Here is a 56097-nt window from a genome sequence, read left to right on the forward strand (position 1 = left end):
ATTTCGCCATGCAATTCAAGCAACTTCCTGCCTACCAGATCCGTCTTGTCGCCGAATCGATTCTCGACATGGCCGAAGAACTCTTCGCGCGCCACCTGGAAATACGCGTGCTGGACTGGCGCGTGCTGGCCAAGCTTGCGGACAGGCCCGGCAGCATCCCGACGGAAATCGGCCGCGACATCCTGATGACGCCCGTACAAACGGGGCGCAGCCTGCTCAGGCTGCGCGAGCTTGGTCTCGTGCTGGCCGTTCCCGATCCCGAAGACGGCCGCGCAACACGCTACACGCTGACGCAGCCCGGCTACTCGGCATACGAAGCGGGCATGAAGATCGTGCTGGCGGTGCAGGATTTCGCGCTGCGCGAGCTCGGCGCGGTGGAGCGGGTTGCGCTCGACGAACTGCTCGGCAGGCTGATGAGCAGCACGAGTTACACGGCAGCCGACCTCGAGCAGGTGTCGGCGCAACTGTTCGGCGGCAAGCGCAGCCGCGCGTAGGCGGGGCGGCAACTCACGCGCAATGCCGCCACATCGCCCGCGTCACTGACGTGCGCGCCGGTATTCCTCGTACGACGAACCGGTGATCAGCGACAGGCCGCCGTCGATATCGAGCGACGTGCCGGTGATCATTCTCGCGGCGGGACTGCCCAGAAAGAGAATGGCCCCGGCGATATCGTGTGGTTCGAGCCAGGCGCCCAGCGGCACCATCGCGGCCACTTTCCGCCGGTCTGCTTCGCTGGTTGCGTTCCTGGTCATCGCCGTGAGAACGGGCCCCGGGCACACCGCATTGACGCGAATGCCGTCGCCGGCCAGCTCGAACGCCGCATGTCGCGTGAGCCCGAGTATGCCCGCCTTCGCCGCGGTGTAGGCGACGCCCCCCGTGTATGACACCCGTTTCGACGCCAGCGAGGCGACGTTGACGACGGCGCGTCCCTTTCCAGCCTTGAGCAGCGGCATCATCTGCTGGATACAGAAGAAGCTGCCCGAGAGATTGACCGAGAGAACGCGCTCCCATTCATCGACCGTCGTTGTTTCGAACAGGCCGCGCGAGACGATACCGGCGCTGTTGACGAGCAGGTCGATCGCGGGTGCGACCTGCGCGATGGCGTCGACCGTCTGCCTGACGGAGGCCTCGTCGCCGATGTCGATCGCAAAGGGCACGAGCGCCAGGCCGTCCGCGTCGAACTGCTCGCGCATCCGTTCGAGCGCCTGCGCATCGCGATCGAGCGCGACGATACGCGCGCCGCGGCATGCGGCGGCGTGCGCCGTGGCGTGGCCGATGCCGCTCGCGGCGCCGGTGATTGCCGCCGTCATTCCGTTGAAGTCCATTTCGTCTCCAGTCCCATGAAAGAGGGTTGCTGTGTATGTCACGTGTCCTCGCGAACCGCCGAGGGCCAGGGATAGTCCTGGCACGGTGGCTCGGGACAGCAGCGAGTCTCGCGTATATATTATCAAATGATATCAAATTGAGCCACGTAATCGATGCGTGGCAACGGAGACACACAGTCATGAGCGAAGCCCTCGACCCCGCAATCCCCGCGCCCGCCGCCCGGGCGACGGACACCAAGACCTTCTGGCGCCTGATTCCGATCATTCTGGTGAGCCTGATCGTCAATCAACTGGACAAGGTGAACGTCGCCTTTGCCAAGCTGCAGATGGCTCCGGACATCGGTCTATCGAACACCGCCTACGGACTCGGTGCCGGCATCTTTTTCATCGGCTATTGCCTGTTCGAGGTGCCGAGCAACATGATTCTCCATCGCGTCGGCGCGCGCGTATGGATCACACGCATCCTCATCTCATGGGGCGTGCTCTCGGCGTGCACGATGTTCGTGACCGGGCCGGGATCGTTCTACGTGCTGCGTTTTTTGCTTGGCGTCGCGGAGGCCGGCTTCGCGCCGGGCGTAATGCTGTATGTCAGCCAGTGGTTTCCGGCCCGGACCCGCGGACGGATCATCGCGATCTTCATGACCGCGTTGCCCATTTCGGGTGTCGTCGGCAGTCCGTTGTCCGCGTGGTTGATGACGTCCGCGCCCGACGCGATGGCATTGCGTGGCTGGCAATGGATGTTCCTCTGCGAAGGTTTGCCCGCGGTGCTGTGCGGCCTGCTGTTCTGGCTGCTCGTGCCGAACACGATCGACGACGCGGCCTGGCTCACGAGCGCAGAAAAGGCGGCCCTGAAAGAGGAGGTAGGCGCGAGCGCGCATCACGCCGGGAGCTTCGCCAACGGACTTTCCGATCCGCGCGTCTGGCTGCTTTGCCTGTTGTACTTCTCGTTCGTCGCCGCGCTCTATGGCGTGAGTTTCTGGCTGCCGACATTGATCAGGACATTGGGCTACTCCGGCATTCGTGAGATTGGCGCCATGACGGCCGTGCCGTACGCGGCGGCCGTGGTGACCATGCTCGTTCTCGCGTGGAGTTCGGATCGAACCGGCGAGCGGCGCAAACATCTCGCGGTTGCCGCGCTGCTCGGCGCGGCCGGTCTGGTTCTGAGCGTGTTGTCGCGTGCGAACCCGACGTGGTCCTTCATTGCGCTGGTCGTTGCGATGGCGGGCATCGTCACGACGATTCCCCTGTTCTGGAACCTTCCGACGGCCTTCCTGAAAGGAGCGACAGCCGCGACCGGATTCGCGCTGATCACGTCGATCGGAAATCTGTCCGGGTTTGTCGCGCCGTTTCTCGTCGGCATGGTGGCCGATGCGACCGGCAATACTGCGGTGGCAATGTATGCACTCGCCGGCGTGGCGGTCTTCGGCGCAATTCTGACTGTTCTCATTCCGGGCGCGCTGGTCGAGAGCCGCCGCTCGAGTTCTTTCGAGGTCGCACGATGAATCTTGCAGCGCATACCGGTTACACGGACACACCGTCGACGAACCGCGCGGAGGCTCGCGTTGCGCTCGTAACGGGGGGAGCAAACGGCATAGGGGCGGCGATCTCGGCCCGGCTTGCCGCGGAAGGGATAAGCGTGGCTGTCGCGGATATCGACCTCGGCACCGCTGCAAGGTTGGCGCGGGAGATCGAGGGTAGAGGCGGCAAAGCCGTTGCCGTGCAAATGGACGTTGCGGATCCCGGTTCGATAACGCGCGCATTCGATAGCGTCGAGCGGACCTACGATCGCTGTGACATTCTCGTCAGCAACGCGGGCATTGCAGGTGTGGCGTCGTTTGTCGATTGTTCGCTGGAAGTCTGGGAGCGGGTGCAAAAGATCAACGTAACCGGCCCCATGTTGTGCGGCCAGCATGCGGCACGGCTGATGGTACGGCGTGGCTGGGGGCGTATCGTCAATATCGGCTCGGTCAGCGGTGTTCGGGCCGGCTTCGGGCGTACCGCGTACGGAACGTCGAAGGCGGCGCTCATCGGGCTCACGCGCCAGATGGCGATCGAACTCGCCGACGCAGGCATCACGGCCAACTGCGTCGCGCCCGGCCCGATCGACACGCCGCTCACTCGCGCGCATCACTCCGCCGAAACGCGCGAGTCGTATCGGCGGACCGTACCGATGCGTCGCTACGGCACGCCGGCCGAAGTTGCCGCGATAACGGCGTTTCTGTGTTCGGAACAGGCGTCGTATGTCACTGGGCAGGTGATGGCTGCGGATGGCGGCTTTCTGGCTGCTGGCATCCTCGAAGTCTAGTCGCGCACCGGGATCGATGGCGCCGCGCCGCTACCGCAGAAGCGTCGGATCGATGTTCACCGAGCGTAGATCGCTGTAAGCCCGCAGGCCGAGCGGTGACAGCGCGATCGACCCGTTGCCCGAGTTCTTGTGGCCGATCCACCCCAGCCGCGCATCGACGAAGTTGCAGCGGTTGACGTACACCGTTCCCGTTTCGGTCTCGTCGATGAAGCGCTGCGCACGCTCCCGCGAGCGCGTGAAGATCGATGCGCTGAGGCCGTAGCGGCTCGCGTTGACGAGCTCGATCGCGCGTTCATCGGAGGCGACGCGCATGACGGGCAGCACCGGCCCGAAGGTTTCTTCGCTCATCACGGCCATGTCCGGTGTGACCTCGGAGAGCAGCGTCGGCGACAGAAACAGCGCGCCGCCGATGCGCTCGGTGTTGCCGCCGGTGACCACCGTCGCGCCTTTCGCGCGCGCGTCGTCGATCATGCGTGTGAGATCCTCGACCGCGCGTTTGCCGCCGAAGAGGGGGCCGAGCGTGGTGTCCGGCTGCATCGGGTCGCCGCAGCGCTGTTCTCGCATGACGCGCGCGGCGGCATCGAGAAAGCGATCGTGAAGACTTTCGTGGACGAACACACGCTTGACCGCGCAGCACGATTGCCCCGAGTTGTGCAGGCGCCCGATCTTCACGGTCCATTCGACCGCGCCGTCGAGATCCGCGTCCTCGGCGATGAAGGCCGCGTCGTTGCTACCCAGTTCCAGCGACATGCCGATGAACGGCTTTCGCACGGGCTGGCTCGCGCGGCGCGCCACGCTGGTCTGAATCGCGCGTCCGCCCTGAACCGAGCCCGTGAACACCACATGATCGATATCGGCCTGCTCGATGATCCGCGCCGACACGTCGTAGTCGACCGTGACATTCACCAGCAGCGGCCCGATCCCGCCCGTCTCGCCGAACGCACGCTCGAAATGCCGGCCGACGGATGGCGTCGTCGTGTGCTTGAGCAGCACCGCGCTCCCGGCGAGCAGCGCGCACATGGTTCCGTTGATCGCGCAAAACAGCGGGTAATTCCACGGCGTAATGATGTACACCACGCCCTTGGGCACGAACTCGATGCGCCCGGCAAAATCATTCGTGTGATAGCGCGCGAGATCGTGCGGCGCGAGGGCCCCGTCCGTGGCGAAGCGGCACATGAACTCGGCGCGCTCGATCATGTAGTCGACCTCGGCGGCCGCGGCATCGATGGGCTTGCCCATTTCACGCGTGACGTCGCGGGCGATCTCGTCCTTGTGCGCGCGGAAGTAGTCGAGCGCCCGCAGCAGATGCGCGGCGCGTCCGGCGGGTGAGCGTTTGGCCCATGTCCGCGCGGCGCCGCGCATCGACGCGATGCTTCGCCTGACGTCCTCCAGGCTCTCCGACGGCACCGAAAAAAGCCGCTCTCCGGTGAACGGGTTGTCCAGTTCGATCATGCTCATATGCGAGGTTCTCCACGGCGTGCCGCGCGTGTCCGGCAGCCGGCAATCCGGTTGATGTGATGGACAGTGAAGTTCAGCGCAGCACCGTGTTGATGCTGGAGCTTCCGTCAGGCGGCGGGTTGAGATAGCCGTTCAGCACCACCTCCTGCAGCCGGCCCGAGGTGTATTTCTTGACCGCCTGTTCGAAGGTGCCGTCCTGCCTCGCCTGAGCGATCAGCTTGTTGACGTACAGGCGCAGGCTGTCGTCGCCGCGCCGCACGGCCGGCGCGCCCCAGCTCACGCCGAACGAGACCTTCGAGAGCTGCATGTCGGGGTCGCGGTTCGCGGCGGGCAGCAGCGCCTTCACGTCCTCGGTCAGCCCGTCCGCGCGATGCTGCTTGAGCGCCACGATCGCATCGTTCATGCTGTCGAGCAGGACGAGGTGAATGTCGGGATAGTTCTTGTGCACGTACTGCGCCTGCCAGCCGCCTTTCATCGACAGCAACGTCTTGCCGTTGAAATCATCGAGCTTCGTGTATTGCTCGCCGCGTCGCACGAGCACGCCCGATGCACCCCAGTTCGTCGAGTCGGCGAAATCGACCACGCGCTTGCGCTCATCGGTTGGCGACATCGTCGCGATCACCAGATCGACCTTGCCGCTGATCAGCATCTGCATGCGCGTGGCGGAGGTGACGCAGGTGAACGCGGCCTTGTTCGGATCGCCGAAAGCATTCTTCGCGATGTAGCGCGCAAAGTCGACGTCGATGCCTTCCGGCTTGCCCTGTGCATCGAGAAACGCCGCCGGCGGCGCGTCGCACTTGACGCCGACGTTCAGCTGGCCAGCCTTGCTGAGCGTCGGCGGCAGCGCGGTGTCGGCTGCGCAGGCCACGCGGCACAGCGCCGCGCACAGCGCGACTGCCGCCACGGCCAGAGTCTGGGTCTGCCTTGCGTTCATCATCATGAAGTTCCTCAACGAACACCTGTGAAGGGTGAAGGGAAGCGCGCCGTTACTTGTGATTGGCGACGAAACGGCGGGCGCGCTCGGTCGCCGGGTGATCGAAGAACACCTCGGGCGGACAGGACTCGAGCACCGTGCCCTGATCCATGAACACGATCCGGTTCGCGCAGCGCTGCGCAAATCCCGTCTCGTGCGTGACGATGATCGAGGTCAGGCCATCGGTCGTGAGGTCGTCGATGATCGCGAGTACTTCGCTCACCGTTTCGGGGTCGAGCGCGGAAGTCGGCTCGTCGAACAGCATGACGTCGGGCTGCATCATCATCGAACGCACGATTGCGATGCGCTGCTGCTGTCCGCCGGAAAGCTGCCCCGGATAAGCGTCGGCTTTTTCATAGAGGCCCACGCGCTTGAGCAGCGCGCGGGCGCGCACGTCCGCATCTTCGCGGGACAACACCTTCTCGCGCACCGGGGCGAAGCACAGGTTGCGCAGCACCGTGAAATGCGGAAACAGCGAGTAGTCTTGAAAGACCATGCCCATCTTGCGACGCACTTCGCGCCAGGCGGTTTCGTTCAGGTGCGTGATGTCGCGGCCCTTGTAGACGATCGACCCGCCCATGGTCTTCTCAAGCCCGTTCAGGCAGCGAATGAAGGTGCTTTTGCCCGACCCGCTCGAACCCATCACGACGATGCGCTCACCCGCCTGCACGCTCAGATCGATTCCCTTGAGCACTTCGAGTTCGCCATAGGTCTTGCGCAGCGCCCGGGTCTCCAGGATCGGTGCTTCCCTTGCTTCTGACATAGAACACTCCGGTAAGTCGAAACGGGATGGTTCACGTACGTCGCATCGGCGCGCCAAAGATCTTTTCGAGCCGGCGCGTGCCGCGCGTCATCAGCGTGGCGGCCGCAAAGTAGACCAGCAGGACGAACGAATAGATCGTGAGGCCCGGCATGCCCCCCTGAAAATACGCGGACCGTTCGATGACGATCTGCGCGCCCTTGAGCAGTTCCGTCGCGCCGATCAGCGCGCCGAGCGAAGTCGACTGCAGGAGCATCGTGCACAGTCCCGCGTAGGCGGGAATGATGGGCCGGATCGCCTGCGGCACGACGATGAAGAAGAACGCATCGATGCGGCGCACGCCCAGCGCCCGGCTGCTTTCGAGTTGATGTCGCGGCACCGCGCGGATGCCGCCGCGCACGATTTCCGCGCCATTCGCGCCGCCCCACAGCGAGAGGCTGACGATGGTCGCCTCGACCGGCCCGAGTTGCAGGCCGAACAGCGGCGCGCCGAAGAAGACGAAGAACACGCTGACGACCTGCGGCACATCGCGAAAGAATTCGATGACGCCGCGCGCGCTGATTCGCAGCAGCGTCACTCGCGACGTGGCGCTGCCGCCGAGCACGAGCGAGATGACGATCGAGCAGGACACGCTCATCACGAAGATGAACGCCGACAGACTGGCCGCGCGCAGGAAGAAACCCGCGTTGTCCGTGATCAGATGGAGACTCATCGTGCAAACCCCCGGCCGAGACGCGCCTCGAGCAAGCCGGCGAGACAGGACATGCTCGCCACGATGACCAGATAGCCGACGAACAACGCGAAGAAGTTTTCGAGGCCGCGCGCGCTGTTGGCGATGTTGTCCATCGCGACGTAGGTGAGCTCGGGCACGCCGATGGCCGTGAGCAACGCGGAGTTCTTGGTGGTGGAGACGGCGGTGTTCATCATGGCCGGCACCACCGTGCGCGTCGCGACCGGCAGCACGATGAAGAAGAACGTACGGGCCGGATGCAGGCCGAGCGAGCGGGCCGCCTCGATCAGGCGCCGGGGCAGCGAATCGACCGCGCCGCGCAGGTTTTCGAGCTGATAAGCGCCGCCCCACAGCGACAGCACGATGATGCCCGACCACAGCGCATCCACGCGCACGCCGATTTCCGGCAGGCCGAAGTAGAAGAAAAAGATTTGCACGAGCAGCGGCGTGCCCCGAAACACGGCGATGTAGCCGCGCATCACCCGTGCCAGCACGGGAACATTCAGATACAGGATGGTTACGCCGATATATCCGATCACCACCGATGCCACGATGCAGACCGCCGCGAGTTCCAGGGTCAGGCGCAGGCCGGCCAGCAGGAACGGCGCGGCGCCCCACAGATAGTGCCAGTCGAAGGAAATGCCGGTCATTGCTATCTCTCTCGCAGTTCAATGACTCATGAAGGGGACGTAAAGCCGGAGCGGGGACAATGCATGCATCGAACTCGACTTCAATCTAGGCTGACAATTGTCAAGTGTCAACACTTACATTGCCTAATGTGTTGACACTTGCTATGATGGCTCATCGATCTGGAGAGGAATGAATGAACCGATACCTGTCGCCGGCGCCGGTGGACGAGCCACGGCTGGAAGCATCGAAGCGGCGCCCGCTGGTGGAGACGGTGACGCGCGAAATTTCTCAAATCATCCTCGAGGGTGAGCTGAAGCCGGGTGACAAGCTCAACGAGGTGGAGATCGCGCGTCGGCTGGGCGTGAGCCGTGGGCCCGTCCGCGAGGCGGTGCGGCAGCTGCAGGAGGCGGGCCTGCTCGATTCGCAGCCGTTTCGCGGCTCGTTCGTGCGCTCGCTGAATCAGAAGGAGGTTTCCGACATCTATGCGCTGCGCTCGCTGCTGGAGAGTTCGGCCGTCGCCGAGGCCATCCGTCACGCCACGTCTACCGATCTCGCCGCCATCGAGCGGGCCATGCACGAAACTGAAACCGCCGCGCTCGCCAATGCGAAGAGCCGCATGATCGAGGCGGATGTCGCTTTCCATACCGCGATCTGCCGGGCCGGGCATAACGACCGCATCACCGACACCTTCATCAAGCTCGCGTCGGAGTTGCGTCTCGTGCATCTGCTGATGAATCCGGAGCAGGCGCGTCTGCGCGCCGCGGCAAAGAGTCATGCGGCGATTCTCGAAGACATCCGTTCGCGCGGCCTGGACCGCGCGGTCAGCAGCGTGCGGCGCCATATCAACGACGAGCGCGACGAGGTGTTGCAGTACCTCGGGCCGCACGGCGACAGCGTGGTCGTGCCGGTCGTCGAGCGCGACACGGCGGAGGATGTGCTCATCGGCAGTTCGCTGGCGGGCCGTATCAAGGTGCGTGAGCATCAGCGCGAGGATCTCGGCTTGCTCGCGCGCATGAACCGCGAACTCGCCGACGACGAAGGGCACCGCAATCCCATGACGGTGGCGCAGCTCGAAGAGCGCTTCAAGCGTTTCATCGACGAGGAGGGCTGGAGCGTCGACCTGTTCATGCTGGACGACGAAGTGATCGGCTACGCGACGCATCGCTATGAACCGGATCCGGCGGAGCCGGGTGGTCGGCATATTTATCTGCGTCAGTTCTATATCGTGCGTCATCGCAGGCGCGGCGGCGCGGGGCATGTCGCCTTCGACGCACTGGTGCGCGCGCGCTTCAAGCCCGGCGAGCGGATCTTCCTCGAAGTGATCGAGAACAATCCGGGCGGCAAGGTGTTCTGGCTGCGCACCGGCTTTACGCCATACGGAACGATAATGGAACATCTGATCGAGCCACACGAGAAGATCTGAAAATAGTCGCGGTAACAAGGCAACGCAAAGCAAGGTAAAGCGGGCGGGTGCACTTTCGCGTACCCGCCCGCTTCGTTTATCAGCGCCCGGTCATCGAGGCGACGGCGTGCGCCAGTTGCCGCGCCGCGTCGGCGAGCTTGCTCATACGCGCTTCGTAACGCGCGCGCTGCTCGTCCAGTTCACGGCGCGCGGTGTCGATCATCCGCTGCACCGCAACCGGCGCCGGACCGCCGATGCCGCTGCGCCGCGCCACGTTCTGCACCGGGTCCAGCGCGTCGCGCACATCGCTCGCGGAGAGTTCGAGCGTATGACCGAGCTGCGCGCGCGCGGCGTCCTGCACCATCTCGAGATCGATCTGATTGGCCGTCTTGCGCTGTTCGACAGCGGCATTCACCACCCGCGCGATGACTTCGTGAGCTTCGCGATAGTCGAGACCCGTCACGCGCACGAGCGTGTCGGTGAGGTCCGTCATGGTCGCGAAGTTCTCGGCGGCGTACCGGAGCATTTGCGCGGTGTTCGGTTGCAGCGTGCGCACGACGCCCGTCATCGCGTGCGTGGCGGCCATCATGCCGTCGATCGAGCGCGGCTCCAGGCCGACACGCGCGGCGCTGTATTGATACTCGATGCCGTTCAGCGAGGTGAGGATCGCGACGAGCGGACCCATCGTCGCGAACGCGGCCTGGCGCGTGCGTTCGAGCGAATCCGGGTTTTTCTTCTGCGGCATGATGCTGCTGGTGCCCGCGAAGGAAGGATCGAGTTCGGCGACGCGATATTCGTCCGTGCTCCATAGCTGGATCTCGGAGGCGAGACGGCTCAGGCTGCTCATGTAGATCGCGTTATCCGCGGCGAACTCCGCGATGTGATCCCAGCCGGCCACGCCTTCGATCGTATTGACCACCAGCGAATCGAAGCCGAGCAGGGTCGAGGTGCGTTCGCGATCGAGCGGCCAGCCGGTTCCGGCGGTCGCCGCGGCGCCCAGCGGACACTGGTTGATGCGCGCATACAGTTGTTCGTAACGGTCCAGGCTCTTCCCGAGGCTCTCGGCATAGGCCATCAGATAGTGGCCGAGTGTGATGGGCTGCGCTTCCTTGCGCTGCGTGTAGACCACCATCACGGTATCGAGATGATCGGCGGCCTTGGCGACCACGCTCTCGCGCAACGCGATCACGCCTTCGATCACGCGGTTCAACTGGTCGCGCAGGAACATGCGCTTGACCGCATTGGCGAGGTCGTTGCGGCTGCGTCCGAGGTGCATCTTGCCGCCCACCGGGCCGACCGTTTTCTTCAGCGCGGCTTCGTACGGCAGATAGGTTCGCAGCGACGGGTTCTCTTTCGCCTGTGCATCGACGGCCGCGAGCCCGCGCAGAATCTCGGCGGCCTCGTCACGCCGGATGATGTCGCATTCGGCGAGCATCACCACGTGTGCGTGATGAATCTGGCTCTCGTAAGGGAACGTGGCGTCGACGAGCGTCTTCGCGGCGGCGTCGAAATCATAGAGCTCCTGAAATTCCGGGGCTTTCGCCACCGAGCTGCGACCGATTCGGGTGGCGTCCTTGACGCCTTGCGTGTTCGACATGGATAGCTGTGCTCCCACCTTGGTTGAACAGAAATAAGTCAGACGATGCCGCTCGCGTCGACGCGATACGACCGCGGCGTCACGGCTTGCGGACCACCCGTTCCATCGTCGTGGCATAGGGCGTGAAGGCGGTGCGCGACCAGAACGCTTTCCCTCCGGGGTTCGTTTCCATCACATCGAGAAAGATGCGGTCGCCGTCCGCGAAGCGTGCGTCGATCAGCAGCTCCAGCGCGCGCCGGCCGAGTCCGCCGCCGCGCTTGCCGCGCGCGATATAGAACTGCCGCAGAAACACACGCTGGCCGCTCGGCTCGGCGAGATCCGGTTCGTAGCGATGCGTCGCGTAACCGGCGATCTCGCCGTCCAGCAGCAGGACATCGACGCGATAACCCTCTTCGCCGACGAAGCGTCGGAAGCGCGCTTCGAGTTGCGGCACGGTCATCGGGTTGCGATGGCCTTCGTCCTCGATCAGCTCGCGATTCATCCGCGCGAGAAGCGGAAAGTCGGCCTCGCTGGCGGGGCGGATGTTCAGCGTGTCGAGGGCAGTCGTGTCGGCGGGCATGGCGGTTACCATCATCAAATGTTTTGAAGATTTGAAACTGTTGACAGTTTTATGAGAAATAAAAGATGCCGTCAAGTCGGTATTTTTATTGAGGGTTCGCCGAAAAAATCCGGTTGACACACGCAGATCGGCGTCGCACTATCTTTTGGTCAACAGTACACTAAGTGTTGACACTTTGCAAAAGTATTCCGCGACGACCCGCCCACTCCAAGGAGGCAGCCGCGGATGACGAACAGGAAAGCCAGCGTCGGGCCCACCACTATGAGCGCCCCCGCGAGCCTGTCCGGCGTCTTCGACAGCGGCACAAGACATTCATGAACATGACGGGAAACATCCTGAGCCCGGATTTCAAGGGGCAGCCGTTCTGGTGGGAAGAGGCCATGCCGTTTAGCCACCGGATCGAACTGCCTTCGCGAGTCGACGTGGTGATCGTCGGCTCGGGCTTTTGCGGCTTGTCGGCGGGTATACGCTGTCTCGAACTGGGGCAGTCGGTGCTCGTCGTGGATGCGGGGCCCATTGGCGGACTGGCCAGCTCGCGCAGCGGCGCGATGCTCTCGAGCGGGCAGAAGTTTCTGCTCAATGGCGCGTCGAAGCATTTCAGCGACGAGAAGGTCGACGCGGTGAGCCGGCTGCACGCGGAAGCGTTCGACTACGTGAAAGGCCTGGCTGTCGACGAAGGGCTCGACTTCGATTTCCAGCAGTGCGGGCGGCTCTTTCTCGCCTCGGTGCCCGCGGATGCCGCGCGCTTCGACGTACACGCACGCGTGCTGCGAGAACGCGCCGGTGTGACCGCGCGCGTGTTGGCGCGAGACGCGCTGCACGCGGAGATCGGCTCGAACTATTACTTCGGCGGCATGGTGGTCGAAGAATTCGGCGGCATTCACCCGTCGAAGTTCGGCCGCGCGCTGGCGGAGCGCTTCCTCGCCGCGGGTGGGCTGGCCGCGTCGCATCTGCGCGTGAGCAACGTGACGCGCACGACCGGCCGTTTCGATGTGCAAACGGCGCGCGGCACCGTGTCGGCGCGACAGGTGCTGTTCGCGACCAATGGATACACCGACGGCGCCTTCGGTTATCTGAAGCGCCGCATCGCGCCGGCGGCGTCGTACATCATCGCCACGGAGCCGCTGCCGGCCGCGCTCATGGCGCGCGCGATGCCGAACCGGCGCATGTACTCCGACAGCAAGCGCAACCTGTGGTATTTCAGGCCCTCACCGGCCGGCGACCGCATTCTCTTCGGCGCGCGTCCGGCGGCCATGCCGGTGCCGGTCGAGGAAGCGGCGAAGATCCTGCACGGCTTTCTTTGTCAGGTGTTTCCGCAACTCGCCGGCGTCAGGATCTCGCATTGCTGGACCGGCAATGTCGCGATGACGTCGAGCCATCTGCAACAGATCGGCTCGGTCGATGGCGTGTATTACGCCGTGGGATGTAACGGAAGCGGCGCGGCGATCATGCCGTATGTGGGGCGACTGGCAGCCGAGAGAATGCTGGGTTTCCGCACCAGTCCGACGCTGTTTGAAACCTCCCCGTTCAAGGCTTTTCCTCCCTACGGCGATTTTCCATGGTTCGTGCCGCTGGCGGTGGCGGGCTACGAAATGCTCGACTGGATGGACCGGAAGCGCGCGGGCATATGAACTGGAGTCGCCCGGCTTTTCTTCGAGATGCGATGTTCACGTTCCGCATTGAGATGCGCATTCTTTAAAATGATTTCCATATACGTGAGGTGGGTGAATGCCTGGGGGCGGCGGGAAAAGGTTGCGGCCGGGCGCGCGCCCTGGCGCAGCAAACGATCCCCTGGCTCGTCGGCTAGCCGGCCTTTCGTCGCGATGGCAACGGCTGGATATTGACGCGTTGGGCTTCGGCGGAATCGGCCGCATCGGAAACCGAACCGATGTCGTCGAGCCGGATGCCGTTCGTCTCGGGCAGGATCAAGGCGGCCGCGATGACGAAGAGATAGCCCACGCCCGCGACGAGCGGGATCGATGTTCCAAGCGACAGGTATCCGGTGCTGAGCCACCCCACCGCGAACGGGAACACCGAGCCGATCACGCGCCCCACGTTGTAGGCGACGCCATAACCGGTTGCGCGGATGTCATTCGGATAGGTTTCGGAAATCGTCGCGGCGATGCCGGAAAACGTGCCCTGCATGAGCACGCCGAGCAGGAAGCCGAGCACGAGCATCGTGATGTTGGACCCCGGGATCATCATGTAGGCAACGCCCATCGAAAACGCGCCCGCGGCGAAGAGGATGTAGGTCATGCGCCGGCCGATGCGGTCCGATGAATAGGCGCCCAGCACGTACCCGACAAACGAGCCGATGATCATCACGGTGAGGTAGGTACCGGTGCCGAAGATGGACAGGCCGCGATCGGACTTCAGATACGTCGGCATCCAGGTGGCAATCGCGTAGTAGCCGCCGAGCATGCCGCCCGACAGCAGACTGCAGAGCACGGTCTTGCCGAACAAAGGACCGCGCCACACGCGAGCGAGCCCGGCCAGCATGGACGGTGCGTTCTGCTTTTCCTGGGACCGCACGAAGAGCGGCGGCTCCTTCAGGTCGCGCCTCAGCCAGACGACGATCAGCGCCGGCACGACGCCTGCAAAAAAGCACGCGCGCCACGCCCATTGCGCGGGCAACCAGGAAAACATCGCGCTATAGACGAGCGCCGCGGCGGCCCAACCGAACGAATAGCTGCTCGCCGCAAAGCCGGAATATTTTCCTCTGTGAGCAGGATTTCTGATCATCTCGGTGACCAGCACCATGCACAGCGACGATTCGCCGCCAAAGCCCAATCCCTGCACCGCGCGCAACACGGCAAGCTGGGTCGGCGAATTGGCGAAGCCGCAGGCAAAGCACGAAATCGCGAACAGCACGATCGTCCAGCGCAGGAGGCGCACCCGTCCAAAGCGGTCCGCCAGCAAGCCCGCGCCGATGGCACCGACGAGCGACGCAATCAGCGTATAGGTGACGATGCCGCCTGCCATCGCCTTGTTCATGTGCCAGGTCGTGACGAGCACCGGAATCAGGAACGAGTAGATCATGAAGTCGTAGACGTCGACGGCATGGCCCATGAATGCGCCAGCGAAGGCTTTCTTTTCGTTGCTCGATAAAGATTCGAACCAGACCATGATGAGTGGGCTCCTTGGGGGCGCGTAAAGAGTGAAAAACGGGTGATCGGGTCAGCGCTTCACAACGGCGGCGGTGTGAATGCATAGCCCGCTTCCTCGAGCAGGGCCGCGACGCGCAGCGAGCGCAGGTCGTGGTAAAGCGGCGCGACGATCTGTACACCGATGGGCAGGCCGTTCGCGGTCGTGCCCGCCGGCACGACGGTCGACGGCAGACCGCATAGACCCGAATGAGCGGCCCAGAACAGTTGCGTGGTCATCGGCTGAGGACGTCCATTGACAGCCAGCGTGCGTTGCCACGGTGCGCCGGCTTCGTCGAGCGGAAACGCGGCGGTCGCGGCGACGGGGCACAGCAGGACGTCGATCTCGCTGAACAGTCGGCGCCATGCCGCGCTGTATGTGTCGCGCAGTTTTTGCAGCTTCAGCCAGTCACGGTGACGCAGGGCCGTGCCGACGTACTGCAGGCCGGCATAACGAGCATCGTCGGCGGCAACGGTTTGGCTGGCCGCGAGTGCGGCGGCGAACGCTTCATCGTCGAGATAGTGCGAGGTCGATGCGCGCAGCAGCAGCACGTAAGTGCGTAGCAACTGGGCCGCGTCGAGTGCGGGACGTGCATCCCATACGACCGTCGCGCCACATCGTTCGAGTGCCTCGCCGAGCTTCGTCACGCATTGCTCGACGGAGCCGTCGACTTCGGCGAGTGGATGGTTCGGCAGCACGCCAAAGCGGAACGAACGCAGGTCCGTTTGCGCGCAGGTCGGCAACACCAGCCGGACCGCCTGAGCTGCCTCGCCGGAGGGGCCCGCGATTGCCTGCAGCACGAGCTCGAGATCGCGCGCCGAGCGCGCAAGTGGACCCGCCACGTTGATGTCGGGATGCGCCATGCCGCCGCCGACGCCATGGCCTTTCAGCGAGACGATTCCGTGCGTGCTCTTGTGAGAGAAGATTCCGCAGAAATGCGCGGGGTTGCGGATCGACGAGCCGATGTCGGAGCCGACGTCGAAGTACGCCATGCCGGCGCAGACGGCGGCTGCGCTGCCGCCCGACGATCCGCCCGGCGTCCTCAGTGGGTCGCGCGGATTACGCGTCGTGCCGTAGATCGCGTTATAGCTTTGCCAGTCGCGCAGATAGATCGGTACATTCGTTTTGCCGAGAAGCACCGCGCCGGCATCGACGAGACGCTGGACCACGTCCGAATGTGTCGTCGCGCGGTTGTCCCGGTGCGCTGAATCGCCCAGCGTCGTCGGCCAGCCACTGACGTCGAACGATTCCTTGATCGTGAAGGGGATGCCATGCAACGGCCCGCGCGATTGCCCGGCGCATCGTTCCCGGTCGCGTGTTGCGGCGACAGTATATGCGGCACTGAAATCGGAGACGACGACGGCGTTCAGCCTTTCGTTGTCAGCGTTTACGGCGGCTTCGCAGGCGCTGACGAGCGTGACCGAGTCGACTTCGTCCGCGCGCAGCGCAGCGGCGGCCTGGCAGACCGTCGCATAGCGGTAGCGGCTCGCTTCGCCGCGCGGAGAGGAAGCCGACGGCGGCTGTTCGGAGCCGTCTGAAGGGGTTGAAGTGCGAGTCATGGGACCTGGCGTTAATCTGTATCGGTATTTTGTATACCGTCAATCGCCAAATTTAACCTGTCAAGTCCCTACGCAAGATCACTGAAAGTTTTTTTACGACACGCGGCGCAGTCCGCGCCGCGTGAGTATGAGGAAGGACGCGCCGCTTAGCGCGCGCTCTTGTCGAGATAGTGCTGGGCGGCGCGCATGACATGGCGCTCGGCGAGGAGAGCGGACAGCGTGGCATCGCCCGACTGGACCGCGCGCAGGATCGCGGCGTGTTCCTCCCACGTCTGACGCGTTTCGTCGTCGCTCGCGTTGATGAACAGCGCGCGCGTGCGGTCGCGCAGCGAGCGCATGAGATCGCTCAGCATCGAATTCGCGCCCGCGGCATAGAGAAGATCGTGGAAGCGGGCATTGAGGTCGAGGAGACCCCTGGTCTCGCCGGCTTCCACCCTGGCCTTGCCTTCGGCGAGCACCTGCTCGATCTGCTCGACGAGTTCCGGCGTGCGGTGCTCGGCGGCAAGCCGCGCGTTCAGCCCTTCCAGGGTGGCACGGATCTGGATCATTTCGCGGGCTGCCCCCGGCTGCAGCGATGCCACGACCGCGCCGTGCCGGGGCCGGACCTCGACCAGTCCTTCGGAGGCCAGCGCGCGCAGCGCTTCGCGAACCGGCACGCGCGACACATCGAGCTCTTCGGCAATGCGCCCTTCGACGAGGCGCTCGCCGGGCGCGTAGGTGCCCGACAGAATGGCCTCGCGCAGTCGCGCGACGACGAGCTGCGACAACTGCTGATGCATGATGGGCGCGCTGGAAGACTCGTGCGCGCCGGCGGCGGCGGACCTGTCCGCTACGGTTTTCATATAGGCCTCCCACTTCCTTGCTGACGGCGTGTCATGAGACGAATTCTACCTCAGCGTCGATGGCGAATACTGTAGACCTTATACCCACTCCATTGCGCCGCGGCCTTATCCGGCGTGCATTCCCGGCGATGGCGGATCTGCCGTTCCGGCGTAAGAATCACCCAGATATTTTTGTATACTTTCTACTGACGGATATGGAGCAGTAGTATGACTGCGGGTAAACATCGTCAATCCGGTTGTTGATCTTCATCATATCGGTACATAGTATACAAATAGCCGTTCCCACCTTTCAGCAGTCTGCTCGCGCCCACGTCCCGCGCAATCAGGAGAAGTAATGGAATCTCACGTCGTCCTTACCTCGGCGCATTGGGTCTACCTTTGCGGTGTCGTTGCCATCATCACGACACTGGTGTTCAGGGCCAACGTCGTCGCACCGGCTATCCTCGCCACTTTCGCTACGGTATTCGCCTTTTCCGGGCATGTCCCGACCGCCATCGAGGCCGTGTTCTTCGCGCCACTCACGGCCGCCCTTGAACTCTTCAACATCTTCCTCGTGATCTCGCTGATGACAGCGCTGCTCAACGCGCTCAAGCGGATCAACGCGGACGTCCGTATGGTCCAGCCGTTTCGCGCGGTGATGATCAACGGCCACGTCGGCTTTTTCGTGCTCGGCTTTGTCAGCTATGTGCTGTCGCTGTTCTTCTGGCCGACGCCGGCGGTGCCGCTGATCGCCGGGATTCTGCTGCCCGCCGCCATCTATGCCGGTGTGCCGCCGCTTGGCGCCGCGCTGTGCATCGGCATTGCAGGACTTGGCACAGCCCTGTCGTCCGACTATGTGATCAAGGTCGCGCCGGGTATCAGCGCAAAGGCCGCAGCGGTCGCGATGCCGGCCGTCGCCGACAAGGCCTTGCTACTCTCGCTCATCACGGGCGGGATTGCGTTTCTTATCGCGTATCTGAAGATCCGCAAGCAGATCCTCGCACCCGACGCGCAACATCTCGAACGCTGGGAAGCAACCCAGGTTACGGCTAGCTCGGTCGTCATCCAGACCACGCCGCGCCGTGCGCGGATTCGCCGGGGCAAGCCGCAGCACGCTACGGTCGGCGACGGCGGGCAGGCCGGCGCGACAGGGACAACAGGGGCAGCACGCATGGGCATGGCGCCGCGTGACCTGTTGACGCCCATTCAGGAACGCTGGTCGAAATGCTTTGCGATCGTTATTCCAGTGACTTTTCTTGCGATCGTCGCCTACATGGTGCTGCCGCATCTGATTCCCGGTTTCAAGGGCGCGAGCGGCGCGGCTGCCGCGGCGCTGGTCGGGGGCGTGTCGGCGTTGTTGATGGTGGCGGTGGCTGCCGCACGCGACTATCGCTCGATCTGCCGCAGCACAGCCGAGCACGTGACCGAAGGCTTTGTCTTTTCGTTTCGCGCGATGAGCTCGGTGCTGCCGATTGCGGGTTTCTTCTTCATCGGCGTGGCGGGCACGGCGGCCCCGATTCTCGGCTTGCCCGCTGGCACGGCAGCGCCGGGCCTGCTCGCCGATCTCGTGAAAGCCGGTGAGGTCTACATTCCGCACAATCCGTTCTTCGTCTCGTACGGAATTCTTCTGGCCGGAATGGTGACGGGGATCGACGGCTCGGGATTCGCGGGCCTGCCGCTCACGGGCGCACTTGCGGGTGCGCTGGGCCGCACGGTGGGCTTCGATGTATCTACGCTTGCGGCGATCGGTCAGATGGGTTCGGTCTGGACCGGCAAGACGCTGACCGCATGGTCCGCGCTCGCCGCGGTCGCGAGCTTCGCGCGTGTGCCGGTGCTGCAGGCTGTTCGACATCTGCTGTTGCCGGTGGTGGCAGGACTGCTGGTTTCGACGCTCATGGCAATCCTGATCTGGTAGGCGAGCTGCTGGCGTTCACGCTGATCGTGCCGCCTCGCGCATCGCCAACCGATGCGCGAGGCGATTTCTCTTTACTGGCTCACATCGGGCAGGACGCAGAAAAAAGCGCCGGTCCGGGCCGGCGACTGAAGCTGCTGTGAGAGGCGACGAAACCGTTAGCGTGAGACCGAGGCGAAGAACTGCAGGATTTCCCGCCCGAGATAGTCTTCACCGGAATTGAAATGCGCGACGATCGACGTGTGATTGTGGCCGCGCATCTGGATGAATCGAGGCGGCACGCCGCGATGACGCAGCGCTTCGAGAAAACACTGCGCGCCGTATTCGTCGAGATAGGGGTTCTCGAATTCGGCGACCGCGATCATCAGCGGAACGTCGGAGCATGCGACGTATGTCAAGGGCGAGCGCGCCGCATAGCGCGATTCGTCGTTGCCGAAGTAAGCGCGGACCGGGTTTGCGTTGGGATTGCCCGGACGCACGTCGGCAACGAGCCGCGCACTGATGAGCACGAGTCCGGCGACGTCCGGTGGCGCGGCTTGTGCGTGCAGAAGCGGATCGAACAGAAAGGTCGCGGCATGCGCGCCGCCCGCCGAGTGACCGGCGACGAAGATCCGTCGCGGATCGATCCGCAGACGCGCTGCTTCGCGGTGGACGAAAGCGGTCGCATCGCGCACGTCTTCCGCGCCGCCGGGGTAGGGCGCTTCGTCGGCGAGACGGTATTCGACGTTGACGGCGACGAGCCCCTGCGCGGCGAACCAGTAGCACACATTGTCGTAGATTTCCCCGTTGACGCTTTTCCTGCCGCGCACGAATGCGCCACCATGCACGAACACAATGGCGCTACGCAACGCGTGTCGGGGGATCGTAGCGGCTGGATCAGGAATGAATAGATCGACGGTCTGACGCGCGTGCGGACCATAGTGCAGGTCGCGCTCGACGACGATACCGTCTTTTGCCGCGGCCGCAACGAGTGGCGTATAGCTATCAATGACGATCTGCCGATTCCCTGTAATGTCGGCGCCCCAGTGCGGCCCCAGTTCGAGCAACTGTCGACGCCGCGATTCGGGAAGCGAGCCCAAGGGCTCCACGGTCAAGGAGGGAGAGTTCACCATGAGACGCTGATGTCCCCGTTGACGAAAGTCTGGCATGCCATCCGGTAGCCCGCCCTGATTTCGGCTTCGCTCAGATGGCGCTTTTCCTTGTCCTTGAGACTGTCGGTATGTTCGATGCCGCGTTCGACCTTGCATTTGCACGTGCCGCACAGACCGCCCCCGCACTTGAATGGAATGCCGCCTTTTTCGCGCAGCGATACGCGCAGCAGATTGCTGTTGGGTGGTGCGTTAACCGATTTGCCGCCGTTGCTGAGGAACGTGATCTGGATCATTCGAATACCTGCGTTTTGATTGCTGGGAAGGACGGCAGCAACGCGGCCGTCAGCGGCGTATCAGCTGAACATCGGCGCGGCCGTTGCCCGTCAGCACCTGAAGTGCCTGGAATGCGGCGTCGGGCGTGCCGAACTTCTCGAAGAACTTCGACGGGATGAGATTGATGGCGTCGGGCGTGACTTCGTCGATCACGCGGATTTTCGTCGGCGTCGTGAGCATGGCGATAACGAAGGTCGCGATGTGCCGCCCGCCATACAGGTAGTCGTAGGCATCGAGCGGAACGACGCCTTCTGTCGCTTCGGTCCGGTACTGGCCAGGGGAGCTCGTCAGGATCACGTATGTGACAGAGGCCGCTGAGGCAGCGGATGAAATGGATGGTGCGTTCATGCTGCCTCGAAATCGTTCTGTGCCAGTTCGATGTCGTGCCCGATCCAGAGCTGGCACACAAGGCGATAACCCTGCGAGAGCCGTTCGCCGAGTTGTTTCTTTTCCTTCCAGTTCGGTTCCGGCAGGTGTTCGGCACCCGACATCACGAGGCAGGCGCACTTCGAACACTTGCCCATGCCGCATTCGTAGCGCAGATGCGGAAAAGGGAATTGCTTGATACCCGCGCGCACGACGAGGTTGGTGTTGTCCTTGACCTCGTCCCGATACGTCTCGCCGTTCTTATGGAATACGACTGTTGGCATAACGATCTCCCTGAATCACCGGCGGACACGCTCCATGCGCATCTCGGGCCCTGGATTGCATTGTAGCTGTCATTTGGAATATAGTATACCGTTATGTGCATGAGACGTTTTCCCGGGTAGAACGATGAAGGGTGACAGTCCGCCGCATTAGTCTCTTTTTTGGCGTAGAGCCTGTAAAACAGGCCTTTATAGTCCTCTCCACGCGACAGGCGGGATGACTGTGTCGGAATTTTCCTGTCCAAATCATAAATTACGGTATACAGTATTCAAATGTTGAGCTAGACTGAATTTGCAGACCCCCGCGCCCGGCGGCAACCGGGCTGTCGACACATCTGAAAACTGCATCCCCTATCTGTCAGGAGCTTGAAATGGCTGAATTGATGAACCGTGATGAATTCCGCACCGCACTCGAGGAGGCCATCAAAGGCAAGAGTGCAACGAAGGCGCCGTTCAGCATCGCTTGGGCGAGCGGCAAGCTGAGCCGTGACCACCTCGCGCGCTGGGCGGAGAATCACTATCACTATGTCGGTCCGTTCGCCGACTACCTGGGGTACATCTACGCGCGCACGCCCGATACCTACACCGAGGCCAAGGACTTCCTGCTCGCCAACATGTATGAGGAGGAGATCGGCGGCGACCGCCATACGGATCTGCTGATCCGCTTCGCCGAGGCATGCGGCACGACGCGCGAGCGCGTGACCAATCCCGACAACATGTCGCCGACGACGCGCGGCCTGCAGGCCTGGTGCTATTCGGTGGCCATGCGCGAAGACCCGATCGTCGCGGTAGCGGCGCTGGTGGTGGGACTCGAATCGCAGGTGCCGTCGATCTATCGCAAGCAGACGCCGACGCTGCGCGAGAAGTATGGCTTCACCGACGAGGAAGTCGAGTTTTTCGATCTGCACATCGTGTCGGATGAGATTCATGGCGAGCGTGGCTACCAGATCGTGCTCGAACACGCCAGTACGCCGGAGTTGCAGCAGCGCTGCCTGAAGATCTGCGAGATCGGCGCACAGATGCGCCTGCTCTATACCACTGCGCTGTACCACGACTACGTCAAGGAGGACGTGGCGTTACCTGAACTCGAACTCGCGAGTTGAGCGCGGCGGCGCGGGCGCGAGGCGCCCGACCGCCTTTTGTCGGCAACGCTGCGGCGAGGCGGATTCTCCGCTGTCAGACGCCGCGGCATCAGCACAGGTATTCGTCATGAGTCATCCCGCAACACCAGAAGCACCCGAGTTCAGAAACCATATCGCGGGCGAATGGACCGCGAGCGTCACCGGTCGCACTTTCCCCAATGTGAATCCGGCTGATACGCGCGACATCGTCGGTCGCTTCCAGGCGTCGTCCGTCGACGACGCCCGCGCGGCGCTCGCCGCCGCATCGAGCGCGTTTGCCGCGTGGCGGCGTACGCCGGTCGCGCAGCGCGCGAGAATCCTCAATGGCGCAGCGGTCTGGCTCGAACAGCACGCCGATGCATTCGCGCGGGAACTCACACGCGAAGAGGGCAAGCCGCTTGCGCAAAGCAGGGACGAGATCCTTCGCTCCGCCCAGGTGCTGCGCTTTTACGCGGTGGAAGGACAGTCGTTTTCCGGTGAGACCTTCCCGAGCGACGACCCTGAGATGACCGTTCACACGCAGCGCGAGCCGCTCGGTGTCGTCACGGTCATTACGCCGTGGAATTTCCCGGTCTCGATTCCGGCGCGCAAGATCGCGCCCGCACTGATTGCCGGCAACACGGTGATCTTCAAGCCTTCGTCCGACGCGCCGCTGATCGGCTACCGGCTGACCGAAGCGTTCGTGCAGGCCGGCATTCCCGCTGGGGTGCTCAATTTCGTCACGGGGCGTGCGTCGGAGATAGGCGCGGCCATTACTGAAGCCCCGGCGGTCAGGGCAGTCTCGTTCACGGGGTCCACGGCGGCGGGTGAGCAGATTCACCGCGCCGTGCCACTGACGACGCGCACGCAGATGGAACTGGGGGGCAAGAATCCGCTCATCGTGATGGACGACGCCGACCTCGACCGCGCCGTCGACCTGACGATCAAGGGCGGTTTCTCGCTGACCGGCCAGGCCTGCACGGGCACGAGCCGCGTGCTCGTGATGGAGAGCGTGCGCGAGGCGTTCACCGAAAAACTGCTGGCACGCGTGAAGAACCTCAAGATCGGCAGCGGCATGATGCCGGGGATGGACATCGGGCCGCTCGCGACGCAGAAGCAGCTCGATACCGTGCTCGACTACGTGGCTTCCGGCAAAGCCGAGGCGACGCATCTGTACGGTGGCGAGCGTCTCACCGCGCCTGGTTACGAACATGGCTACTACATCACGCCCGCGATTTTCACGGACGTCACGCAGTCGATGCGCATCTGCCGCGAGGAGATCTTCGGGCCGGTTATCGCGATCGTCGCCGTGACGAGCTACGAGGATGCGATCGCGAAGGCGAACGACACGGAGTACGGCCTGTCGGCGGCGATTGCGACCTCGAATCCGCGCTATATGCACCGCTTTGCCGACGACATCGAGGCGGGCACCGTGAAGATCAACCGCACGACCACGGGCAATGCGATCAACGCGCCGTTTGGCGGCCTGAAGCGGTCGAGCACCTCGACGTTCCGTGAGTCGGGCCGCGGCGGCCTCGAGTTCTATACGCAGATCAAAACCGTCTATCGAGGCATCTGAACGAGATTGCCAGGGCATCCGATCAACAAAAGGAAGCGTTTCATCATGAAGCAGGTATTTCGACTGGAACTGGCCGAGGCGCGCGAAATGATCCGTGCCGCCATCGGTCGGGCGCAGCAGATCAATGTGCTCGAGTCGGTCTGTATCGTCGACGACGGTGGTTATCCGCTTGCGCTCGAGCGCATGGATGGCGCGCGCATCACGGGGCCGCAGATCGCCTGGAACAAGGCCTTCACGGCTGCGGGGCACAAGCGCTCGACGCATCTTTTCACACAGGCGCCCAACGGGCCGGCCTTGCCGGGCAATGAGGCGTTCGGCATTCAATGGAGCTTCGAGGGCAGGTTTGCGGCGTTCGTCGGCGGCTTTCCGATCGTGGTCGATGGCCAGGTGGTGGGCGGCGTCGGCCTGAGCGGCGGCAACGGCGAACAGGACACGCAGTGCGGTGTCGCCGCGTTGCAGGCGCTGCACGATCTGCTCAGCGTGCAGGGCTATCGCGTGCTGGTGGAAGCCGACATCAAGAAGTGATGACGCGGGCCGTCGGAACGAGCCGGCGGCCCGCCGTCCGGATTGTTTCGTTGCGAGGTAGCGTTCATGGCTTATCGAATTCAGGTGCTGGAAACCGGGATGTATTTCACCGCGGAAGGCGACGAGTCACTGCTTGCCGCGGCGTTGCGCGCGAATGTGCCGCTGTCGCACGATTGCCGGTTCGGCGGCTGCGGCACGTGCCGTATCAAGGTGCTGGGCGGTACCGTCGACTACGAGGAGTTTCCGCTCGGCCTCACCGGGGAAGAAGCCGAAGCCGGCTTCGCGCTCGCCTGTCAGGCGAGGCCGCGTAGCGACCTCGTGATCGGCGCCGGGCACGAGGGCGCGGCGGCGTCGGAGCCAGCGCGGCATACGGTTCGCGTCGAGTCGGTCCGCGCGCTCGCGGATGACGTCACCCATCTCACGCTGGCGCTGCCTGCCGATATCGGGCTTCTTTATCGCCCTGGGCAGTACATGAACGTCCTGCTCGAAGACGGCGGCTACCGGAGTTTTTCGATGGCCTCCGCCGCGCGCGGCGGTCTGATCGATTTTCATGTGCGCAAGGTACCGGGCGGACACTTTACCGATCGCATGATCGCGACGCTCGAGCCTGGCGATAGTCTCGACGTCGAGCTTCCGCTCGGCGCATTCCGCTTCCACGAAGAAGACTATCGGCCGCTGCTCATGGTGGCGACCGGCACCGGTCTTGCGCCCATCAAGGCCATTCTCGAATCATTGATGGACGACCCTGATTGTCCGCCCGTGACGTTGTACTGGGGTGCAAGGACGGCCGCCGATCTCTATCTGCACGATGAGATCGCGCAATGGGCCGCGCGGCTATACGAGTTTCGCTATGTTCCGGTGCTATCGCGGGCAGACGTCAGTTGGGAAGGACGACGCGGCTACGTCCAGCATGCGGTGTGTGAAGACGTCGCGGATCTGTCGGAGCACGCGGTGTACCTGTGCGGCTCGCCGGCAATGATCGCCGATGCCAAAGCGGCCTTCATCGCGAAGGGGGCCAGCATCGATCATCTATACGCGGACAGTTTCACGTTCCAGCACATGCCTGCAATTGTCGGGTAATCGTCGGGTAATCGGCTCGCCGGCAACGGCAACGGCAACGCGGCGCTTCATGCGCCGCGTTGCATGTCGCGCGATATCAGAACCGGTGCCGCATGCCGACCGCCACCGACGCCTGCCTGTCCGTGCCCGATGCCGACAGGAACTGGCTGACCTGCGCAACTTCGGCCGAGCCGCCGGCCTTCTGCCCCGTCGCCATCAGATACAGGTCCGTGCGCCTCGACAGGTTGTAGTCGACGAACAGACTCGCTTGCTGATAGCGCGGGTGCGAGTCGGTGGCATCGACGTTGCCGTCGGTATAGACGTATGCCGCGCCCAGCAGCAGCGTGGGCGTGAAGCGGTACGATGCATTCACCTCGTAATTCTGGAAGCGCACGTTGCCGTTATCGAAACTGTCCTTGAAGATCGACTGCGTGAATGCGCCGCCGAGCTTCAGCTGACCGATCTGATAGCTCGCGCCAACGCCGAATACGTCGTAGGCGGAAGCCGCCAGCGCATACGTGCCCGTCACGCTGTTGGCGCTGGTCCAGAAGGTGCCGGTGTTGATCTGTCCTGGATGGTCGACGTGCGTATAGGCGGCCGCCGCATACAGGCCATCGCGCTGATAGTGCGCGCCAAGGCTATAGACGCTGTTGTGCGAGAACGAACCGGGCACGCCGCCGAACGAGTACAAAGCGGAGAATTGTGCGCCCGACAGATCCGGGCTCGCGTACTTCACCGCGTTGTTGACCCGGAAGCCGCGATTGGTGTTGTCGTTGTCGCCGGGATGTTCGAACAGCACGCTCCATTGATCGGTCGTCAGAGGGGAGACGTACTCGACCATCTCCTCGTACTGGCGACCGAGGGTGACCGTGCCGTAGCGGTCGCTGGCGAGGCCGACGAAGGCCTGGCGCCCGAACATCAGGCCGCCCTGTCCAAGCGTGCCGTTTGCAATCGAGAAGCCGTTTTCGAGTGTGAAGATCGCATGCAATCCGCCGCCGAGGTCTTCGCTGCCGCGCAGTCCCCAACGGCTGCCCTGGGCGAGACCGCTCATCATCTGGTAGGTCTGGCCACCTTTCTGGTTACTCGTGTACGTGATGCCCGCATCGATCAGGCCATACAGCGTCACGCTGGACTGTGCGTGCGCAGCTCCCGCCAGCGTCATCGTCGCACACGCCGCAAGGGCGGTTTTTTTCACTACTGCCATTTCTGCAATCTCCGGGTTGGGTCGTGCTCGTCAAGGGAATGGGCATGCGACTGCTTTGGTCGGCTTTCACATATTTCAGTATACAATATTCCGAAATAAATGCGTGTCAAGTGGGATTTACGGGCGATTTTTGTCAATAAAAAGTACTCAGTATACAAATTGGCAATTCTTGAGTATTCTGGTCACCGTTGGAGGAGAGTCAACTCATGATCCATTTAAGCGATGCGCAGATCGACGAACTGGTCGGTTTCGACGAAGCCATTCCCGTGCTCGAACGTGCTTTCCGCTCCCTCGCGCAGGAGCGCGCGGCGGTTCAACGGCGGGTGCGCACGGAGGCGGGCGGCGTGAAGCTGTCGACGCTCGGCGCGGTATTGCCCGATGCCGGCGTAACCGGCGCGAAGGTGTACACGACGATCAACGGGCGCTTCAGTTTTTCGATCGTGTTGTTTTCGACCGAGGATGGCCGTCTGCTGGCGACACTCGATGCCAATGCGCTCACGCGGCTCCGCACCGCGGCGACAACTGTGATCGCGATCCGCGCGCTGGCTCGCAATGGCGCGCAGACGGTCGCGCTATACGGCACGGGGGTGCAGGGACGGGCTCATGCCGAGGCGTTAGCGGTGCATACGGGCTTGAGGTCGTTCAGGATCGTCGGGCTCGAAGGCGTGGAGCCGCTGGTGGACCTGCTCAACACACGCTATGGGGCACGCGGTGTCGAAGCCGTGGCCGCGTCGCCGGCGGAGGCCGTGCGCGATGCGGACGTAGTCGTCACCGCCACGCGCGCAACCGGTGCGCTCTTCGATGGTGCGGCGCTTGCGCCCGGCGCGCTGATCGCTGCGATCGGTTCGAGCTTGCCGACCACGCGCGAACTCGACGATACCGCGCTGTCGAGGGCGGCGCGCATCGTCGTCGAACTGCGCGAACAGGCGAGGGACGAAGCCGGCGACCTCGTGCAGGCTGCGGCGGGCACGTTCGACTGGCGCGACGTCGTCGAGCTTGGCGACGTGCTCGAAGGGCGCGCAAGCGGACGCACCGGCGCGCAGGACATCATCGTCTACAAGGCTGTTGGCATCGGCTTGCAGGACGTCGCGCTCGCCGAACTCGCCTGGCGCAATCATCTTGCGCGCAATGTAGCAACGCATTGCGCCTGAGCGCCGAGATCGATGGATAACGTCACTTCGTGCGGCGGCGTCCCGCACCAGGCGGCCGCGAAGACCCCAGCCCGTTCGTTCCGGCAGTCGCTCTATGCGATGCTGGGTCTGTCGAGCGTCGTCATGATGGTGGCGATCGACCAGACCGTGGTCGGCACCGCGCTGCCGACGATCGTCGCGGAACTGAAGGGCTTCCATCTCTATGCATGGGTCGCGACGGCCTATCTGCTTGCGTCGGTCATCACGGTGCCGATCTTCGGGCGCCTCGGCGACTGGTTTGGACGCAAGCCGTTGATCGTCATCGCGATCGTCGTCTTTACGGGCGCGTCCACGTTATGCGGCGCCGCCGGCAGCATGCAGGCGCTTGTGCTGTTTCGGGCGTTGCAGGGCATCGGTGGCGGCATGCTCGTCGGTACCTGTTTCGCTTCGATTCCCGATCTGTTTCCCGATCCGGTGGTGCGGCTGCGCTGGCAGGTGCTGTTTTCGAGTGCCTTCGGTCTCGCGAATGCCGTGGGGCCGTCGCTCGGTGGCTTTCTGAGCGAGCACTATGGCTGGCGCTCGGCGTTTCTCGTGAACATTCCGGTTGGTGTGGCAAGTCTTTATCTGACTGCGATGCATCTTCCGGACATTCGCCACGAGAAGCGCGGCAAGCTCACGCCGGACTGGCGTGGTGCGCTGTTGATCGGGCTTGGATTGGGCTCGCTGCAACTGCTGGTCGAATCGCTTGCGCATGAGACGGTGTCGGTCACCACGTTAGGCTTCGGCGTCGTCACGCTGTGCGCCGGGGTGTGGCTTGCGCGTGAAGAACTGCGCGCCGCCGATCCGATTCTCCCGCCTGCGTTATTGCGTGAGCGGGCCATCATCGCATTACTCGTTCTGTCGATGCTGATGGGCATGGCGATGTTCGCGCTGCTCTTTTATGTGCCGCTGCTGTTGCAAGGGGGGATGGGTTTGAGCGCTGACCGGGCAGGCGTCATGATTACGCCGCTTGTCGTCTGCATCACTGTTGGGACGATCGCGAATACGCGTGTGGTCACTCGTCTTCGCAAGCCCAATGTGTTGCTCTATGGGGGCTTCGCGTTGCTTGGCGTTGCGTGTGCGGGGATCGTTGCTGGTGGCACGTCGGGCGGCCACTGGTTCACGGTGGCGCTGCTGGCCGGGGGCGTGGGGATCGGCCTCGTGATGCCAAATCTGACGGTGTTTGCGCAGCAGGTGGCCGGCAAGCGGCAACTCGGCATTGCTACCGCCATGATCCAGTCGGCACGGATGGTCGGCGGAATGCTCGGGACGGCGATCGTGGGTACCGTGGTTCATGTGCTGTATCGGCAGCATGTGACCGATGCGCTCATGGCGCATGGGGTTCGCGCGAATGCCGCGTGGGCTACGTCGGCTGTCAGCAGCCCGCAGTTGCTGCTCAATTCGAGTGAGGCCGCGCATTTCGTGGCGCAGGCGAATCAGGCTGGCCTCGCCGGCGATGTATTGATTGCGGCCGCTCGCGTTGCGCTCGTGCAGGCGGTCGATCATGCATTGCTGATGGTAGCCGGGGCAATGGTTATCGCATGCGTTGCGGTCGCGTGGGTGCCTGTGATTCGTGTCGAGCCGTTGAGGGTGGGTGGGCAGCGGGCGTGTGTAGGGGAGTGAAGTCGGGGTTAGCCAGGGTTGTCCGACTGGATGCCGCCCGCTACCAGCGCGGCGGTTCTTGTCCCCACCGCCACGCACTGCAAACGACCATATGAATGAACGGACTATTTTCTGTCAACGGAATCCTTCAGCCGGCGCGCCCGTTCATGCTTGCGGCCGGTGAGCCGACCCCCCGCTCTCGCGACCAGCATGCAACAGAGTCAACCCCTGGCCATTTGCGTAGCTGTCTTTTTGAGCTGCGAGACGAACTGATTGACGATCACCGAGCGTGGTCTGCCCGGTGCAAACAGAAAACGCGGCTCAACCGGCACGGTCGGTGAAAATCGCCGTGCAACGAGATCGGGGAAGGAACGGCCCATCAACGCAAAGGGATCGACGAGCGCAACCGCGTTGGCCTCGCGCACGAGCGCGCAGAGCACCGGCGTACTGTTCGACACGAACGCGCTCACGAAGCCTCGGCCTTGCGCGCGGAACGCCTCGCGCAAACGCCAGCCGGTCAGCGTGTCCTCGCCGAAGGTAGCGAGCAGCTCCCGGTCGAGTAGACGCGGCATGATCGTCTTGCGCGACGCGAGGGGATGCGCCGCGCGCATCACGCAGTGCAGTTCGGCGCTGCAGAACTCTTCCACTTCGAGCGTGCCGGACGGCGCGGCGACATCGAGAATCCCGAAATCCGCCTGATTATTGTTCACGTATTCGACGACGTGACGCGTCGGCAGTGCCCGGATGTCGAATTCGACGGACGGATGCATTTCACGAAACTCGCCGACCGCCCGCGCGACGATCGTGGTCGCCAGCATCGACACGGTGGATACGCGAATCGAGCCGCGCTGTCCTTGCTGGATCTCGCGCGCCGTCTCGGCAATCGACTGCACGCTGCCGAAGAGCCGCTCGATCTCCGGCATGATCGCCTCGGCCTCCGGCGTGCAGACGAGCCGTCCTTTTACGCGCAGGAACAGCGTGAGCCCGATCTCTTCCTCCAGCGCGCGCAGCGTCTTCGTCACCGCCGGCTGCGAGACGTAGAGCAGGCGCGCAGCCGCCGACACGCTTCCCGCCTTCACGACCGCGCGAAAAATCTCGAGATGACGCACTTTGAGCATGGCTGGAGCCCCGGCGAAGGTATAACTTTCTGGCAGGAATAAGCTTAGCAGAATGTATTGGTTTTCATACTTTTGAAACCGTACACTGGGATCAGGTCGCAGGTGCAACGCAAGCCATCCACCCCAACATTCAAGGAGCTTCGCCGTGAGCATTCCCGACGCATCGGTGTGGCGCGCACGCGCCGACGAGATCCGGCCTGAAGGCCGGGCGTTCATCGACGGGCGGTATGTGTCCGCGCTCTCGGGCAAGACCTTCGCGACCGTGAACCCCGCCACGGGGCGCGTGATCGCGGAGATTGCCGAATGCGACAGCGAAGACGTCGACATGGCCGTCGCCAGTGCCCGCAAGGCGTTCGAAGCCGGCGTGTGGTCGCGCCGGGCGCCCGCCGAGCGCAAGGCGGTGATGCTCAGGTTCGCGCAGCTCATGATGGAGCACCGCGAGGAACTGGCGCTGCTCGAATCGCTCGACGTGGGCAAGCCGATTACCAACGCGTACAACGGCGATATCGTCAGTTCCGCCACCTGCATACAGTGGTACGGCGAGGCCATCGACAAGCTCTACGGCGAAACCGCCCCCGCGGCGCCTGACATGACCACGATGATCGTGCGCGAGCCGCTCGGTGTCGTGGCGGCCGTGGTGCCGTGGAACTATCCGCTATCGATGGCGAGCTGGAAGCTCGGTCCGGCGCTCGCCGCCGGGAACTCCGTCATCCTGAAGCCCGCGGAACAGTCGCCGCTGAGCGCGATCCGCATCGCCGCGCTGGCCGCGGAAGCGGGCCTGCCGCCCGGCGTGCTGAACGTGCTGCCGGGTTATGGCGAAACGGCGGGCCGTGCGCTCGGCCTTCACATGGATGTCGATGCCGTGGGCTTCACCGGCTCGACGGCCGTCGGCAAGCTCTTCATGCAGTATGCGGGGCAGTCGAACATCAAGCGCGTGGGGCTCGAGTGTGGCGGCAAGAGCCCGCATGTCGTGCTCGACGATTGTCCGGATCTCGACGCCGCGGCGCGCGCGGTGGCCGCGGGCATCTTCGCGAACAGCGGGCAGGTGTGCAACGCGGGCTCGCGCCTGATCGTGCACGCGGCCGTGCGCGACCAGTTGCTGGAAAAAGTGGCCGCCATCGCGCGCGAGCTCATGCCCGGCGATCCGCTCGATCCCGCGACGAAGATGGGCGCGATCGTGAGCCAGGTGCAGTACGAGTCGGTGATGTCGTATATCGACGCGGGGCGCGCGGACGGCGCGAGGATCATCGCGGGCGGCCGCGCCGCGCGGCCCGAAACTGGCGGCTATTTCATCGAGCCCACCGTCTTCGATCAGGTGAGCAATGGCATGCGCATCGCGCGGGAGGAAATCTTCGGGCCGGTGCTCGCGGCGATCACCGTCGAGTCGCCCGAAGAAGCGGTGCGCATTGCCAACGACACGATCTACGGTCTCGCCGCCGCCGTGTGGACCTCGAACGTCACGCGCGCGCAGCAGATTTCGCGGCAACTGAAAGCGGGCGTCGTCTGGGTCAACTGTTTCGACCGCGGCACCATGTCCTCGCCTTTTGGCGGCTTCAAACAGTCGGGCTTCGGACGCGACAAGTCGATGCACGCCTTCGACAAGTACATGGACTGGAAGGCGATCTGGATCGCCGGATAAAGCACTGCTCCGACCACACAAGGAGACCAGCATGAAAGCACAAGTCCCTCAGCGTCCCGCGGCCGATGTCGGGGCCGACGGCGTTTCTTCATCACGCTCACGGCGCGTCTTCCTTCAGCAGGCGGGGGCGCTTGCCGGGGTTGCGCTACTGGGGGCGCCCGCGATCGTCCGCGCCCAGTCGAAAAGTATTGCGGTGACATGCTGGGGCGGCGCGTACGAAACGGCCGTGCGCACCGCATTTGCGGAGCCGTTCACGAAAGAGACGGGCATTGCGGTGAGTCTCGTCAACAACGCCGACCTCGCGCGCATGAAGGTGCAGGTCGAATCGAAGAACGTGTCGTGGGACGTATTCGACAGCATCGGGCCGCAGATCGTCGCGGGCTCGCGGCAGGGTCTGTGGGAAAAGCTGGATCCGGCGATCGTCAGGACGGATGGGCTCATCACTAAAACGGCGGCGGATTTTGTCGGCACGTATTCATACGCGGGCGGTATCGGCTACGACCCCAAGCGCAACGGCGGCAAGCATCCGGACACGTACGCGGAGTTCTGGGACGTCAAGGCGTTTCCAGGACGCCGCGGCTTACGCCCGCGCGCAAGCGAAAACCTCGAAATGGCCCTGCTCGCCGACGGCGTGGCGCCGGACAAGCTCTATCCGCTCGACATCGAGCGAGCCTTCAAGGCGATGGATCGCATCAAGCCTTCGGTGCGCAAGTGGATCGAGACGACACCCGAGACGGTGACGCTGATCGCCAGCAACGAACTCGATTTCACCTATACGTACCTGAGCCGGGTGCTGCCGGCACAGCGCGCGGGCATGTCGATTCAGATGTCGATGAAGCAGACGCTCAACAGCCTCGAGTATCTCGCGGTGCCGAAGTACGGCAAGAACACGAAGGCAGCGATGCAGTACGTGGCGTTCTGCCTGCGCCCGGACCGGCAGGCGGCGTTCTGCGAGATGGTCGAGTTCGCGCCCAACGCCGCGCAGGCGATGCCGCTCGTCTCCGCGGCCGCGAAGGCGCGCATGCCCGACATGCACGATCCGAACAGCATCGTCATCGACGATCAATGGTGGGGCGATCACTACGACGCGTTGCAGACCCGCTTCACGACCTGGATGCTGAGCTGATCCGCCGGAGCGCGCGATGAGTTACACGCTGAATCTGAAAGCCGTGGTTCTTATGCTGCTGCCGCTCTATGGCCTGCTCGCGGTGTTCTTCCTGTGGCCGCTCGGTATCGTCGGCTGGTCGAGCGTCTACGAGCACGGGCTGACCTTGCGCGGTTATGAGCAGGTGCTCGGCAACGCGCTGATTCATCGTGTGCTCGGCAATACGCTGACCATCAGCGTGCTCGCCACTGCGACGAGCCTCGTGTTGGGCTATATCGTCGCGCTGCATCTTGCCCGTCTTCCCGCGTCGCGGCGCACGCCGTATCTCGTGATGGTGATGCTGCCTTTCTGGACCAGCATTCTCGTCAAGAGCTATGCATTCACGGTCGTGCTCGGCAGCGCGGGTATCGTCGCGCGGCTGGCCGGCTGGATCAGCGGGCAGACATGGCATCCCGATCTGCTCTTCAACCGCACGAGCGTCGTGATCGGCATGACCAATTATCTGCTGCCCTTCATGGTGCTGCCCATTCTCACGAGCCTTACCGCACAGAATCGCAACCTGAAATCCGCCGCGGAAATCATGGGGGCGGGCCCGTGGACCATCTTCTCGCGCATCACGCTGCCGCTCTCGATGCCCGGGGTGGTCTCGGGCGTGCTGATGTGCGTCACGCTGTCCATGGGTATGTACATCACGCCCGCGCTGCTTGGGGGCCCGCGCGACATGATGCTCGCCAATCTCGTCGACTTTTACACCCGCCAGACACTCGACTGGACCCTCGCCGCATCGATCGCGATGGTGCTGCTCGTTCTCTCCGGCGCGCTCATCGCGATGCTCGGCCGTATCCAGCGAGGCAAGGAGTCGTTCGCATGATGGACACCGCCACGCGCGCAGGCGCCGAACTCGTCGTACCCGCAGCGAAACGCCGCGACTGGCGCGTTGCATGGCGTGTGCTCGGCTCGATCGGCGGCTGGTGCGGCTACCTGTTCCTGTTGCTGCCGAGCCTCGTGATCGTGCCGGTGTCGTTCGGCGGCGGCAGTGAATTGCAGTTTCCGCCGAAGACGTTCTCGCTCGCGCTCTTTTATCAGTTCTTTAACGACCCCGCATGGTGGGGCGCGCTCCTCACGAGTGTGATGGTCGCGCTGCTCGCCTCGGCAATTTCGGTGACCGTGGGCCTGCCGGGTGCCTACGCGCTCGCGCGTGGCCGCTTTCCGGGCCGCCGCGTGCTGGAAACCTTCGCGATTACGCCGATGCTGATCCCCGTCGTCGTGCTGGGTCTCGGCATCTACCGGCAGTTTTCCACGCTCGCGCTCGTCAACACCGTGTGGGGCATTGCACTCGCGCATTCGGTGCTGGTCGTGCCGTTCGTGGTGATCGCGGTGGGCTCCGGACTGAAGCACGCGGACCCGGCGCTCGAAGCGGTCGCGTTGCTGATGGGCGCAAGCCGCGTGCGCATCTTCTTCCAGGTGGTGCTGCCGCAGATCCGCGCATCGGTGGCGGTGAGCGTGCTGTTCGCGTTCCTGCTTTCGTTCGACGAAGTGGTGGTCGCGTACTTCATCTCCGGACCGCAGTCGACGACCTTGCCGGTCAAGATGTACAGCGCGATCCGCTGGGAAGTGTCGCCGGTGCTCGCGGCCGTGTCGACGCTGCTTACCCTGGTTTCGCTCGTCGTGTGCGTCGGCATCATGGCCTTGCAACGACGCGACGCGCACGCCGAATGACTCTTTTACGAACCATCATGGCGAACAGATACGACGCGGTGATCATCGGTGCGGGCCACAACGGACTTGTGTGCGGCGCGTATCTCGCGCGCAAGGGCTTCAAGGTCTGTCTGCTGGAGCGGCGCGAGCTGGCGGGCGGCGCGGCCGTGAGCGAGGCGGTGTGGCCGGGCTATCGCGTGTCGGTGGCGTCCTACACGATGGCGCTGCTGCAGCCGCGCATCATCGAGGAACTGGAGCTCGCCAGATACGGCTACGAGATCGTCGTGCCGCCGCCGATGCTGCACCTCTATGGCGATGGCCGCAGCCTTGTCTTTCGCGCGGAAGACGAACGCCTGAGCGCCGATATCGCGCGTTTCAGCGAGAAGGATGCCGAGGCTTACGGCAGGTATCGCGCGTACATGACGCGGCTTGGCAAGATAGTCGCGGAGATGCTGTGGGAAATCCCGCCCGATCCCGCCGACGGCACGCTCGCCGCGAGAAGCCGTCTGCTCGGCTTCGCCTGGCGCTTTCGCGACATGGGCGAGCAGTTCTACGATCTCTACGACGTCCTCACGCTGAGCGCGCGCGACTTCCTCGCGCACTGGTTCGAATCCGACGAGATGATTACGGCGATGGGCTTCTATTCGTCGTGCGGCGGCGCGGCCACGAGCATCGGTTCGCCGGGCTCGGCCTATGTGCTGCTGCGCGGGTTCATCCGCGACCATACGACGAGCGCCGGTCCCGCCGGCCTCGTGCGCGGCGGCATGGGCACGATTTCCGAGGCGATCGCCGCATCAGGTGCAGCGTATGGCATGGAGGTGCGCTGCAACGCACCGGTCGCGGCGGTGGAAGTGAAGGGCGGCCGCGCCACGGGCGTGCGTCTCGCGTCGGGAGAAGTCATCGAGGCCGGATGCGTGATATCGAACGTCGCGACCAGGGTGCTGTTCCAGCAGCTCGTGGACGCGCGGCACGTGCCGTCCGAGTTTCTGTCGCGCGTCGCGCAGATTCGCGACCGTTCGACCGCCTTCAAGATCAATCTCGCGCTTAGCCGCCTGCCGACCTTCAGCGACTTCGATCCCGAGGCTGCGGGCTTTGCTTATCCGGCGCAGGTGCGCATCGCGCCGTCGGTCGATTATCTCGAACGCGCGTGGGATGCGGCGAAGTACGGTGAGATCTCGCCGCGGCCACCGCTCGTCGTGCTCAGTCCGAGCGCGGTCGACCCGAGCGTCGCGCCAACGGGCAAGCATCTGATGAGCATCTTCGGCCAGCACGCACCGTATGCATTGCGCGAGGGCACGTGGGACACGCAGCGCGAGCGCCTCTACGAGATCGTGCTCGGCACGCTTTCGGGCTGTGCGCCTGATATCCGCGATTGCATCGATGACGCTCAGGTGCTGTCGCCCGTCGATCTCGAGCGCATCTTCGCATTGCCGGGCGGCCACGTGCATCACGGCGAACTGAGCGCCGACCAGATCTTTTTCCGCCGGCCGGTACGCGGCGCGGCGGACTATCGCACCCCGATCAGGGGGCTTTATCAGTGCGGCGCGTCCGTCCATCCCGGCGGCGGCGTGACGGGCGTGCCGGGCCACAACGCAGCGCAGGTCGTGATGCGAAGCGAGCGGCACTGAGCGGCAATTTCATTGGGACCCGATGATGAACATGATCGAACTGAAGCAGGTCTCGCGGCGCTACGGCGACGTTCAGGCGCTCGCTCCGCTCGACTTCAGCGTGCGGCAGGGCGAGTTCGTCACGCTGCTCGGGCCGAGCGGCTCGGGCAAGACGACGCTGCTCAATCTCATCGCCGGCATGGTGCCGCCCTCGTCCGGGCAGATATTCGTGCGCGGCGTGGACATCACGCATGCGCCACCGAGCGCGCGCGGACTCGGCATGGTGTTCCAGAACTATGCGCTGATGCCTCACATGACGGTATTCGACAACATCGCGTTCCCGCTGCGCGTGCGCAAGCTGGGCAAGGATGAAATCCGCCGCCGCGTGACGAACGTGCTCGACATGGTGCGCCTGCCGAATATCGCCGGGCGCAAGCCCCGGGAACTGTCGGGTGGACAGCAGCAACGCGTGTCGCTCGCGCGCTGCATCGTCTATAACCCGGCGCTCATTCTGCTCGACGAGCCGCTGGGCGCGCTCGACAAAAAGCTACGCGAGCAGATGCAGCTCGAAATTCGTCGCCTGCATGCGCAGCTCGGTATCACGATGCTCAATGTCACGCATGATCAGGAGGAAGCGCTTTCGATGTCGGACCGCGTCGTGCTGATGAACGAAGGGCGCGTCGAGCAGATCGCCACGCCCGACGAACTCTACCGTGCGCCGCGGACCGCGTTCGCCGCGAGCTTCATCGGCACGGCCAATCTGATTGCCGGCACGGTGGAGGAGAGCGGGGGCGAGCACATCGTCGTATCGACGGCGCTCGGCGTGTTGCGCGCCGCGAGCGCGTCGTGCCCGGTACCGCGAGGTGCGGTCGTCAACCTGCTGGTGCGCCCGGAAAGCGTGCGCATGACGCCCGCGCATGATTCGGCCGGCGCCGGCGACCGCACCTGCCATGCGGGCACGCTGGAGGATTCGATCACGCTCGGCAGCGTGGTGCGTCATCACGTGCGCCTGCCGGGCGATATGCAGATCGTCGTTCAGCAGCAGGGCGGAACGCGCGCCACGGCACCTGCGCCGGGCGCGCGCGTCATGCTCGACTGGGCGCCGGAGGATTGTCAGGTCATCTTGCAGGACTAGCGTCAGCGCGCGCCTCGCGGCGCTCGGCGTTGCGAGGTCTGGAAAAAATGTCTGGAGAACACGATGAGAACACCGGCGCCGACCGTGGTGGACGAACTCGCCCGTCGAAAACGTCAGGAGCAGCTTGCGTTGCCCGAATCGCTCGGGCAGTTCGTGCGTGAGCAGGCCGCGCTCCATGGCGAAAAGACGGCCGCTGTCTGGTTCGAGCGCGGCATCAGCATGACATACGCGGAAATCGATTGCGCCGCTTCGCAGCTCGCCGACGCGCTGGTGAAGCGAGGCGTTCGCAAGGGCTGCCACGTCGCGCTGATGCTGAAGAACGCGCCGGAGTTTCCGATCACGTGGATCGCGCTCGGGCGCATCGGCGCGGTGATGGTGCCGGTCAATACCGCGTACACGCGGGACGAGATGACGTTCGTGCTCACCGACGCGGACGCGCAATATCTCGTGATCGACGCTGAATTCGTGCCGCGCCTCGCCGATCTGCCGAGCCTGCCCCCCCTGCTCGCGTGGGAACGGGTGATCGTGAGCGGTGAGACGGAGCATCCGCTGCAATGGCAGTCGCTGCTTGCCTCGGGCCGCGCGGACTTCACGGCGCCGTCGCATGTTTCGCGCGACGATCTGTTGAATCTGCAATACACGTCGGGTACTACCGGTTTTCCGAAGGGCTGCATGCTGAGCCACGACTACTGGATGATCCATTGCCACAGTGCGGCACGGCATCGCCGGGGACCGGATGCGGGCATCGAAAACGTCCTGATCTGGGCGCCGTTCTTCTATATGGACCCGATGTGGCAGTTCCTGATGACGCTCAAGCTCGGCGGCACCGCGTACATCGCGGAGCGCATGAGTCTCACGCGCTTCATGTCGTGGCTCATCGACTATCGCATCCACTACTGCATCTTTCCTGAACCCGCATTGAGCCAGCATCCGCGCGGCCCGCGCGACGCCGATGTGTGCCTGAAGTACATCAGCATCTATGGCTGGACCCGGCCGGCTCGCGAGGAAGTGCAGGCGCGCTTCAATGTGATCGCGCGCGAAGGCTTCGGCATGACCGAGATCGGTACCGGCGCGCTCGTGCCCGCCTGGGCGTGCGGGAAGGCGCTGGAGCGCACATGCGGCCTGCCCGCGCCGTTTCGTGAATTGCAGATCCGGCGTGAGGACGGCGCCATTGCGGATCTCGAGGAAGTGGGGGAGCTGTGGATTCGCGGGCGCGGGATTCTGTGGGGCTACTACAAGCGCCCGGAGGCGAATGCCGAGAGTTTCGACGGCGAATGGTTTCGCACTGGCGACCTGTTCCGGCGCGATGCCGACGGCTTCTACTACATCGTCGGCCGAATCAAGGAAATGATCCGGCGCGCGGGCGAGAACGTATCGGCGACCGAGGTGGAGACCGTGCTGCGTAGCATGGACGCGATCGACGAGGCCGCCGTCGTGCCCGTGCCGGATCCGCTGCGCCGCGAGGAAGTGAAGGCCTATCTGAAACTGCGCGAAGGTCTCACGCATGCCGACGTGACGCCCGCGGCCGTCTTCGAGCATTGCGCGCGGCATCTCGCGCCATTCAAGGTGCCGCGCTATCTGCAATACATCGAGGAAGATTTTCCGCGCACGCCTTCGCGCAAGATCGCGAAAAAGCGGCTGATCGCGGAGGCTGCCGATCCTTTCGCGAATACCTACGACCGCCAGGAGTCGCGCTGGCGCTGATGCGCGTACACGGAGGAGTCGCTCATGTTTCTGGACTTTTCAAGCCGGCCGCCTTCGTTGCAATTCGACGGGCCAACCGATCATCTGTCGAACTACCGCCGCGTGTACGAGGGAACGGAACGCCAGGTCGCCAATTCCGTCGATGGCGATCCGCTGGAAAACTATCTTGAAACTTACGAACGTCTGGGAGCGTGCCACGTCGTACTGAAGGCGCGCGATCTGACGAGTACTTTCGGCGTGAAAATATCGAACGAGAATGTGGCCGCGTTTTGCCGAACGCACGGCCATCGATACATCGGCTTTGCGGGCGTCGATCCGCACAAGGGAGCAGCCGCGGTCGCCGAGTTTGAAACGGCCGTGCGCGAACTCGGTCTGCGCGGTCTCAATGTGCAGGGCTTCGAGCACAGGTTGCCGATCGACCACCCGCTGCTGTTTCCGCTCTATGAGAAATGCGTCGAACTGGACGTGCCCGTCAACATCCACTGCGGTACGAACTTTTCGACACAAACTTCGATGATGTACGGCCATCCGGCAGCCCTCGATCGCGTGATGATGGCGCTGCCGGCGCTTCGCGTATGCGCGTCGCCGCCGGGCTGGCCTTGGGTGCAGGAGCTTCTCGCGGTGGCCTGGCGTCATCCGAACGTGTGGATCGGCACGGTGGCCATGCGGCCGAAGCTCCTCGCGACCGCGCATTCCGGATATGAGCCGCTATTGCAATACGGCAGAACGGTGCTGAAAAAACGCATGATCTTTGGTTCCGCATTTCCGATGATGCCGGTGGAAAAGGCGTTGCGCGAGTTCGACGCGCTGGACATGCCCGATCATGTTCGTGAGGACTGGCGCTGCAATAACGCAATCGCTTATCTGGGTCTCTGAGCACAAATAGTCATCGAGTCTCGATCATGGGGCTTACAGGGCTCGCTCTTCGCCACCCGCAAAACCGGCGCAAGGACCCCTATCCACTTTCCGAATAGCCGACCAATTTTGACAGTATTGAGTCAGTCGTTTTCGCGCCTCACCATACCTTTCATGACGCTGCTCTGTAATGGAGCGGTGAGATGAATGCAAGGAATTGGAGACGTCGGAATGACAAAGGACGGAAAACTGAGACTCGGCCTCTCGATGCGGTACCTGGGCTACCACGTCGCCGCATGGCGGCATCCGTCGGTGCCCGCGGACGGCGCACTCAGTTTCGAGCACTTCCTGAACACGGCGCGCAAGGCGGAAGCAGCCCATTTCGACATGATCTTTTTCGCGGATGGACTGGGCATCCGCGCCCATGACAACCCGAAAGGTTCGCTGGCGAAGGACATGCGCAATGCGGAACTGGAACCGCTGACGCTGCTCGCCGCGCTCGCGGCCACGACCCGAAACATCGGACTCGTGGCGACGGCATCGACCACCTATAACGAGCCTTTCCACATCGCGCGCAAGTACGCATCGATCGATCACATCAGCGGAGGACGCGCGGGCTGGAATGTCGTCACGTCCTGGTCGGACGAGGAAGCGCAGAACTTCAATCGCAGCGAGAACCTCGCTTACGCGGATCGTTATGAGCGCGCCGATGAGTTCGTCGATGTCGTTCGCTCGCTCTGGAATAGCTGGGAAGACGATGCGTTCGTCCGGGACAAGGCGTCCGGCCTCTTCTACGACGAAGCCAAACTGCACACGCCGAACCACAAGGGCAGGCACTTTCAGGTGCGCGGTCCGCTGAACTCGGCCCGCACGCCACAGGGACAGCCCGTCATCGTGCAGGCGGGCGCGTCGGAGGCCGGGCGTCGGCTCGCGGCGCGCTGCGCCGACGTCGTCTACAGCAACGCGCACGATCTCAGGAGCGCGCAGAACTATTACGCCGACCTGAAAGGCCGGCTCGCCGCCCACGGCCGTCGGCCGGACGAGCTGCTCATCATGCCGGGCATCGTTCCGTTCGTTGCCGCCACGCGGCAGGAGGCTCAGAGGAAGTACGAGGAACTTCAGGCGCTGATTCATCCGATGAGCGCGCTGGCGGCGCTCTACGACCAGCTCGGCGATCTGTCGGGCTATCCGCTGGATGGTCCCGTGCCCGACCTGAGCGAGACGAACCCGAAGAACATCGGCAGCATCGCAAACAATCTGGTCGAGCTCGCGCACGCCGAGAATCTCTCCATCCGTCAACTGGGCCAGCGCGTCGCGTCGACTTTCGGTGTGCGCCTGCTGATCGGCACGGCGGCGGATATCGCCGACGAGATGGAGGAGTGGTTCCGGAAAGACGCCGCCGACGGCTTCAACATCTGCCCGCCGATCCTGCCCGCGGGCATGGACGACATGAGCGACTTCGTCGTGCCCGAACTCAGGCGGCGCGGCCTCTTCCGCTCGCGCTACGAAGGCGCCACGCTGCGCGCCAATCTCGGTCTCGCGCCGAATGTCTTCAAACGGAACTGAGGCACGCCATCATGCAGCCAGCAGCAGATACGGACCGCACGTTTCAGGATGCCATGTCGCTCTTCGCGGCGGGCGTGACGGCCATCACCACGATGCGCGACGGTCGGCCCATCGGCCTGATCGCGACCTCGGTATGCAGCCTGTCGTCCGATCCGCCGTCGATCGTCGTATGCGTGAACAAAAGCGCCTCCGCGCATGACGCGATCGTCGCGCACGGCAAGTTCGCGGTGAATCTGCTCTCGGTCGATCAGAGCGATGTCGTCGACCGGTTCCGCGAGGCAAAAGGTCAGGCGCGCTTCGAAGCCGGTCAGTGGACGACGCTCGAGACCGGCGCGCCCGTGCTCGCCGATGCCGCCGTCGTGCTGGACTGTACGCTCGAAAAATGCCATGACGGCTTCACGCATTCCATTTTTGTCGGCGTTATTGAACGAATATCGTGTTCCCGGAGCGTGGACACCTCGTGTCTGCTCTGGCACGCGCGCGGCTACGCCCGCAGCATGCCGCTTTGTGCCTAGATTTCGCTTTACGTTCGTCCCGCACTACCTCGTCGATCGAACCGTGACGCGCAATCGCGCGTTCGTGCAATGGCATCCGGCGGCCAGGCCGACCGGCCAAGACTGCGAAGGAAAAACATGCTGAACAAAGCCGGCACCCTTGACGCCTCCGTCGAAGATAAATCCGCGCCGAACCGCGTGCGGGATGTCGTCGCCGCGAACTTCGGCACCTTCTTCGAATGGTTCGATCTGCTGGTATACGCGATGTTCGCGCTCACCGTGTCGAAGCTGTTCTTTCCGACCGGCGACGAGCAATCCGCGCTGCTGCTGAGCTTGCTGACCTTCGCGAGCTCGTTCGTCATCCGTCCGGTCGGCGCGATCGTGCTGGGCATCGTTGCGGACAAGCGCGGACGGCGCTTCGCGCTCAGCCTCGCGGCCCTGCTGATGCTGCTCGGCACCGCGGCCATCGCCGTCGTGCCGACCTACGACCGCATCGGTGTTCTGGCGCCCGTGATCCTCGTCGCCGGACGTCTGCTGCAAGGCTTTTCGGCGGGCGGGGAATTCGGCGCCGCCAATTCGTTTCTGACCGAACAGGACAAGCGCCGCATGGCCTTCTTCGGCAGCCTGCAGTTTTCCGCGTCGGGGCTCGCGGTGCTGGCGTCGTCGCTGTTCGCTTACGGCGTCAATCACTATCTGACGGCCGAACAGATCAACGCCTGGGGCTGGCGCCTGCCGTTCGTATTCGGCTGCCTGATCGGGCCGATCGGCCTGTATATCCGCCGCAAGGTGAGCGAGACCACGGCGTTCGAACAAGCGCGGGAGGTCACGCATTCCCCGCTGCGCGAAACCGCGCAGTCGCACAAGTCGGCGGTGCTGATCGGCGCGATCATCGCCGCCGCGGGTGGGTCGGCGAGCTTCATCAACATCTACATGCCGACGTTCGCGATCAACAATCTCGGCGTCGGCAAGGATGCGGCCTTCGCGTCGTCCATCCTCAGCGGCCTCGTGTGCGTGCTGTTTCCGATGCTCGGCGGCATCACGGCGGATCGCTTCGGCACGGTGAAGGTGATGCGTGCCGCGCTCGTCTGCGGCATGGCGCTGATCCTGCCGCTGTTCTACATGCTCACGCACGCGCCGGGTCCGGTGACGCTGGTCGCCTTCCAGTGCATTCTCTCGCTGGTGTTCTACAGCTTCTACTACTCGCCGCTCGGCTCGCTGCTGTCGCAACTGTTCCCGGCCAGTTGCCGCACGACCGGCGTGTCGCTCGCCTATGTCATCGCGATGACGCTGTTCGGCGGCCTGACTCCGGTCGTCACGGGACTTCTGGTCAAGTCGACCGGCAGCATCATGTCGCCCGCCTGGTACCTGATCGTCATCTCGTCGCTGGCGCTCGTCGGCCTGCGTGCGAGCAGGCGGCGCGTCGCCTGATCGAATCGGGTTGAATCGGGACCGATCGAGCGTGACCGAACTTGCCCGTAATCTGGAGACCTTTAGTTGAAACCGGAAATCCCCACGCAAGTGTCCGTCGCCATCGTCGGCGGCGGAATCATCGGTGTGAGTTGCGCGCTCGCGCTGGCCCGCAAGGGTATCGACGTCGCGGTATTCGAGAAGGGAACGGTGGCCGGAGAGCAATCGTCGCGCAACTGGGGCTGGATTCGCAGCGTCGGCCGCGACGTCAAGGAATTGCCCCTGTCGATACTGGCCAACGATATCTGGAAAGACATCCAGTCGAAAGTCGACGTCGGTTATCGCACGACGGGTCTCGCGTATCTGGCCGCATCCGAGAGCGAGATGGCCGGTCATCAGAAGTGGCTGGATGCGGCGCGCGCGACGGGCGTCCGGGCGAAACTCGTGGGCAGGCCGGAACTGCCGAAGCTGATTCCGCCATCGAAGCGCCAGTGGGCAGGTGCGTTGTACGGCGAGGCCGATGGCGTCGCCGAGCCGCTCGCGGCCACGCGCGGCATCGCCGAACTGGCCGTCGCCAGCGGGGCGCGGATCGTCGAAGGCTGCGCCGTGCGCGGGCTGGATGTATCGGCGGGACGCGTTTCGGGCGTCGTGACCGAGCACGGACTCGTGAAATGCGCGGACGTGGTACTGGCGGGCGGAGCGTGGTCGCGCCTCTTTTGCGGCAATCACGCGATCGAATTTCCGCAACTCAAGGTGCATGCATCGGTATTGCAGACCGCGCCCCTCGACGCCGGACTGGACGTAACGATCAACGGCGGCGATTTCACCTGCCGCAAGCGCAGCGACGGCGGCTATACGGTTTCGAAGCTCGGTGCGTCGGTCGCCGACCTCACGCCCGACAGCATCCGGCTCAGCACGAAGTTCATGCGGGCCTGGCTCAACGAGCGCAAATACCTGAAGCTCCGCGTCGGCCGCCGCTTCTTCGACGAGCTGATGATTCCTCGCCGCTTCGGACTCGACCGTCCGACGCCGTTCGAAGCATGCCGGATGCTCGACCCCGCGGCCGATCCCGGCATGCTGAACGACGCGCTCGAGCGGCTGAAAACGGTCTTTCCGAGCTTCGCGAGCGCATCGATCGTGCGTTCGTGGGCCGGCATGATCGACGTGACGCCCGATGCGCTGCCGGTCATTTCGAAGGTCAGGGCGTTGACCGGCTTCCATCTCGGATCGGGCTTCTCGGGACATGGCTTCGGCATCGGGCCGGCCGCGGGACAAGTGCTCGCGGACCTGGTGACGGGCGATCGTCCGCGCGTCGATCTGGCCGACTTTACCCTCGAACGCTTTTTCTCTTAGGATGGGGGCTTCCTCGCGCCCGGCGATGCCGCCGTCACGTTCATGAACATCCGGCAACTCGAAGCATTCCAGACCACGATGAAGGTCGGCACGATGATCGGCGCCGCCGATCTGCTCGGCGTGTCGCAACCGTCGGTGAGCCGGCTCATCAACGAACTGGAGCGCGCGCTAGGCGTCACGCTGTTCGATCGCGCGAACGGCAGGCTCGTGCCGACGCCCGAAGCCCGCATGATTCACGAGCAGGTCGAGCAGACGATCCGCTCCTACGAGCGCATCGCCGAACTCGCCGCCGATGTGCGCAAACTGCGCGTCGGAAGCATCTCGATCGCGTGCATGCCCGCGCTCGGCATCACCTTCATGCCCGCCGTGATCGCGCGTTTTCGCGAAGCGCATCCGGAGGTCGATATTTCGCTCGACGTGCAGATGTCCTCGAAGATCGAGGACTGGATCGCGGCGCAGCAGATAGATTTCGGGCTCGCCGAACTACCCGCCGTCCCGAGCGAACTGGCCGTCGACGAGTTCTGCAATGTGCCGTACTACGCGGTGATGAAGAAGCAACACGAACTGTCGGCGAAGGCCGTGCTGTCGCCGCAGGACTTCGATGGCCGGGCGTTCATCTCCATGACCGGACACTATCAGCCGCGCGGACACGTCGACCGTTTCTTCGAAAGTCACGATGTGAGCCGCATCACGCGCATCGACACATCGCTTTCGCATTCCACCTGCGAAATGGCGGCGCTCGATCTGGGCATCGGCTTTGTCGATCCGTTCAGCGTGCATGCCTATCTCGATCGCGTCGATGTGCGGCCGGTCGATCCGTGCATCCGTTTTCGCGTCGCGCTGATGTACCCGAAGCATCGTCCGCTGTCCAGGGTCGGACGGACCTTCGTGTCCTTCATGAAGGAGTTCAGGGACGAATGGATCGCCGAAGTCGCCGCACGATGCGGGCTGACAGGCTGACCACGCTGTCCTCGGGAAGCGTCGACTTTTGTGCCCGGCTCAGATGGACCGTCTCGCCGTCGGCCTGGCCTGAGCGTGTTCTTCTGATTTTTCGAGACTCGCAAACAGGTAGAGCCGCGATCATGGAGCTCATAGGGCTTGCTCCGCGGCCTGGTGTTCCGCGGGAGTGGATAGCTGAGCTTCATGGAGTTCTCCCCGACGGACAACTACCATAAAATTTACCCGCAACTTACCCGCGAAACCGGCGGAAGCAGGCGGATTTCTTCGGCCTGCGTCGGACCCGCCAAGCGCCACCGGATGCGCCACCGCGGCGAATCCATATCTCCTGACCCATTCGCCATAACCCCTGACCAGAAAACCCCCGGAGCGCTCGACATACTGCTGGCGGGACGCCTGATAGACCCCCCGAAGCGCAAACCACGGCACCTGCGGCAGATCGTGATGCACCGCATGATAGTTGTTGTTCAGAAACAGCAACCGCCACAACCATCCCGCTTCATTGATAACGGTGCGATGCGCGTGCTCCCGCGCGACACGATGCTCGTGAAACGAACGCACCGACGCGAGCGATAGCGAGCCATACCCCGCGCCGACGATAAACACCCAGGCCGGTATCCCGCACACCCGCTGCAGCCACGCGGTCAGCGCCGTCAATGCGGCAAGATGCGCGAGCCATGCCGGCACGTCGCGCCAGTCACCGTCGCCGATTTTGCCGAGCGCCTGCGCGCCGGTAGCGGCAATCGAAAACGCCGGCCCGACCAGCATGCGCCCCGTCAACGTATTGCGAAAAACGAGCAGCGCGCGCATTGCCGTCCCCGCGCGCCGCCACTCGTCGGCACTGACGAAATAACTCTCGGGATCGTGGCCCGGCTGCGTCAGACGCGCATCGTCGTGATGCCGAAGATGGGACTCGCGATAGATCCGATAAGGAAACCACACCGCAAGCGGCGCAAAACCGAGCAATGCATTGACGAATCGCGAGCGCGTCGGATGACCGTGCAACAGTTCGTGTTGCAACGACATGTACCACGTGCCGAGCACGGCGAGCAGCAGCGCCGTCACTGGCAGACCGAGTACGCGCGCATGGGTCGCGACACCAGCCCAGCCGCCATAGATCGCGACGATCAGCGTCCATGTCGGCCATTGCGTGCGCCACGTCCAGCTCGTCGCGAGACGGGCGATGTCGTTGCGCTGGGTATCGTCGAGATAGATCGCCATCGTGGAATCGGTCGTGATGCGGGTCGAGACCCGCAGGGCCAGACCGATCGTACGGGGCAACGCCGCGCGCCCGAACCATTTTGTTCGGCAATGCATCTGCGCAATCGTGGATAGCGTGCGCGCGGCCCACGCTCAGTGGTCGTCCGCCACGCGGCACGCGTGATCGAGCAGCCCTTCGGCCGTGCCGGTGCCGCCGTCCGCGTCGAGGTCGCTGTTGACGATCAGCCAGCCGTCCGTGCCGGCTGACGGTCCCGCGCCCGTCACGAGAATGGTTTGCAAGGCCATCGTCGCCGGCTCGGGATTGTCCCGGGCGACGATCCGGAACGGGTTGTCGGGGCCCGTCAGCGACGTCACGCGCATGATCCGGTAGCGCTTGCCGTCGATCGTGTCCCACCGCCATGCGCCGGGCGCGTCGTGCGCGTGGTTCGCCAGCGCGACGCTGACGTTGCGTTGCATGCAGTCGATATGAATATGCAACTGGTTCTGCGAGCGGCGATATTCCGAGTTGATCTCGATACCGAGCTGGTCGTCGGGCAGTTCGCGCTTGACCGCCTGCTCAACGTAACGACGCGAATCCCATGCGTCGCTCCAATAGTCCTTCGCATCGGACGCAAGGATCAGCGGACTTTCGATGCCGCTGATCCGGTCGGTCGGCATCAGCAGATATTGCGAGCGGCCGAAAATGTCCTTGAGAATCACATAGCGCCTGTCGAGATCGACGACCGTGCATTGGCCCGGCGTGCCGGTGGCCTGCTGCGACGGCACGCAGCGTATGTCGACGATCTTCCATAGCGCGTTGGAATCGACGGTCGCGAGCTGCGCGCAGGCGGTGGCGGCAAGGGCGACCGCGAGCGTGGCGCTCAGGCGGGAGATGTGATGCAGGAAGCGGCGTGGAAGGTGGCGTTGCGTGCGGGCGGTGGCGGCTGTCGTCATCGTCGTTTGAATGAGTGTTGTGGAGCGTGCATCGAGGTTGCCGGCACTTGACGTGCCGACCTCAAAGCACGGGCGCCGGCGGTGCGCCGAGCACCTGCTCGAACGCGACGCCGATGGCGAGCAGCCGCCGGTCCGAGCCGAGCGGGCCGTCCAGTTCGAGCCCGACCGGCAGACCGCTCGCGCTCATGCCGGCCGGCAGCGAGAGCCCCGGAATGCCGGACGTGCTGGCCGGATCGGTATTGCGCAGGAACGCTTCCATCGTATCGACGGGCGGGCTGCCGTCGATCGTCACCGTCGACGAGCCGTTCAGATCGTCGATCGGCACCGCGGCGAGCCGCGTGGTCGGAAACAGCAGCGCGTCGAGACGAGCGTCGGCGAAGGTCGCGGCAATATAGCGTTGCAGGCGCGGGCGCCAGTAATTGAGCGCCGATGCGTAGTGCGGGCCGAGCACGTCGGCGAGCACTTCGTCATAGATCGCGCGCACGTCCGGGCTCGCGATGCGCGCGGCAAGCTCCGCGACGGTTTGCACCGGCGCGCGGTTCGCGACGAGCCACGCGAGCACGTCGTCGCGCGCCTCGTGAATGGCGATCGGACCGCCGACCATCCCGTTCAGATACGCCAGATCGTCCATCGCGACCGGCACGAACGTGACGCCTGCCGCTTCGAGTTTTTTCACCGCGGCGCGCGCGACGTCCTCGACCTGCCGCTCGAGTCCGTCCCATAGCGGCGCCGGCAGGCCGATGCGCAAAGCGTCGGGCGCGAGCGCGGGCAGTGCGCCCGCGCCGCTGATCACGCCGTCGAGCAGCGCCAGATCGGCGACGCCGCGCGCCATCGGGCCGACCGTATCGCGCGTGTGGCTGATCGGCACGACGGCGTCGGGATCGTGATAGCGCCGCTCGGCGCCGCCGTTGCCGACCGACGGACGCAGGCCCGCGGTGCCGGTCAGCGCGGCGGGAATGCGGGTCGAGCCGCCGGTGTCGGTGCCGAGTCCGGCGGGCACGATGCGCGCGGCGATCGCGACGGCCGTGCCGCCCGACGAGCCGCCCGGCATCAACGATGGATCGTAGGGATTGCGCACCGGCCCCGCATGCGCGGCGAAGTTCGTGCTCGTGATGCCGAACGCGAGTTCGTGCATATTGGCCTTGCCGAGCACGATCGCGCCCGCGTCGACGAGGCGTTGCACCGACGGCGCGTTCGCCGCCGGCACGAAGCCTTCGAGCGCGGGCGTGCCCGCCGAGGTCGGCAAGCCGGCGGTGTTGATGTTGTCCTTGACGACGATCGGCAGGCCGGCCAGCGGCAGGCGCGCCCGCGTTGCCGCGGGCAATGCGTCGATGCGCTGCGCGGCCGCGAGCGCGCCGTCGAGATCGAGGATGGTGAGCGCATTGAGATGCGAGAGCGCGGCGGCGCGCGCAAGCAGAGTCGCCACGTAGTCGGCGGCTTTGAGGCGGCCCGACTGCAGCGCTTCGACCGCTTGCGTCGCGGTCAGCGCGAGTTGTGCGTCGACGGTCCAGGTCATGGCCGGCGTCTCCGTATCGATGGATGTATTGCCGGCGGCGCCGGGCGGACGGTCGTGCGGGATGGGTTCCGCGCGGCGCGGCGCGGGCGCGCGCAGGTACGCGGCCTGCCTTCGCGCGAATGCGAAGCGGGGCGGGTGCGAGTTCCGCGGAGAAGGTGCGGGAGTTCCAGCGGCATCCGTAGAGGTGGCGAACAGGTCACGCGCGCAGAAAGCGAACACAACGGTTCAGCTATTCTGGCACAACCGCCTGAACGCGGATGCCGGGCGCTGCGCGACAGCGGCGGCGCGGATGTGGCGGGTGGACGTCACCCGTGCGCGTCGCAGCCGTCCCGGCCGTTGCCGGCGCGCTTACTGGTGGTTATCGATCCACATGCGTCCCCAGTCGGATGCATAGGCGAGCGCGTGCTCTTCGTCGAAGAAGTAATCGAGCGCATCGAACGAATACGCTTTGCGATTATCGGCGTTGCTTTCCTCGATGGTCAGATTCGCGGCGAATAGTCCATTAGGCAGTGGTTGTGTAACCGCTTCGACCTCGTAGCCCTTGTAGCGGATGTGTGAGTTCATGATCTTGACTTGTCAGTGTACCCGCATGCTTTGTGCGGAAAACCAGTGCGCCTGCCGCCGCCCCGTCACGCCGGACGTTCGTGAAGCGGCGAGTAAGGGCAAGCGTAGGGCGCGCTGCGCAGCGGGTGAACCAATCTTTCGTCGTATGCAAATCAGCGCGGCGCGGGCGTGCTATCCAGAAGCCCGGATCGGATCAAAATCGCTGTGTTCGATCACACTATTCGCGGCGTGGCGAGGTGTCTGTTATGTGGCGCACGGTTCGCGCGTAGCCTGGAGGCACCGGGCTTCGCGCGGAGCTTAGACCGCCTGTAGCACGCGCGTGGCGTGGGCGTCGATGGAAGATGCGTGCGCGGCCGGTTGCGTCAGCGTAGCCGCCGGGTCCGGCGCCCGATGCGTATTGAACGCCAGCGCGAATTGCGCGGCCTGCTGGCCGACCGTCGCGAGTTGTTCGACGACCTTCGGATCGGAGCAGCTATCGGCCGTTTCGAAACGCGTTTCCAGCGTATTGATACCCGCGCCGAACGGCGTCGGCCAGCCGCGCAACGCATGCACGATCGAGCGCAGCGATGTCAGCACGGAACCCGCCGCTTGCCAGCCATAGGCGGTGACGATGCAGCCGACCGCGCGGCCGTCCAGATACGGACGCCCGTCGGCGCGCAGGTCCTCGAGCGTGTCGAGCGCGTTCTTGACGAGGCCCGATACGCCACCGTGATAGCCAGGGGTCGCGACGATCAGCGCATCCGCGTGACGCACGGCCTCGATCAGTTCGAGCTGTGCGTCGGTGCGCGACGGCTGTTCCGGCGCGTAGTGCGGCAGGCTCTGCAAAAAGGCGCCGCCAAACAGGCGGGTATGGGCGCCGGCGGCTTCGGCGCCGCGCAGCGCAAAGGCGAGCGCGCGCTCGGTCGACGAGGCCGCGCGCGTCGTGCCGCCAATGCCGATGATGAGCGGCCGGCGCGAATGACTGGATCTGTTCAACGAAATGCTCCTTCGATAGCGGCTCATGATGCGGGCCGTGGCGTGGCGTGGCGCGTGCGGAACGCATGCGGCTCTCGCTGCACGGCGGCATGCGGACCGGCCGCGACGAACCCGACTTTGAAGCGTCATCTTAATGACCGGCCGCCGCGCGGCTAAGCGACTTTTTGTTCTAACGATATAACCGCGCATCGCCCCACATGGCAGCGGGCGCACGGCAGGCTCGCACGGCAATGCACATGAACGCGCGGCCGATAAGCATATGGCGAACCGTTGGTTGGGCACGCGTCGAGCGGCGGCTATGATGAATCCGTCTCCTCCATGACATCTCCTTTGACATGGGACTCGGCCTCGCTGCGTCAATAGCGAGGCCTTTTTTTCGCCATCTGTTTGTCCGGTGTCGGCCGCTTCCGGCGTGCTACGATGCCCGCCTGGATTCCCGGCGAGATCGAGCAAAGAATGGCAACCCTGTATGACACGCTCGGCGTGCACGCGCACGCCACCGACGAAGAAATCAAGCGGGCCTACCGGAAAGCGGCGATGAAGTGGCACCCCGACCGCAATCACGGTGCCGAAGACGTCGCGCGCGCCACGTTTCAGGAAATCAAGGACGCGTACGCGATCCTCTCCGACGCCGAGCAGCGCAAGGTCTACGACAAGGTCTACGCCGAGCAGATGCGCGAGTGGGAAGCGCAGCACGCGCGCCGGCAACGGGCGCAAGCGAAGCGCGAGGCGGCGGCGCGCGCGGCCGACGAAGCGGCCTATGCGGAGATGGTATCGATCGCGATCCGGTTCGCCGACGAAGGCCACAACCGCGACGTGTTGTTCGGCGTGCTGCTCGGGCGGCAATGCGAACCGCGCCGCGCGGCGCAGATTGCGGACAGCGTGGCGGCGTTGCAGGCGGCGCGCCGCGAAGAGGCCGAGGACGCGAAAAAAGCGCCGGCCGGGAAGAGGGCTGCGAAGCATGCCGCGAATAACGCCGCGAAGAATGCGACAGCGGAGGACGCGCCGCCCGTGAATGCGACAGCCGGCTCGGCCTCGACGAGCACGCATCAGGCCGCCGGTCACGACGCGCCGCAATCCACGTCCGCGCACCACGCGAAACCCGACGAACCGGCTGGCGACGCGCATCCGGCGAGTACGCTCGGCAATCTCTGGTTCCAGTTTCTGAACAGCCTGAAGTTGTGACGTATCGCGTCGTTCACGTCATCTGTCGCAAATATCGACAGGCTAATGTAAGACTTCTTTTGCGCTGGTACACTGCGCATCGTTCGCAGTTCGTTGGGTTCTGTGCCCGTGAATCGGGATTCCTGATGCGAATTCCCGTGGCGCAAAAATGGAGGCGTCATGGTGTCACGGGGGCGCAAGACGGAACCGGCAAAATGCGGTCCGGAAACCAATAAAAACAAGGTACGGGGAAAGCGTGACCAGAAAATACAAGGTGCTGTTTCTTTGCCGGGACAATTCGATTCGCAGCCTCATGGCGGAAGCCTTGCTGCGTGAACTGGCGGGACACCGTTTCGACGCATTCAGCGCGGGCCCGGAGCCGTCCGCGCGAATTCATCCGCTGGCGGCCGCGCAATTGCAGCCGGGCATTTCCGGGCGCGCGATGCTGAGCCCGAAGAGCTGGCTCGAATTCACTGGAGAATGGGCGCCGCGCATGGACGTCGTGATCGCGCTGGACGAATCCGTCGGCGGGCGTCATGCGCCGGGATTTCCCGGCGAGCCGTTGTTTCTCGATTGGGTTATTGCCGATCCGCACGCGGACGGTGTGCCCCATGACGAACTGGTGCGTCTTTTCGACAAGACTTTCTGGCAGATCGTGCGGCAGGTCAGCGCGTTTATCGAACTACCGCAATATGCGGCGAACGCCGTGAGCAACGCAAAGCCGATGCGCGGCAACGCGGCTCATTTCGACGTCACCGTCGTTTCTCCCGCATCGTAAAGCGGGCTCGCGCTTACCGGCTATTCGAGCGCGCGAGCGGCGTTCCGGCGAACGGGTCGTTCGACCAGTCCACCGCCTTTTTCGGTTGAGGGGCGGGCACGGGCTTCGGCGACAATTCGAAGTGCTCGATTGTCTGCCCCGCGCTGATGGCCTGCTTCAACCATTGAGGCATTTCGCCGTTGCCGTCCCAACTGTCCCCGGTCGCATTGCGATAGCGCTCGCCCTTTTTCGCCATCGACTCGGATGCGAGCGCGGCGGCAAGGTCTTCTGGTTTGATACCAAACTCTTCCATACGATGGCGGAGATAGGCAATCATGCTATCCCGCTTCCTTTCGTCCATAAGATATTCGTCCTTCTAAAACGTCCAGCGTTCTGTCAATTACAGATTGCAAACAAAAGCTGCGAAGCATCGAGCCCAAACAGATGGGGCCGGCCCGCGAGAGGGGTGTCGGTTGAAGGAAATGCCATGAGCCGCGTTAAAAAACGTTGCTCCCGGAACTGCAATACGCGCCCTATGCCAAAGCGGCCTGCGCCAAAAGCGGCCGCGTAAAAAATCGACCATCAACTGAATGTCTCAATCAGCAAATATTTCAGCATGTCGCAGCGCGGCAAACGAGGCCGGTAAGCCTGAGGTCCGCGATGAAAAATTCTTTGTCTCAATGCATGGATTGCGAATGGCTGGAGTTACTCCCACGCTTTCCGTCGGTCATCGGACTTCACCGATGCGCGGGCGCTGCTTTTTGTGCTTTATGACGACATCATAACGCAACACGCGCACAAAGCGCGCTTTGTCTACACTGATTTTGTCGGCGAATGCGGTTTATCGAACGGTGTTGACATCTGGCCACACTCGCGGAACCCCCGGATTGAATTCCCGGCTTCGCGAACTATAAAAGAACTACCGAAAAACTGCGCAACGCAGACCTGTTGCCCGCCCACCGCCGCCGGTTCCCGCGACGCGCAAACGCGTCCCCCGCCGGCTGCGAGCGAGGTAATTCTTCATCCGTTTAGTTCGATGACCCGTCGCGGCAGTGGCGCATTGGCATCGACCGTTCTTCGGCCCCGCCTGGGGAGATCTGGCTGTTCGCGGATCAATTCTTCTGGAGGACGAAAACTGCTGCGCCGGATCCGAGGAGTCCGGAAATGAAAGTACGTGTATTGATGGTTGCCGCCAGCGCCGTTCTGTTTCTCGCGCCGAGAACGGCCACCGCCGCGGAATTGAGCGGCCAGCCGGACGCCGGCATGTCGGGCCGCGCGGTGATGCAGCAGAACGCAAACGAATCGGCGCAAGCCACCACCGACGTGTCGCTCGGCCAGGGCTGGCAGCCGCGGCAAGGCGTGGAGGATGCGTCGTACGGCGGCGTGGCGGCGGGGCAGTCGGAGGCGGGCGGCAAGTGGAATCAGTCGTGCGCCGCCGGGTCCGGGTGCAAGGTTTATTTTGGCCAGTGAGCGCCCGAGGAGCGATTCGGGGGCGGGAGCGGGGCGCGGCAAAGGTGCTGTTGGAAGCGCATGACAGAAAGCAGAAAGCGCCGCGCTCCGCCCGACTTCTCACGCAAGCGCGATGTCCCGCATCGCGGAGGCAGGGCGCTCGCCCAGGCGCGCGACGATGTCCTCGACACCGCACGCCGCGTCGTTCGTCCCCGCTGCCTCGTAGTAGCCGCGGAATTCATCGAGCAATGCACGCCATGACGCGTGCCAGCGCGTTTCCCTGACGCACACGCCCGACGGATCGGCGATGCGCAATACGCCGTTGTCCGGGTAGAACGTCAGCGTGACGAGCCGGCCGTCGATTACGCAGGCGGCGGTGCAGGGGCGGGTGGTAACCATGAGTGATGTCCTTGAATAACGAATGAGTTGGCCCGGATGCTGACGCGGGCGACAGCAAGCGCTGTACCTGTGTTGTGTGCGCTGAAGTTGCGCGGTTTTACCCCACTTCTCTTCACATGCTTTACGGCAATTGCTCGAGCCGAATAAAGCGGTATTCGAAGTATTCCAGCGATTCACGACAATTTTTTGTATCGGCCGGTGCGCATTGCATTACGCGGTACGGTGGCAACCCACGGTGTCAACCATTAGGGGTTTTTACTCAACTATTGCCTGATATCGCTGACGGAAGGACCTCGAGAGGTGTAAAAAGCGCGCATGGGCACGCAATATGCTCTCTCGCGGTGCAAAGCATCACTTCATGGAGGCAGCCATGCGCGACGACGCGGCACAGGTTTCATCTGCGGACAGCCTCGACACCGTGCCGGACACGTCGAGTCCGGCCTATGCGGTCACGCATCCGGTCGCGCGCGCGTTCGATGCATTCGCCAGCTCGGTGACGCGGCTGGCCGGTTCGCCGGTCGCATTCGGCATCGCGGCGATCACGGTATTCGTCTGGGCGGTCACCGGGCCGCTCTTTCATTTCTCCGATGGCTGGCAACTGGTCATCAATACGGGCACGACGATCGTCACGTTCCTGATGGTTTTTCTGATCCAGCAGAGTCAGAACAAGGACAGTGTCGCCGTGCATCTGAAGCTCAACGAACTGCTCGCTTCGCATCGTCAGGCGAACAATCAGTTGATCGGTATCGAGGACGCCTCGGAGGACGATCTTCGCCGCCTCGCGGCCGCCTATTTGCAGCTCGCGGCGAAGGCGGCCGGCGCGGGTAATCAGCAGGAAAGTGTCGACGTGGATGCGTCGGTGGAGAAGATGCCGAAGCCTGCCGAGAACAATGGCGAATAACTACGGCTTTGCTTCGCATGCATTTTTTCGGGCCAGGCGAATGGCGAAACCGCCATAACGATTTGAAGCAACGAGGTTCGATAATGCGCGAATTAC

53 protein-coding genes are annotated in these 56097 nt (G+C 63.9%); 29 read left to right on the forward strand and 24 right to left on the reverse strand.

Going from position 1 to position 56097, the window contains the following annotated elements:
- The first annotated feature begins 8 nt into the window (after positions 1-8).
- Positions 9-494 (forward strand): MarR family winged helix-turn-helix transcriptional regulator, encoded by a 486-nt coding sequence (locus QM685_RS21610; protein WP_415119134.1) that lies wholly within the window; start codon positions 9-11, stop codon positions 492-494.
- A 42-nt stretch (positions 495-536) separates the two neighbouring features.
- On the opposite strand, the gene QM685_RS21615 is transcribed toward QM685_RS21610, so the two are convergent.
- Positions 537-1325 carry an SDR family NAD(P)-dependent oxidoreductase gene (locus tag QM685_RS21615; RefSeq protein ID WP_415119136.1) on the reverse strand — a complete coding sequence of 263 codons (789 nt, stop codon included), beginning with the start codon at positions 1323-1325 and terminating at the stop codon, positions 537-539.
- Positions 1326-1504: 179 nt separating this feature from the next.
- Between QM685_RS21615 and QM685_RS21620 the strand changes: the two genes are divergently transcribed.
- Positions 1505-2827 (forward strand): MFS transporter, encoded by a 1323-nt coding sequence (locus QM685_RS21620; protein ID WP_415119138.1) that lies wholly within the window; start codon positions 1505-1507, stop codon positions 2825-2827.
- Complete coding sequence (locus tag QM685_RS21625; protein ID WP_415119140.1) at positions 2824-3630, forward strand: SDR family NAD(P)-dependent oxidoreductase; 807 nt, start codon at positions 2824-2826, stop codon at positions 3628-3630. Before QM685_RS21620 ends, QM685_RS21625 begins: the two co-directional genes overlap by 4 nt.
- A 30-nt stretch (positions 3631-3660) precedes the next feature.
- On the opposite strand, the gene QM685_RS21630 is transcribed toward QM685_RS21625, so the two are convergent.
- From QM685_RS21630 to QM685_RS21650, 5 genes are read right to left on the reverse strand one after another with little or no spacing between them, the layout of a single operon-like run.
- The gene (locus tag QM685_RS21630; protein WP_415119414.1) at positions 3661-5214 is read right to left on the reverse strand and encodes an aldehyde dehydrogenase family protein; all 1554 of its coding nucleotides are present in this window, start codon (positions 5212-5214) and stop codon (positions 3661-3663) included.
- Positions 5162-6028 (reverse strand): transporter substrate-binding domain-containing protein, encoded by an 867-nt coding sequence (locus tag QM685_RS21635; protein ID WP_415119142.1) that lies wholly within the window; start codon positions 6026-6028, stop codon positions 5162-5164. Before QM685_RS21635 ends, QM685_RS21630 begins: the two co-directional genes overlap by 53 nt.
- A gap of 46 nt (positions 6029-6074) precedes the next feature.
- Positions 6075-6824 carry an amino acid ABC transporter ATP-binding protein gene (locus QM685_RS21640; protein WP_415119144.1) on the reverse strand — a complete coding sequence of 250 codons (750 nt, stop codon included), beginning with the start codon at positions 6822-6824 and terminating at the stop codon, positions 6075-6077.
- Positions 6825-6855: 31 nt separating this feature from the next.
- Positions 6856-7533, reverse strand: a complete 678-nt coding sequence (locus QM685_RS21645) for an amino acid ABC transporter permease (protein ID WP_415119146.1) — start codon at positions 7531-7533, stop codon at positions 6856-6858.
- Complete coding sequence (locus QM685_RS21650) at positions 7530-8201, reverse strand: amino acid ABC transporter permease (protein ID WP_415119148.1); 672 nt, start codon at positions 8199-8201, stop codon at positions 7530-7532. Before QM685_RS21650 ends, QM685_RS21645 begins: the two co-directional genes overlap by 4 nt.
- A 173-nt stretch (positions 8202-8374) precedes the next feature.
- On the opposite strand from QM685_RS21650, the gene QM685_RS21655 reads away from it, so the two are divergent.
- Positions 8375-9604: a GNAT family N-acetyltransferase gene (locus tag QM685_RS21655; RefSeq protein WP_415119150.1), complete on the forward strand. Its 1230-nt coding sequence runs from the start codon at positions 8375-8377 to the stop codon at positions 9602-9604.
- 79 nt (positions 9605-9683) lie between these two features.
- Here QM685_RS21655 and argH read toward each other — a convergent pair whose 3' ends face one another.
- Positions 9684-11180: an argininosuccinate lyase gene (gene argH / locus QM685_RS21660; RefSeq protein ID WP_415119152.1), complete on the reverse strand. Its 1497-nt coding sequence runs from the start codon at positions 11178-11180 to the stop codon at positions 9684-9686.
- 79 nt (positions 11181-11259) lie between these two features.
- Positions 11260-11739 carry a GNAT family N-acetyltransferase gene (locus QM685_RS21665; RefSeq protein ID WP_415119154.1) on the reverse strand — a complete coding sequence of 160 codons (480 nt, stop codon included), beginning with the start codon at positions 11737-11739 and terminating at the stop codon, positions 11260-11262.
- Between the two features lie 314 nt (positions 11740-12053).
- Here QM685_RS21665 and QM685_RS21670 point away from each other — a divergent pair, with 314 nt between their 5' ends.
- Positions 12054-13370: an NAD(P)/FAD-dependent oxidoreductase gene (locus QM685_RS21670; protein WP_415119156.1), complete on the forward strand. Its 1317-nt coding sequence runs from the start codon at positions 12054-12056 to the stop codon at positions 13368-13370.
- 172 nt (positions 13371-13542) lie between these two features.
- On the opposite strand, the gene QM685_RS21675 is transcribed toward QM685_RS21670, so the two are convergent.
- The 3 genes from QM685_RS21675 to QM685_RS21685 all read right to left on the reverse strand — a co-directional run bounded on the left by QM685_RS21675 (position 13543) and on the right by QM685_RS21685 (position 17221).
- Complete coding sequence (locus QM685_RS21675; RefSeq protein ID WP_415119416.1) at positions 13543-14868, reverse strand: MFS transporter; 1326 nt, start codon at positions 14866-14868, stop codon at positions 13543-13545.
- 56 nt (positions 14869-14924) lie between these two features.
- Positions 14925-16442, reverse strand: a complete 1518-nt coding sequence (locus QM685_RS21680; RefSeq protein ID WP_415119158.1) for an amidase — start codon at positions 16440-16442, stop codon at positions 14925-14927.
- 146 nt (positions 16443-16588) lie between these two features.
- Positions 16589-17221 carry a GntR family transcriptional regulator gene (locus QM685_RS21685; protein WP_415119160.1) on the reverse strand — a complete coding sequence of 211 codons (633 nt, stop codon included), beginning with the start codon at positions 17219-17221 and terminating at the stop codon, positions 16589-16591.
- A 397-nt stretch (positions 17222-17618) separates the two neighbouring features.
- On the opposite strand from QM685_RS21685, the gene QM685_RS21690 reads away from it, so the two are divergent.
- On the forward strand, positions 17619-19178 hold the full coding sequence (locus QM685_RS21690) for a hypothetical protein (RefSeq protein WP_415119162.1): 1560 nt from the start codon (positions 17619-17621) through the stop codon (positions 19176-19178).
- Positions 19179-19333: 155 nt separating this feature from the next.
- Here the strand turns inward: QM685_RS21690 and QM685_RS21695 are convergent, their stop codons facing one another.
- Genes QM685_RS21695 through QM685_RS21710 form a run of 4 tightly spaced genes read right to left on the reverse strand, consistent with a single transcriptional unit; the run spans position 19334 to position 21249 of the window.
- Positions 19334-20287, reverse strand: coding sequence for an alpha/beta hydrolase (locus QM685_RS21695; protein WP_415119164.1), 954 nt, complete (start codon positions 20285-20287; stop codon positions 19334-19336).
- Positions 20281-20559, reverse strand: coding sequence for a 2Fe-2S iron-sulfur cluster-binding protein (locus QM685_RS21700; RefSeq protein WP_415119166.1), 279 nt, complete (start codon positions 20557-20559; stop codon positions 20281-20283). Before QM685_RS21700 ends, QM685_RS21695 begins: the two co-directional genes overlap by 7 nt.
- Before the next feature lie 49 nt (positions 20560-20608).
- Entirely contained in the window at positions 20609-20947 is a 339-nt protein-coding gene (locus QM685_RS21705) for a hypothetical protein (RefSeq protein ID WP_415119168.1), read from the reverse strand.
- The gene (locus tag QM685_RS21710) at positions 20944-21249 is read right to left on the reverse strand and encodes a 2Fe-2S iron-sulfur cluster-binding protein (RefSeq protein ID WP_415119170.1); all 306 of its coding nucleotides are present in this window, start codon (positions 21247-21249) and stop codon (positions 20944-20946) included. Before QM685_RS21710 ends, QM685_RS21705 begins: the two co-directional genes overlap by 4 nt.
- Positions 21250-21617: 368 nt before the next feature.
- Here QM685_RS21710 and QM685_RS21715 point away from each other — a divergent pair, with 368 nt between their 5' ends.
- From QM685_RS21715 to QM685_RS21730, 4 genes are all read left to right on the forward strand, one after another.
- On the forward strand, positions 21618-22349 hold the full coding sequence (locus QM685_RS21715; protein WP_415119172.1) for a TenA family transcriptional regulator: 732 nt from the start codon (positions 21618-21620) through the stop codon (positions 22347-22349).
- Positions 22350-22455: 106 nt separating this feature from the next.
- Entirely contained in the window at positions 22456-23925 is a 1470-nt protein-coding gene (locus QM685_RS21720) for an aldehyde dehydrogenase family protein (RefSeq protein ID WP_415119174.1), read from the forward strand.
- A 45-nt stretch (positions 23926-23970) separates the two neighbouring features.
- Positions 23971-24450 carry a GlcG/HbpS family heme-binding protein gene (locus QM685_RS21725; RefSeq protein WP_415119176.1) on the forward strand — a complete coding sequence of 160 codons (480 nt, stop codon included), beginning with the start codon at positions 23971-23973 and terminating at the stop codon, positions 24448-24450.
- 66 nt (positions 24451-24516) lie between these two features.
- Positions 24517-25530: a 2Fe-2S iron-sulfur cluster-binding protein gene (locus QM685_RS21730; protein WP_415119178.1), complete on the forward strand. Its 1014-nt coding sequence runs from the start codon at positions 24517-24519 to the stop codon at positions 25528-25530.
- A 76-nt stretch (positions 25531-25606) separates the two neighbouring features.
- On the opposite strand, the gene QM685_RS21735 is transcribed toward QM685_RS21730, so the two are convergent.
- On the reverse strand, positions 25607-26713 hold the full coding sequence (locus QM685_RS21735) for a porin (protein WP_415119180.1): 1107 nt from the start codon (positions 26711-26713) through the stop codon (positions 25607-25609).
- Between the two features lie 206 nt (positions 26714-26919).
- Between QM685_RS21735 and QM685_RS21740 the strand changes: the two genes are divergently transcribed.
- Positions 26920-27864: an ornithine cyclodeaminase family protein gene (locus QM685_RS21740; RefSeq protein WP_415119182.1), complete on the forward strand. Its 945-nt coding sequence runs from the start codon at positions 26920-26922 to the stop codon at positions 27862-27864.
- A gap of 99 nt (positions 27865-27963) precedes the next feature.
- Entirely contained in the window at positions 27964-29505 is a 1542-nt protein-coding gene (locus QM685_RS21745) for an MFS transporter (RefSeq protein ID WP_415119418.1), read from the forward strand.
- 200 nt (positions 29506-29705) lie between these two features.
- Here the strand turns inward: QM685_RS21745 and QM685_RS21750 are convergent, their stop codons facing one another.
- The gene (locus QM685_RS21750; protein ID WP_415119184.1) at positions 29706-30602 is read right to left on the reverse strand and encodes a LysR family transcriptional regulator; all 897 of its coding nucleotides are present in this window, start codon (positions 30600-30602) and stop codon (positions 29706-29708) included.
- A 145-nt stretch (positions 30603-30747) separates the two neighbouring features.
- Here QM685_RS21750 and QM685_RS21755 point away from each other — a divergent pair, with 145 nt between their 5' ends.
- The 13 genes from QM685_RS21755 to QM685_RS21815 all read left to right on the forward strand — a co-directional run bounded on the left by QM685_RS21755 (position 30748) and on the right by QM685_RS21815 (position 46125).
- Positions 30748-32241 (forward strand): aldehyde dehydrogenase, encoded by a 1494-nt coding sequence (locus tag QM685_RS21755; protein ID WP_415119186.1) that lies wholly within the window; start codon positions 30748-30750, stop codon positions 32239-32241.
- Positions 32242-32272: 31 nt separating this feature from the next.
- Entirely contained in the window at positions 32273-33367 is a 1095-nt protein-coding gene (locus QM685_RS21760) for an ABC transporter substrate-binding protein (RefSeq protein ID WP_415119188.1), read from the forward strand.
- A gap of 16 nt (positions 33368-33383) precedes the next feature.
- Positions 33384-34217 carry an ABC transporter permease gene (locus QM685_RS21765; RefSeq protein ID WP_415119190.1) on the forward strand — a complete coding sequence of 278 codons (834 nt, stop codon included), beginning with the start codon at positions 33384-33386 and terminating at the stop codon, positions 34215-34217.
- The gene (locus QM685_RS21770) at positions 34214-35065 is read left to right on the forward strand and encodes an ABC transporter permease (RefSeq protein ID WP_415119192.1); all 852 of its coding nucleotides are present in this window, start codon (positions 34214-34216) and stop codon (positions 35063-35065) included. The genes QM685_RS21765 and QM685_RS21770 overlap by 4 nt, the downstream gene beginning before the upstream one ends.
- Positions 35066-35082: 17 nt before the next feature.
- Complete coding sequence (locus QM685_RS21775) at positions 35083-36672, forward strand: phytoene desaturase family protein (protein ID WP_415119194.1); 1590 nt, start codon at positions 35083-35085, stop codon at positions 36670-36672.
- Between the two features lie 31 nt (positions 36673-36703).
- Positions 36704-37786, forward strand: coding sequence for an ABC transporter ATP-binding protein (locus tag QM685_RS21780; RefSeq protein WP_415119196.1), 1083 nt, complete (start codon positions 36704-36706; stop codon positions 37784-37786).
- A gap of 63 nt (positions 37787-37849) precedes the next feature.
- Positions 37850-39490: a class I adenylate-forming enzyme family protein gene (locus tag QM685_RS21785; protein WP_415119198.1), complete on the forward strand. Its 1641-nt coding sequence runs from the start codon at positions 37850-37852 to the stop codon at positions 39488-39490.
- A 24-nt stretch (positions 39491-39514) separates the two neighbouring features.
- Complete coding sequence (locus QM685_RS21790; protein ID WP_415119200.1) at positions 39515-40366, forward strand: amidohydrolase family protein; 852 nt, start codon at positions 39515-39517, stop codon at positions 40364-40366.
- Positions 40367-40576: 210 nt separating this feature from the next.
- Positions 40577-41911 carry an LLM class flavin-dependent oxidoreductase gene (locus QM685_RS21795; protein ID WP_415119202.1) on the forward strand — a complete coding sequence of 445 codons (1335 nt, stop codon included), beginning with the start codon at positions 40577-40579 and terminating at the stop codon, positions 41909-41911.
- 11 nt (positions 41912-41922) lie between these two features.
- Positions 41923-42426 (forward strand): flavin reductase family protein, encoded by a 504-nt coding sequence (locus QM685_RS21800; protein ID WP_415119204.1) that lies wholly within the window; start codon positions 41923-41925, stop codon positions 42424-42426.
- Between the two features lie 117 nt (positions 42427-42543).
- On the forward strand, positions 42544-43833 hold the full coding sequence (locus QM685_RS21805) for an MFS transporter (RefSeq protein ID WP_415119206.1): 1290 nt from the start codon (positions 42544-42546) through the stop codon (positions 43831-43833).
- A 66-nt stretch (positions 43834-43899) separates the two neighbouring features.
- Positions 43900-45165 (forward strand): NAD(P)/FAD-dependent oxidoreductase, encoded by a 1266-nt coding sequence (locus QM685_RS21810; RefSeq protein WP_415119208.1) that lies wholly within the window; start codon positions 43900-43902, stop codon positions 45163-45165.
- Positions 45166-45207: 42 nt separating this feature from the next.
- Positions 45208-46125, forward strand: coding sequence for a LysR substrate-binding domain-containing protein (locus QM685_RS21815; RefSeq protein ID WP_415119210.1), 918 nt, complete (start codon positions 45208-45210; stop codon positions 46123-46125).
- A 129-nt stretch (positions 46126-46254) separates the two neighbouring features.
- Here the strand turns inward: QM685_RS21815 and QM685_RS21820 are convergent, their stop codons facing one another.
- The 5 genes from QM685_RS21820 to QM685_RS21840 all read right to left on the reverse strand — a co-directional run bounded on the left by QM685_RS21820 (position 46255) and on the right by QM685_RS21840 (position 51331).
- Complete coding sequence (locus QM685_RS21820; RefSeq protein WP_415119420.1) at positions 46255-47343, reverse strand: fatty acid desaturase; 1089 nt, start codon at positions 47341-47343, stop codon at positions 46255-46257.
- Between the two features lie 132 nt (positions 47344-47475).
- On the reverse strand, positions 47476-48276 hold the full coding sequence (locus QM685_RS21825) for a CDP-diacylglycerol diphosphatase (RefSeq protein WP_415119212.1): 801 nt from the start codon (positions 48274-48276) through the stop codon (positions 47476-47478).
- A gap of 61 nt (positions 48277-48337) precedes the next feature.
- Positions 48338-49792, reverse strand: a complete 1455-nt coding sequence (iaaH, locus tag QM685_RS21830; protein ID WP_415119214.1) for an indoleacetamide hydrolase — start codon at positions 49790-49792, stop codon at positions 48338-48340.
- A gap of 348 nt (positions 49793-50140) precedes the next feature.
- The gene (locus QM685_RS21835; protein ID WP_415119216.1) at positions 50141-50356 is read right to left on the reverse strand and encodes a transcriptional regulator; all 216 of its coding nucleotides are present in this window, start codon (positions 50354-50356) and stop codon (positions 50141-50143) included.
- Between the two features lie 297 nt (positions 50357-50653).
- Positions 50654-51331: an NADPH-dependent FMN reductase gene (locus QM685_RS21840; RefSeq protein ID WP_415119218.1), complete on the reverse strand. Its 678-nt coding sequence runs from the start codon at positions 51329-51331 to the stop codon at positions 50654-50656.
- 456 nt (positions 51332-51787) lie between these two features.
- Here QM685_RS21840 and QM685_RS21845 point away from each other — a divergent pair, with 456 nt between their 5' ends.
- On the forward strand, positions 51788-52516 hold the full coding sequence (locus QM685_RS21845) for a J domain-containing protein (RefSeq protein WP_415119220.1): 729 nt from the start codon (positions 51788-51790) through the stop codon (positions 52514-52516).
- A 235-nt stretch (positions 52517-52751) separates the two neighbouring features.
- Positions 52752-53273, forward strand: a complete 522-nt coding sequence (locus QM685_RS21850; protein ID WP_415119222.1) for a low molecular weight phosphatase family protein — start codon at positions 52752-52754, stop codon at positions 53271-53273.
- A gap of 13 nt (positions 53274-53286) precedes the next feature.
- On the opposite strand, the gene QM685_RS21855 is transcribed toward QM685_RS21850, so the two are convergent.
- A complete protein-coding gene (locus QM685_RS21855) occupies positions 53287-53613 on the reverse strand; it encodes an H-NS family nucleoid-associated regulatory protein (RefSeq protein WP_415119224.1) in 327 nt (108 codons plus the stop codon).
- Between the two features lie 803 nt (positions 53614-54416).
- On the opposite strand from QM685_RS21855, the gene QM685_RS21860 reads away from it, so the two are divergent.
- Positions 54417-54722, forward strand: coding sequence for a hypothetical protein (locus QM685_RS21860; RefSeq protein WP_415119226.1), 306 nt, complete (start codon positions 54417-54419; stop codon positions 54720-54722).
- A gap of 99 nt (positions 54723-54821) precedes the next feature.
- On the opposite strand, the gene QM685_RS21865 is transcribed toward QM685_RS21860, so the two are convergent.
- Positions 54822-55100, reverse strand: coding sequence for a hypothetical protein (locus QM685_RS21865; protein ID WP_415119228.1), 279 nt, complete (start codon positions 55098-55100; stop codon positions 54822-54824).
- Positions 55101-55470: 370 nt separating this feature from the next.
- On the opposite strand from QM685_RS21865, the gene QM685_RS21870 reads away from it, so the two are divergent.
- A complete protein-coding gene (locus QM685_RS21870) occupies positions 55471-56001 on the forward strand; it encodes a low affinity iron permease family protein (RefSeq protein WP_415119230.1) in 531 nt (176 codons plus the stop codon).
- Positions 56002-56097 lie beyond the last annotated feature (96 nt).

It is taken from the genome of Paraburkholderia sp., from assembly GCF_047605525.1.
Taxonomy (GTDB): Bacteria; Pseudomonadota; Gammaproteobacteria; order Burkholderiales; family Burkholderiaceae; genus Paraburkholderia.

What these genes read in the sequence shown, in the direction of transcription:
- QM685_RS21740 (WP_415119182.1), top strand. Translation starts at nt 26,920, where the DNA reads ATGATCCATTTAAGCGATGCGCAGATCGACGAACTGGTCGGTTTCGAC.
- QM685_RS21640 (WP_415119144.1), bottom strand. Translation starts at nt 6,824, where the DNA reads ATGTCAGAAGCAAGGGAAGCACCGATCCTGGAGACCCGGGCGCTGCGC.
- iaaH (WP_415119214.1), bottom strand. Translation starts at nt 49,792, where the DNA reads ATGACCTGGACCGTCGACGCACAACTCGCGCTGACCGCGACGCAAGCG.
- QM685_RS21725 (WP_415119176.1), top strand. Translation starts at nt 23,971, where the DNA reads ATGAAGCAGGTATTTCGACTGGAACTGGCCGAGGCGCGCGAAATGATC.
- QM685_RS21750 (WP_415119184.1), bottom strand. Translation starts at nt 30,602, where the DNA reads ATGCTCAAAGTGCGTCATCTCGAGATTTTTCGCGCGGTCGTGAAGGCG.
- QM685_RS21635 (WP_415119142.1), bottom strand. Translation starts at nt 6,028, where the DNA reads ATGATGATGAACGCAAGGCAGACCCAGACTCTGGCCGTGGCGGCAGTC.
- QM685_RS21865 (WP_415119228.1), bottom strand. Translation starts at nt 55,100, where the DNA reads ATGGTTACCACCCGCCCCTGCACCGCCGCCTGCGTAATCGACGGCCGG.
- QM685_RS21735 (WP_415119180.1), bottom strand. Translation starts at nt 26,713, where the DNA reads ATGGCAGTAGTGAAAAAAACCGCCCTTGCGGCGTGTGCGACGATGACG.
- QM685_RS21665 (WP_415119154.1), bottom strand. Translation starts at nt 11,739, where the DNA reads ATGCCCGCCGACACGACTGCCCTCGACACGCTGAACATCCGCCCCGCC.
- QM685_RS21645 (WP_415119146.1), bottom strand. Translation starts at nt 7,533, where the DNA reads ATGAGTCTCCATCTGATCACGGACAACGCGGGTTTCTTCCTGCGCGCG.
- QM685_RS21815 (WP_415119210.1), top strand. Translation starts at nt 45,208, where the DNA reads ATGAACATCCGGCAACTCGAAGCATTCCAGACCACGATGAAGGTCGGC.
- QM685_RS21820 (WP_415119420.1), bottom strand. Translation starts at nt 47,343, where the DNA reads ATGGCGATCTATCTCGACGATACCCAGCGCAACGACATCGCCCGTCTC.
- QM685_RS21775 (WP_415119194.1), top strand. Translation starts at nt 35,083, where the DNA reads ATGGCGAACAGATACGACGCGGTGATCATCGGTGCGGGCCACAACGGA.
- QM685_RS21765 (WP_415119190.1), top strand. Translation starts at nt 33,384, where the DNA reads ATGAGTTACACGCTGAATCTGAAAGCCGTGGTTCTTATGCTGCTGCCG.
- QM685_RS21610 (WP_415119134.1), top strand. Translation starts at nt 9, where the DNA reads ATGCAATTCAAGCAACTTCCTGCCTACCAGATCCGTCTTGTCGCCGAA.
- QM685_RS21700 (WP_415119166.1), bottom strand. Translation starts at nt 20,559, where the DNA reads ATGATCCAGATCACGTTCCTCAGCAACGGCGGCAAATCGGTTAACGCA.
- QM685_RS21825 (WP_415119212.1), bottom strand. Translation starts at nt 48,276, where the DNA reads ATGACGACAGCCGCCACCGCCCGCACGCAACGCCACCTTCCACGCCGC.
- QM685_RS21835 (WP_415119216.1), bottom strand. Translation starts at nt 50,356, where the DNA reads ATGAACTCACACATCCGCTACAAGGGCTACGAGGTCGAAGCGGTTACA.
- QM685_RS21760 (WP_415119188.1), top strand. Translation starts at nt 32,273, where the DNA reads ATGAAAGCACAAGTCCCTCAGCGTCCCGCGGCCGATGTCGGGGCCGAC.
- argH (WP_415119152.1), bottom strand. Translation starts at nt 11,180, where the DNA reads ATGTCGAACACGCAAGGCGTCAAGGACGCCACCCGAATCGGTCGCAGC.
- QM685_RS21790 (WP_415119200.1), top strand. Translation starts at nt 39,515, where the DNA reads ATGTTTCTGGACTTTTCAAGCCGGCCGCCTTCGTTGCAATTCGACGGG.
- QM685_RS21715 (WP_415119172.1), top strand. Translation starts at nt 21,618, where the DNA reads ATGGCTGAATTGATGAACCGTGATGAATTCCGCACCGCACTCGAGGAG.
- QM685_RS21730 (WP_415119178.1), top strand. Translation starts at nt 24,517, where the DNA reads ATGGCTTATCGAATTCAGGTGCTGGAAACCGGGATGTATTTCACCGCG.
- QM685_RS21870 (WP_415119230.1), top strand. Translation starts at nt 55,471, where the DNA reads ATGCGCGACGACGCGGCACAGGTTTCATCTGCGGACAGCCTCGACACC.
- QM685_RS21795 (WP_415119202.1), top strand. Translation starts at nt 40,577, where the DNA reads ATGACAAAGGACGGAAAACTGAGACTCGGCCTCTCGATGCGGTACCTG.
- QM685_RS21615 (WP_415119136.1), bottom strand. Translation starts at nt 1,325, where the DNA reads ATGGACTTCAACGGAATGACGGCGGCAATCACCGGCGCCGCGAGCGGC.
- QM685_RS21800 (WP_415119204.1), top strand. Translation starts at nt 41,923, where the DNA reads ATGCAGCCAGCAGCAGATACGGACCGCACGTTTCAGGATGCCATGTCG.
- QM685_RS21710 (WP_415119170.1), bottom strand. Translation starts at nt 21,249, where the DNA reads ATGCCAACAGTCGTATTCCATAAGAACGGCGAGACGTATCGGGACGAG.
- QM685_RS21655 (WP_415119150.1), top strand. Translation starts at nt 8,375, where the DNA reads ATGAACCGATACCTGTCGCCGGCGCCGGTGGACGAGCCACGGCTGGAA.
- QM685_RS21705 (WP_415119168.1), bottom strand. Translation starts at nt 20,947, where the DNA reads ATGAACGCACCATCCATTTCATCCGCTGCCTCAGCGGCCTCTGTCACA.
- QM685_RS21695 (WP_415119164.1), bottom strand. Translation starts at nt 20,287, where the DNA reads ATGGTGAACTCTCCCTCCTTGACCGTGGAGCCCTTGGGCTCGCTTCCC.
- QM685_RS21745 (WP_415119418.1), top strand. Translation starts at nt 27,964, where the DNA reads ATGCTGGGTCTGTCGAGCGTCGTCATGATGGTGGCGATCGACCAGACC.
- QM685_RS21780 (WP_415119196.1), top strand. Translation starts at nt 36,704, where the DNA reads ATGATCGAACTGAAGCAGGTCTCGCGGCGCTACGGCGACGTTCAGGCG.
- QM685_RS21690 (WP_415119162.1), top strand. Translation starts at nt 17,619, where the DNA reads ATGGAATCTCACGTCGTCCTTACCTCGGCGCATTGGGTCTACCTTTGC.
- QM685_RS21855 (WP_415119224.1), bottom strand. Translation starts at nt 53,613, where the DNA reads ATGGACGAAAGGAAGCGGGATAGCATGATTGCCTATCTCCGCCATCGT.
- QM685_RS21680 (WP_415119158.1), bottom strand. Translation starts at nt 16,442, where the DNA reads ATGACTCGCACTTCAACCCCTTCAGACGGCTCCGAACAGCCGCCGTCG.
- QM685_RS21785 (WP_415119198.1), top strand. Translation starts at nt 37,850, where the DNA reads ATGAGAACACCGGCGCCGACCGTGGTGGACGAACTCGCCCGTCGAAAA.
- QM685_RS21770 (WP_415119192.1), top strand. Translation starts at nt 34,214, where the DNA reads ATGATGGACACCGCCACGCGCGCAGGCGCCGAACTCGTCGTACCCGCA.
- QM685_RS21685 (WP_415119160.1), bottom strand. Translation starts at nt 17,221, where the DNA reads ATGCATCAGCAGTTGTCGCAGCTCGTCGTCGCGCGACTGCGCGAGGCC.
- QM685_RS21860 (WP_415119226.1), top strand. Translation starts at nt 54,417, where the DNA reads ATGAAAGTACGTGTATTGATGGTTGCCGCCAGCGCCGTTCTGTTTCTC.
- QM685_RS21670 (WP_415119156.1), top strand. Translation starts at nt 12,054, where the DNA reads ATGAACATGACGGGAAACATCCTGAGCCCGGATTTCAAGGGGCAGCCG.
- QM685_RS21620 (WP_415119138.1), top strand. Translation starts at nt 1,505, where the DNA reads ATGAGCGAAGCCCTCGACCCCGCAATCCCCGCGCCCGCCGCCCGGGCG.
- QM685_RS21720 (WP_415119174.1), top strand. Translation starts at nt 22,456, where the DNA reads ATGAGTCATCCCGCAACACCAGAAGCACCCGAGTTCAGAAACCATATC.
- QM685_RS21625 (WP_415119140.1), top strand. Translation starts at nt 2,824, where the DNA reads ATGAATCTTGCAGCGCATACCGGTTACACGGACACACCGTCGACGAAC.
- QM685_RS21805 (WP_415119206.1), top strand. Translation starts at nt 42,544, where the DNA reads ATGCTGAACAAAGCCGGCACCCTTGACGCCTCCGTCGAAGATAAATCC.
- QM685_RS21650 (WP_415119148.1), bottom strand. Translation starts at nt 8,201, where the DNA reads ATGACCGGCATTTCCTTCGACTGGCACTATCTGTGGGGCGCCGCGCCG.
- QM685_RS21845 (WP_415119220.1), top strand. Translation starts at nt 51,788, where the DNA reads ATGGCAACCCTGTATGACACGCTCGGCGTGCACGCGCACGCCACCGAC.